The following is a 57,671-nucleotide window of genomic DNA, read 5'->3' on the forward strand; positions in this document are numbered from 1 at the left end:
ATAGGTCCCGTAGTGTAGCGGTTATCACGTCGCCCTGTCACGGCGAAGATCGCGGGTTCGATTCCCGTCGGGACCGTCAATCGAGGGATTGGAGAGACTCGTTAGCTCAGTTGGTAGAGCATTTGACTTTTAATCAAAGGGTCGCTGGTTCGAGCCCAGCACGGGTCATAGATGCGGGTTTGGCGGAATTGGCAGACGCACCAGATTTAGGATCTGGCGCCGAAGGGCGTGGGGGTTCAAGTCCCTTAACCCGCATAGGAAGATAGGCCGGCTTAGCTCAGTTGGTAGAGCATCTGATTTGTAATCAGAGGGTCGCGTGTTCAAGTCATGTAGCCGGCATTTTTTATTTTGGGCGCGTAGCTCAGGTGGTTAGAGCGCACGCCTGATAAGCGTGAGGTCGGTGGTTCGAGTCCACTCGTGCCCATATATTGGAGAATTACTCAAGAGGCTGAAGAGGACGGTTTGCTAAATCGTTAGGTCGGGTAACTGGCGCAAGGGTTCGAATCCCTTATTCTCCGTTAGTTCAAGCGAAGTTATCTTTTAGGTAACTCGTTTTATTTTTTCTAGATTTTGGGGTTTACTGTGCGAAAGTTTCGTTTTTCTCGTTTTGTATTGATGAGTGTAGTGATTGTGACTTGTGTTGCTTCACTTATTTTTTTTCTTTTGAGAGACGTTGGGGCACGTAGAAATATTTCACATGGCCTTTCTAAAATATCTATGTCGATGTCATCATTAGTTTCTTACCCACTTTCTACAACAAAGGCGTTTTTTTCTGATTTATCTTCAGTAGATGAGTTGAGAAAGGAAAATTCTGGCTTGCAAGAAAAATTGACTCTGTTGGAATCATATGATGAAAAAATGAAGTCCTTAATTGCTGAGAATGAGTCCTTAAAAGCTAGTTTGGATGTAAAAAACTCATTTGAGGGGCGAAAAGTTTTGACTGGTCAGGTTATCGGTAGATCAACAGTTGCTTGGTTGGATTGGATTTCGCTAGATGTCGGCGAAGATCAGGGGGTGTCTAACAATATGTTAGCTTTATCAAATGGTCATTTAATCGGTTTGGTTAGTCAGACTTCCTCAAGTTTCTCAACGGTAAATTTATTAACAAATACAGGTGATTTGGCTGAAATACCAGTCAAAATTTTGGCCAAATCGGGCGATGTGTATGGAATTTTATCTGGCTTTGATGTTCAAAAAAATGCTTTTTTAGTTACTAAATTAAATAAAAAGTTGGATATTTCAAAAGATAGTCAAGTTTTAACGAGTGGCTTAGATGGAAAAACAGTTGCCAATGTCAAGCTTGGTAAGGTTCTAGAAGTAGTCTCAGAGGACGAACTCAATCGAACTGTCTATGTCACGCCAGGGGCAGATTTTGACCATCTCTCCTATGTTACTTTATTAGGAGAGTAATATGGTAAAGTTCAAAACATTTGTGACGATTATTGTTTTCTTCCTCCTATCCTTTTTATTTGATAGTCAGATTTCTCTGCTTTTAGGGGACCTACTTCCTAGACCTTTTCTTTTCTCAAGTCATATGAGCCTCATTATCCTTCTATATTTGGAAAAAAGGTTTTCTAGTCCAAGTTTGTATTTTGTTTCCTTCCTCTTGGGATTGGTAACTGATAGCTATTTTTTTCATACTGTTGGTCTGACAGTCCTTATTTACCCACTCTTGGTTTACTTGGTGAAAAGGCATAGCGGACTTCTTGAAATAGGTTTTCTTCGTTTTTTGATGTTTCTTACACTTATTTTGCTTTCTGAGCTTGGAGCTTATGGCTTCGCTAATATTTATGACCTGACTAAATATCCTATAGACTTTGAAATAAATTATCATTTAATGCCAACGTTGGTCTTTAATAGTATGCTTTATGTCTTAATTCATCCACTTTTTAAGACTGTTACAGAAAAAAACTAGCTTTGTTTTAAACTATCAAGAAACTGTAATAAACGCGTAACATAGAGTGCGCGTTTTTTTGGTAGAATGTATATTGTCTTATTGAAAGGAAAGTATTACCTTATGAAGAAACGTATCTTATCAGTGATTTTGCTAAGCGGTATTGCGCTGAGCACAACTTCAAATCTAACTCTCGTATCAGCAACAGATTATGAAGCACAAATTGCTGCAAAAGAGGCAACGATTAGTACCCTATCTGCAGAACAAGCTGCTGCAAAAGCACAAGTGTCTTCAATTCAAGCGCAAGTATCTGCACTTCAAGATGAAAAAACTAAGTTAGAAGAAGAAAATAAACGTTTGACAGCTGAGTCTGAAAAATTGACAGCTGAAATCAAAGATTTGTCAGATAAAATTATCGCTCGTACAGAATCTTTAGAAAATCAAGCGCGTAGTGCTCAACAAAACAGCGGAGCAACAAACTACATTTCAGCAATTATTGATGCAGATTCAATATCAGATGCGATTGGTCGTGTCGTAGCTATCCGTGAAGTTGTTTCTGCTAATGAAAGCATGTTGAAACAGCAAGAGGAAGATAAGGCTTCTCTTGAGAAAAAACAAGAAGAAAATCAAGCCGCAATCAATACGGTTTGGGAAAACCAAAAGACTCTAGCAGCAAATGAAGTGTCATTGAAGACACAACAGGCAGAACTTGAAGTTGCTCAAATCAACTTAGCTGCTCAATTGACGACTGCTGAAAACGAAAAAGCTAACTTGCTTCAAGAAAAAGCTGCTGCAGAAGCAGCTGCGGCAGCTGCAGCTGCGGCCGAGAAAGCAGCGCGTGAAAAAGCCGCTGCAGAGGCTGCTGCGCAAGCACAGGCTGTTCAAGTTCAGGCAACACCTGCTGCTGTAGAGACCGCTTCTAACACACAAACTGTTCAAACGACACCAACACCTGCTGTGACGACTCAAACAGATACAACTCCTACAGTTGCAACAGAAAGTAAAAAAACAGTCTATTCTGCCTCAAACACTTATCCAGTTGGTGAGTGTACTTGGGGAGCTAAATCACTTGCTCCGTGGGTTGGAAACTATTGGGGTAATGCTAATCAGTGGCTTTATTCAGCGGCGGCGGCTGGATATAGCACAGGTACAACTCCTCAGGTTGGAGCTGTAGCTGTATGGACAAGCGGTGCTTATGGGCACGTAGCCGTTGTAACTGCTGTCAATGGTTCACAAATCCAAGTTATGGAATCTAACTATGCTGGAAACCGTTACGTTGGTAATTTCCGCGGTTGGTTCAATCCAGCTGCTGATGGTATCACAGGATATATTTATCCATAGTAGAACTTATAAGAGTCCGAAAGGACTCTTTTTCTTGTTATCTAATAGCCATAATGAATGCATGAAGAAATTTTTGTTTTCAAAAACGAAGATTGTAAAGATAATCGAAGTGCTAGACTAGAGTTAGAGGTTATCATTTTCGTTGATGAAAGGTATGGAATAAAGGTTATTTTGCAGTTATTATGTCTGATTGATATTGGCAAAGAATATTATTATTTAGCAGTTAAAGAAAATCAGGATAGTCTTTACGAGGCTGCTAGGTTTTATCTGTTGTGCTAATTAGTGGGTGAGTAGTTTAAAAAGGCTAGGACTACTACCGTATTGAGATGGCTAACGATCAAATCGAAGTCCTTGATTACTGAGGGGTATATGATATGAATAACTAGTAATCAATCATTTTAAGTAGTATAAATTGTGTGGAGATGAGAGAGGGAGTATGTATTGTTTTTTTGTGTGTTCTATTGTGAGCATCATAAGCAAATATTAGGCAAATGAACTGCTTTCAATCTAATACAGGATGCAAACAGTCTTTTCAGTTATTGAAAGTCATTCAATTTTTGGAGAAAGAGTTGAGTTATCGCTGTAAGCCACTGTCTATTTCTGACTATTTGTTACGATTATTTTGGAAGTAGGTTAATGCTATGAACATGGAGCTTTTCTACCAGTTTAAAAATTGCTTCGGGGTGTGAAGATACTTCGAGAATTTTTTCATTTATAAGGTGTGTCTTATAAGCAGTAACTCATTGAAAAATCCTTTAAAAAGGGTTACAATAGGAGTTGAGAAAAAATTCTTGGAGGAAGTCATGTCTTACAATAACTTGAAGCTCTTTGCTTTGTCGTCGAATCAAGAATTGGCAAAAAAAGTAGCAGATTCCATGGGTATTGCACTTGGGAAATCGTCTGTTCGTCAATTTTCGGATGGTGAAATTCAAGTTAATATTGAGGAATCTATTCGTGGTCATCATGTTTATATTTTGCAATCAACTTCAGCACCTGTAAACCATAATTTGATGGAAATTTTGATTATGGTAGATGCCTTAAAACGAGCCAGTGCGGAAACAATCAATGTTGTCATGCCTTATTATGGGTATGCTCGTCAAGATCGAAAGGCACGTGCTCGTGAACCAATCACCTCAAAATTAGTTGCTAATATGCTAGAAGTAGCTGGTGTTGATCGTCTTTTGACAGTAGACCTTCATGCTGCTCAGATTCAAGGGTTCTTTGACATTCCTGTTGATCACCTGATGGGGGCACCGCTTATTGCTGATTACTTCGATCGGGCTGGTCTCAAGGGTGAGGATGTGGTCGTTGTCAGTCCTGACCACGGCGGTGTGACACGTGCTCGTAAGCTGGCTCAGTTCTTGAAGACACCTATTGCTATCATTGATAAGCGTCGTAGTGTCGATAAGATGAACACTTCCGAAGTTATGAATATCATTGGTAATGTTGAAGGCAAGGCTTGTATCTTGATTGATGATATGATTGATACGGCTGGTACGATTTGTCATGCGGCTGATGCTTTGGCTGAAGCTGGAGCAACAGCTGTCTATGCCTCTTGTACTCACCCAGTTCTCTCTGGTCCTGCTCTTGAAAATATTACTAAATCGGCTATTGAGAAACTGGTAGTCCTTGACACGATTTATCTTCCAAAAGAGCGTCTAATTGATAAGATTGAACAAATTTCAATTGCTGATCTCTTGGCAGATGCCATCATTCGAATTCACGAAAAACGTCCTCTTTCACCATTGTTTGAATTAGGCCATAAATAAGACATGCGTAAAATCTGTCCTTTGGGCAGATTTTTTTGGTATAATGGGACTATTATCGTTATGAGGTGAGTTTATGGACGTTAGACATCGTTTTAATAAGAATTTGAATAAGATTGAAGTGTCGATGATTAGACAGTTTGATCAATCTATTTCTAATATTCCTGGGGTCTTGAAATTGACTTTGGGTGAGCCTGATTTTAATACGCCAGACCATGTTAAAGAAGCGGCTAAGGTTGCTATTGATGCTAATCAAAGTCACTACACGGGTATGGCTGGTCTTTTGGAATTGCGCCAAGCTGCGTCAGCTTTTGTCCAAGAAAAATATAACTTGACCTACAATCCAGAAAATGAAATTTTGGTGACGGTGGGAGCAACAGAGGCGCTTTCTGCGACCTTGACGGCCATTCTAGAGCCAGGTGACGTGGTGCTTTTACCAGCTCCAGCCTATCCTGGCTACGAGCCAATCGTCACTCTTATGGGTGCTAAAATTGTGGAAATCGACACAACGGCCAATGATTTCATCCTGACACCAGAGATGCTTGAGGCTGCCCTTTTAGAACATGGTGATAAGGTTAAAGCGGTTCTTCTTAATTACCCTGCAAATCCAACGGGTGTGACCTATTCACGTGAGGAAATTGCAGGATTTGCTGAGGTTTTGGGTAAGTTCCCTGTCTTTGTAGTTAGTGATGAGATTTATTCGGAGCTTAATTACACGGAGGAGCCACACGTGTCTATCGCTGAGTTTATCCCCGAGCAGACGATTGTCATCAATGGTTTGTCTAAATCACATGCGATGACCGGTTGGCGTTTGGGTTTGATTTTTGCCAAAGCAGAGCTAACAGCACAGTTGATTAAGAGTCACCAGTACTTGGTAACAGCGGCGACGACAGCTTCTCAGTTTGCGGCTATTGCTGCGTTGACAAATGGGAAAAACGATGCGGAGCCGATGAAAGCGGAGTACATTAAGCGTCGTGATTTTATTATTGACAAGATGACGGCTATGAATTTTAAAATCATTCGTCCTAACGGAGCTTTTTACATCTTTGCAAAAATTCCAGTGGCGGATGGTCAGGATTCATTCGCTTTCTTGCAAAAGTTGGCTAGGGAACAGGCTGTTGCTTTCATTCCAGGCGTAGCCTTTGGACCGTATGGTGAGGGCTACTTACGTATTTCTTATGCTGCTAGTATGGAAGTTATTGAGGAGGCTATGCGCCGTTTGGAAATCTTTATGGAGCAGTATGGAGATTAGAGAAAGTCGAGGGATTGTTCTCTACAATCGCAACTATCGCGAAGATGATAAGCTGGTTAAAATTTTTACCGAGAAGGCTGGTAAGCGAATGTTTTTCGTGAAACATGCCAGTAAATCAAAATTGGCTTCAGTTATCCAACCCTTGACTAGCGCTGATTTTCTGCTTAAATTGAATGAGTCTGGTCTGTCATACATTGACGATTACCATGAGTCTTCGATTTATAAGACTATCAATTCAGATATTTTTATGCTGTCCTATGCGACTTATGTTGTTGCTTTAGCAGATGCGGCTATTGCGGACAATGTGCCAGATCCTCATCTTTTTGCTTTTTTAGGTAAAACTTTGGAACTAATGGATGAAGGATTGGATTATGAGATTTTGACCAATATTTTTGAAGTCCAGATCTTGGAGCGTTTTGGGGCTCAGTTGAATTTTCATGACTGTGTTTTTTGCCATAAAGTGAGGCAACGTTTTGACTTTTCATACAAATATTCGGGGCTACTCTGTCCTGAACATTACGACAAGGATTTAAAGCGGAGTCAGCTGGATCCGAATGTGCCTTATTTGCTGGATAAATTTCAGTCAGTGCATTTTGATGAAATCAAGACGATTTCTGTCAAACCTGAGATGAAGCAGAAGCTCCGCCACTTTATTGATGGTATCTACGATAATTATGTGGGGATTCAGCTTAAAAGTAAAAAATTTATTGATGATTTGGCTAAGTGGGGAGATGTGATGAAGAAGGACAGCTGATTTTAGCTGTTCTTTGTGCTATAATGTGACTATCAAAGTATTTAAGGAAAGGAAGTTCCTGTCCTTTTAGGACTGGATTGAGGAGATTTTTGACTGAGTTTTGTTAAGTTGAAAAATCCTTGTATGTTTTATGAAAAAAATTGCAGTTGATGCTATGGGTGGCGATCATGCACCCAAGGCTATTGTTGAGGGTGTTATTCAGGCGCTAGCTGAGTTTAAGGATATTGAAGTGATTTTGTATGGTGATGAGGCAAAGATTCGTCAACATTTGACGGCAACAGATCGTGTCAGCATTGTCCATACGGACGAAAAAATTAACTCTGAGGATGAACCAGCCAAAGCTATCCGCAGTAAAAAGAAGGCTTCTATGGTCTTGGCAGCCAAGGCGGTTAAGGATGGAGAGGCGGATGCTGTACTTTCTGCGGGCAATACAGGAGCTCTTTTGGCGGCTGGCCTCTTTGTGGTTGGTCGTATCAAAGGTGTTGAACGCCCTGGTTTATTATCTACCTTACCAACCTCTGATGGGCAAGGTTTTGATATGTTAGACCTAGGGGCTAATGCAGAAAATACAGCTGCGCACCTGCATCAATATGGAATCTTAGGTTCTTTCTATGCTAAAAATGTCCGTGGCATTGATAAGCCTCGTGTTGCCCTCCTCAATAACGGCACTGAGGATACCAAGGGGACACCTGTCCACAAGGAAGCTTATCAGCTCCTCGCAGCGGAGCCAACGATTAACTTTATTGGAAATGTTGAGGCACGAGATCTCATGGATGGAGTGGCGGATGTTGTCGTTTCGGATGGTTTCACGGGAAACGCTGTGCTTAAATCTATCGAGGGAACGGCACTTAGTATTCTTAAGCAACTAAAATCTTCTATCGAAGGCGGTGGCTGGAAAGCTAAAATTGGTTACCTCTTTATGAAAGACAGTTTGCGCTCAATGAAAAAGACCTTGGATTATTCATCAGCTGGCGGAGCTGTGCTTTTTGGCACCAAAGCACCAGTGGTGAAATCTCACGGATCGAGTGATGCCAAATCTATCTATTACACCATTAAACAAATCCGAACCATGCTGGAAACGGATGTGGTCAATCAGTTAGTTGAGGAATTTGCTCAAAAGACAGATAAATAGAACCTTAAAAAGTTATTGTTCGATATTTACGAATGATAGCTTTTTATTTTATCTCAAATTCAGATTTTGTTTGAATAAATACGATTAATTTGATAAAATGGCACTAATCAAAGCGAAAGGCGAACAAAATCATGTCCGAACAACTTATTTATACGGGAAAAGCTAAAGATATATACACGACATCAGACGAAAATGTGATTAAATCGGTCTATAAGGATCAGGCAACCATGCTCAATGGGGCTCGTAAGGAAACTATTGAGGGTAAGGGAGTGCTTAATAATCAGATTTCGTCTCTTATTTTTGCCAAATTGAACGCTGCTGGTGTAGAGACGCATTTTATTGAGCAAATTTCAGATACAGAGCAACTTAATAAAAGAGTAGATATTATCCCCCTTGAGGTTGTTTTACGCAATATGACGGCTGGTTCCTTTTCAAAACGTTTTGGTGTAGAGGAAGGCATCGCTTTAGAAACACCAATCATAGAATTCTATTATAAAAACGATGATTTGGACGACCCTTTTATCAATGATGAACATGTGAAATTCCTTGGTATTGCAAGCGATGAAGAAATTGCCTATATCAAAGCAGAAACACGTCGTATCAATGAATTTTTAAAAGATTGGTTTAATCAAATTGGTCTTAAACTGATTGATTTCAAGCTAGAATTTGGTAAAGATAAAGATGGGAAGATCATTCTCGCAGATGAATTTTCACCAGATAATTGCCGTCTCTGGGATGCTCAAGGAAATCACATGGATAAGGATGTTTTCCGACGTGATTTGGGAAGCTTAACAGATGTTTACAAAGTGGTGCTTGAAAAGCTGAAGTGCTTGAATTGATTTAGGGATTGGAAATCCTGACATTATCAAAGAAGAAAAAGGAATAATAATGGACAAACGTATTTTTGTTGAGAAGAAAGCGTCTTTTGGAATCAAATCAAATTCGCTTCTCAAAGAGTTAGCTCATAATTTGCAATTAAGTAGTTTAAAAGAATTACGCATTGTACAGGTTTATGATGTTTTTAATCTAGACAAAAAGTTATTCGCGCGTGCTGAAAAACACATTTTTTCTGAACAAGTAACGGATAATATTTTGGCTGAGAGTGATGTGGTTGCTGAACTTTCTAACTATGCTTTCTTTGCTATTGAATCACTTCCAGGTCAATTTGACCAACGTGCAGCGTCATCACAAGAAGCTTTGCTTTTACTTGGCAGCAATAACGATGTAACGGTTAATACGGCTCAACTTTATCTTGTTAACAAGGATATTGATACTGCTGAACTTGATGCAGTTAAGAATTATCTTCTTAATCCAGTAGATTCTCGTTTTAAAGATATTACGACAGGAATTGCGCCACAAGCATTTTCAGAATCAGACAAAATGATTCCAAATCTTGATTTCTTCAAGACTTATACAGCGGCTGAATTTGCTAATTATAAAGCTGAGCAAGGTTTAGCAATGGAAGTTGATGACCTTGTCTTTATCCAAGAGTATTTCAAATCAATTGGGCGCGTGCCAACGGAAACAGAATTGAAAGTTTTGGATACTTACTGGTCAGACCACTGCCGTCACACAACTTTTGAAACTGAGCTTAAACATATTGACTTTTCAGCCTCTAAATTCCAAAAACAATTACAGGCAACTTATGATAAATATATTGCTATGCGTGATGAACTCGGACGTTCTGAAAAGCCACAAACATTGATGGACATGGCGACAATCTTTGGTCGTTACGAACGTGCGAATGGTCGTTTGGACGATATGGAAGTGTCAGACGAAATTAACGCCTGTTCTGTTGAAATTGAAGTTGATGTGAATGGTGTTAAAGAACCATGGCTTTTGATGTTCAAGAACGAAACACACAATCACCCAACAGAAATTGAACCCTTTGGTGGTGCCGCAACCTGTATCGGTGGTGCAATCCGCGACCCCTTGTCAGGACGTTCTTATGTTTATCAAGCCATGCGTATTTCAGGAGCTGGCGATATTACAAGACCAATTTCAGAAACACGTCTTGGTAAATTGCCACAACAAGTGATTTCTAAAACAGCGGCACATGGTTATTCTTCTTATGGTAACCAAATCGGTCTCGCCACAACTTATGTTAAAGAGTATTTCCACCCAGGATTCGTCGCTAAACGTATGGAACTTGGTGCCGTTGTCGGTGCAGCTCCTAAGGAAAATGTTGTTCGTGAGAAACCAGAAGCTGGTGATGTGGTTATTCTTCTTGGTGGTAAAACTGGTCGTGACGGTGTTGGTGGTGCAACTGGCTCATCTAAAGTTCAAACAGTTGAATCTGTTGAAACAGCTGGTGCAGAAGTACAAAAAGGGAATGCCATTGAAGAACGTAAAATTCAACGTCTTTTCCGTAATGGTCATGTGACTCGCCTCATTAAAAAATCAAACGACTTTGGTGCTGGCGGTGTCTGTGTGGCAATTGGTGAATTAGCTGACGGTCTTGAAATCGACCTTAACAAAGTGCCACTTAAATACCAAGGACTTAACGGAACTGAAATTGCTATTTCTGAATCACAAGAACGTATGGCTGTTGTGGTTCGTCCGAAAGATGTTGAGGCTTTCGTGGCAGAATGTCATAAAGAAAATATTGATGCGGTAGTGGTTGCCACAGTTACTGAAAAACCAAATCTTGTTATGACTTGGAATGGTCAAACAATCGTTGATATTGAACGTCGTTTCCTTGATACAAATGGAGTGCGCGTGGTGGTTGATGCTAATGTCGTTGACAGTCAAGTTGACATGCCAGAACAACGTATAACTTCAGCTGCGACACTTGAATCTGACACTGTAAATGTTCTTTCTGACCTTAATCATGCCAGTCAAAAAGGTTTACAAACCATCTTTGATAGCTCTGTTGGTCGTTCAACGGTTAACCATCCAATTGGTGGTCGTTATCAAATCACACCAACAGAAAGTTCAGTTCAAAAACTTCCTGTTCAAAACGGTGTAACAACAACAGCGTCAGTTATGGCACAAGGGTTCAACCCTTATATCGCTGAATGGTCACCATATCATGGTGCAGCTTACGCTGTTATCGAAGCAACAGCGCGTTTGGTGGCAACAGGTGCGAATTGGTCTAAAGCACGCTTCTCTTATCAAGAATATTTCCAACGTATGGATAAACAAGCTGAACGCTTTGGACAACCAGTGTCAGCCCTTCTTGGGTCAATTGAAGCGCAATTGCAACTTGGCTTACCATCAATCGGTGGTAAAGACTCAATGTCTGGTACCTTTGAAGAATTGACAGTACCGCCAACCTTGGTTGCTTTTGGTGTGACAACAGCTGATAGTCGTAATGTTCTTTCGCCAGAATTTAAAGCAGCTGGTGAATACATTTACTACATTCCAGGGCAAGCTATTTCACAAGAGATTGATTTTGATTTGATTAAAGCTAATTTTGCTAAATTTGAAGCGATTCAAAAAGCACACCATATCACATCAGCTTCAGCTGTTAAATACGGTGGTGTAATTGAAAGCTTGGCACTTGCTGCTTTTGGTAACCATATCGGTGCTAAAGTAGAATTGGCAGAGCTTGAGACTAGCTTGACTGCACAACTCGGTGGCTTTATCTTTACATCTACTGAAGAAATTGCTGAAGCTAGCAAAATCGGTGAAACTACAGCTGACTTTACACTTGCTGTCAATGGTGTCAATCTTGCAGGAGATAAACTTTTGTCAGCCTTTGAAGGCAAACTCGAAGATGTTTATCCAACTGAATTTGAACAAAGTACAAAACTTGAAGATGTTCCAGCAGTTGCTTCAGATGCAGTGATTAAAGCAAGTGAAAAAATTTCTGAACCATTGGTTTACATCCCAGTCTTCCCTGGTACAAATTCTGAGTACGATTCAGCCAAATCCTTTGAACAAGCAGGTGCAAAAGTTAACTTGGTACCGTTTGTAACACTTGATGAAGCAGCTATTGAAGCATCAGTTGACACAATGGTTGACAACATTGACAAGGCTAATATCATCTTCTTTGCAGGTGGATTCTCTGCAGCAGATGAGCCTGACGGTTCGGCTAAGTTCATTGTTAATATCTTGCTCAATGAGAAAGTTCGCGCTGCTATTGACAGCTTTATTGCAAAAGGTGGGCTGATTATTGGTATCTGTAATGGTTTCCAAGCTCTTGTCAAGTCAGGCTTACTTCCATACGGGAACTTTGAAGATGCTACTGAAACATCACCAACCCTCTTTTATAACGATGCTAACCAGCACGTGGCGAAAATGGTTGAAACACGAATTGCCAACACTAACTCACCGTGGCTTGCTGGTGTGGAAGTCGGTGATATCCATGCTATCCCAGTTTCTCATGGGGAAGGTAAGTTTGTGGTAACGGATCAAGAGTTTGAACAGTTACGAGATAATGGTCAAATCTTTAGCCAGTACGTTGACTTTGCAGGGCAACCAAGTATGGATTCTAAGTACAATCCAAACGGCTCAAGTCATGCGATTGAGGGAATCACGAGCAAGAACGGTCAAATCATTGGTAAGATGGGACATTCAGAACGTTACGAAGATGGTCTTTTCCAAAATATCCCAGGAAATAAAGATCAGCATTTGTTCCGTAGCGCTGTTGCTTACTTTACAGGAAAATAAGCTAGTGGGCTAGGTAAAAATGGCCTACTCTAGCTAGATGACAGAAAAGGCTGGGGATGATATCCTAGCTGTAGGTTTACGCATTTTTGCTAGTGCAAGAAATGCAAAGGAAAAAGAATGATGACATATGAAGTAAAATCGCTTAATGAAGAATGTGGAGTTTTTGGGATTTGGGGACATCCTCAAGCAGCTCAAGTGACTTACTTTGGACTCCACAGTCTTCAACACCGCGGACAAGAAGGAGCCGGTATTTTGAGCAATGATGGCGGAAAACTTCTTCGTCACCGTGACACAGGTCTCCTTTCAGAAGTTTTCAAAAATCCAGCCAACCTAGAAAAATTAACAGGAACGGCTGCTATTGGGCATGTTCGCTATGCGACAGCTGGTGAGGCTTCGATTGATAATATTCAGCCTTTCCATTTCAAATTTTACGACATGGAATTTGGTCTGGCACACAATGGAAATTTGACCAATACGAAGACCCTGAAGACAGAATTGGAACGTAATGGTGCGATTTTCTCGTCTTCATCTGACACAGAAATTTTGGCGCATCTCATCCGTCGCAGTCACAATCCGAGCTTTATGGGTAAAGTGAAAGAAGCCCTTAACACTGTTAAAGGTGGCTTTGCTTACCTTCTTATGATGGAAGACAAGCTAATTGCAGCTCTTGATCCAAATGGTTTCCGTCCGCTGTCTATTGGGAAGATGGCTAATGGAGCCATCGTCGTGTCTAGTGAAACGTGTGCTTTTGAAGTGATCGGAGCCGAATGGATTCGCGATGTTAAGCCAGGTGAAGTGGTTGTGATTGATGAATCGGGTATTACTTACGATACCTACACGACAGATACGCAGCTGGCCATCTGTTCTATGGAATATATCTACTTTGCCCGTCCTGACTCAAATATTCATGGAGTCAATGTCCATACAGCTCGTAAACGTATGGGGGCACAGCTGGCGCGTGAGTTTAAACATGAGGCGGATATTGTGGTTGGCGTACCGAATTCTTCACTCAGCGCAGCTATGGGCTTTGCCGAAGAATCGGGTCTGCCAAACGAAATGGGGCTTATCAAGAATCAATACACGCAACGCACCTTTATCCAGCCTACTCAGGAATTGCGTGAGCAAGGCGTGCGAATGAAACTATCTGCTGTGTCTGGAGTTGTTAAGGGCAAGCGTGTCGTTATGATTGATGACTCTATCGTGCGTGGAACGACTTCTCGTCGTATTGTTCAGCTTTTGAAAGAAGCTGGCGCAACAGAAGTTCATGTGGCTATTGGCAGCCCAGCTCTTGCCTATCCATGTTTTTATGGCATTGATATTCAAACGCGTAAAGAATTGATTGCAGCTAACCATACGGTTGAAGAAACCTGTGAAATTATCGGCGCGGATAGTTTGACTTATCTGTCAATTGATGGACTTATTGATTCTATTGGAATTGAAACAGATGCTCCAAATGGCGGACTCTGTGTGGCTTATTTTGATGGGAAGTATCCAACACCACTTTACGATTACGAAGAAGAGTATCTAGCTAGTTTGGATAAGAAAGTTAGTTTTTACAGAGATGGTAAATAGAGTTAGCTCTGCTATTTCCCAAAAGGAGAAAAATATTATGACAAAAAATGCTTACGCCCAATCTGGTGTGGATGTTGAAGCGGGTTATGAAGTTGTTGAACGTATTAAAAAGCATGTAGCTCGTACAGAGCGTGCAGGGGTTATGGGAGCTCTAGGTGGTTTTGGTGGTATGTTCGACCTTAGCCAAACAGGTGTCAAGGAACCTGTTCTCATTTCAGGAACGGACGGTGTTGGGACTAAACTGATGTTAGCCATCAAGTATGATAAGCATGACACCATCGGTCAGGACTGTGTGGCCATGTGTGTTAATGATATCATTGCAGCAGGTGCTGAACCCCTTTACTTCCTTGACTATGTTGCTACTGGGAAAAATATCCCTGAGAAACTAGAGCAAGTAGTAGCTGGTGTTGCCGAGGGCTGTGTCCAAGCCGGTGCTGCTTTAATCGGTGGTGAAACTGCTGAAATGCCTGGTATGTACGGTGAAGATGATTATGATTTAGCTGGATTTGCTGTCGGTGTGGCTGAAAAATCACAAATCATTGACGGTTCAAAAGTTGCTGAAGGCGATGTTCTTCTTGGTCTTGCTTCAAGCGGCATTCACTCAAATGGTTACTCACTTGTCCGTCGTGTCTTTGCTGATTATACGGGTGACGAGGTCCTGCCAGAGCTTGAGGGTAAACCGTTGAAAGACGTTCTTCTTGAGCCAACACGCATCTATGTGAAAGCAGTGCTTCCACTCATCAAGGAAGAGTTAGTTAACGGTATTGCCCACATCACTGGAGGTGGTTTCATTGAAAATGTCCCACGTATGTTTGCCGATGATTTAGCTGCTGAAATTGAAGAAGATAAAGTTCCTGTTCTTCCAATTTTCAAAGCTATTGAGGCATATGGTAAGATCAAACACGAAGAAATGTTTGAAATCTTCAATATGGGAATTGGTTTGATGTTGGCAGTTAGCCCTGACAAGGTTGAGCGTGTGAAAGCCTTGCTTGACGAGCCTGTTTATGAACTTGGTCGCATCGTGAAAAAAGCTGATGCAAGTGTGGTGATTAAGTAATGAAGAAAATTGCAGTTTTTGCTTCTGGCAATGGCTCAAACTTTCAGGTAATTGCAGAGCAATTTCCCGTTGACGTTGTCTTTTCAGATCACCGAGATGCTTATGTCTTAGAGCGTGCAGAAAAGCTTGGTGTAACAGCGCATGCGTTTGAACTCAAGGAGTTTGATAACAAAGTCGCCTACGAAGAGGCAATCGTTGCTTTACTCGAACAATATGACATTGACTTGGTTTGCTTGGCAGGTTATATGAAAATCGTAGGACCGACCCTATTGGCCGCTTACGAAGGTCGTATCATCAATATTCACCCTGCCTACCTTCCTGAATTTCCAGGAGCTCATGGCATTGAGGATGCTTGGGAAGCGGGAGTGGAGCAGTCGGGTGTCACGATTCACTGGGTAGACAGTGGTGTTGACACGGGCAAAATCATCAAACAAGTGCGCGTGTCGCGCCTACCAGATGATACCATTGAAAGTTTCGAGGCTCGCATTCACGAAGCAGAGTATCAGCTGTATCCAGAAGTTATCCAATCTCTTATCTAACTAAAAAAGTAGGCGGCCTCAGAAAGGAGTTTATATGCCAGTTAATGACTATGGTCAAACTATTGGAGACTTGGTTGAGGATTTTTCAGGTGGAAGTGTTCCAAAGATTACAGAACTGCTAGGTAAGACTGTTAAAGTGGAAAAATTGAGTGACAAACATATAGCTTCGCTTTATGAAGTTTATGGACCGACTTCCCCGAAAGAAAATTGGACCTATTTACCAATTGATCGTTTTGAATCTTTTACCGATTACCAAGAGTTTATTAGAGAGAAAATTGATTCTCAAGATCCTTATTATTTAGCTATTGTTGATCTGAAAACGCATCAAGCTTTGGGAACATTTGCCTTAATGCGTAATGACCAAGTGAATGGCGTGATTGAGATGGGCTGGGTAATCTATTCGAACCAACTTCAACGAACACGTATGGCTACTGAAGCGCAGTTTTTAGTGATGACATATGTTTTTGAAACGATGGGGTATCGTCGTTATGAATGGAAATGTGATCATTTAAATAAACCATCTCATCAGGCTGCGCGACGTTTAGGGTTTACTTATGAAGGAACCTTTAGACAAGCACTCATTAATAAAGGACGAAATCGTGATACCGATTGGTTTTCACTGTTAGATAGTGAGTGGAAAGTAAATAAATTAAGACTAGAAAAATGGTTATCTGATGATAATTTTACAGCAGATGGTCAACAGATTATTTCGTTACAAGATATTCACGTATGAAAGGAAAAAATAAATGACTAAACGCGCACTGATTAGCGTATCAGATAAGGCGGGCATTGTTGACTTTGCCCAAGAATTGACAAAACTTGGTTGGGAGATTATCTCAACTGGAGGGACAAAGGTTGCCCTTGATAATGCTGGGGTTAAAACCATTGCCATTGATGATGTGACAGGTTTTCCTGAAATGATGGATGGTCGTGTTAAGACGCTTCATCCGAAAATCCATGGAGGGCTTTTGGCGCGTCGTGACACAGAAAGTCACTTGCAGGCTGCTCAAGACCATGAAATTGGCTTGATTGACTTAGTGGTGGTTAACCTCTATCCTTTTAAGGAAACCATCTTGAAACCAGATGTGACTTATGCCGATGCGGTTGAAAATATTGATATCGGTGGACCTTCAATGCTTCGCTCCGCAGCCAAAAACCATGCTAGTGTGACCGTTGTTGTTGACCCAGCAGACTATGCTGTAGTGCTTGATGAATTGTCAGCAGATGGAGAAACAACTTATGAAACGCGTCAACGCCTAGCAGCAAAAGTCTTCCGCCATACAGCAGCTTATGATGCCTTGATTGCAGACTATTTCACAGCACAAGTTGTTGAAACCAAGCCTGAAAAATTGACGATCACTTACGATCTCAAACAACCAATGCGCTACGGTGAAAACCCGCAGCAAGATGCCGACTTCTACCAGTCAGCGATTCCGACGGACTATTCGATTGCATCAGCTAAACAGCTCAACGGTAAGGAACTCTCTTTCAATAACATCCGTGATGCGGATGCGGCGATTCGTATTATCCGTGATTTTAAAGACCGTCCAACGGTGGTGGCACTTAAGCACATGAACCCATGTGGCATCGGCCAAGCCGATGACATCGAGACAGCTTGGGATTATGCTTATGAAGCTGATCCTGTATCCATTTTCGGAGGCATCGTTGTTCTCAATAGAGAAGTAGATGCTGCGACGGCTGAAAAGATGCACTCGATTTTCTTAGAAATCATCATTGCACCAAGCTATACAGAAGAAGCGCTAGCTATTTTAACCAATAAAAAGAAAAATCTACGTCTTCTTGAGTTGGCTTTTGATGCGCAAGATGAGAGTGAGATTGAAAAAGAGTACACGGGTGTTGTCGGTGGTCTTTTGGTACAAAACCAAGATGTCGTAACAGAAAATCCATCGGATTGGCAAGTGGTGACAGACCGTCAACCAACAGAACAAGAACAAGCTGCACTTGAGTTTGCTTGGAAAGCTATCAAATACGTAAAATCTAACGGTATCATTGTGACCAATGACCACATGACACTTGGTGTTGGCCCTGGTCAAACCAATCGTGTTGCTTCCGTTCGTATCGCTATTGAGCAGGCTAAGGAGCGTCTTGAGGGTGCGGTTCTTGCTTCAGATGCTTTCTTCCCATTTGCAGATAATATCGAAGAAATCGCAGCCGCAGGCATTAAAGCCATCATCCAACCCGGTGGTTCTGTGCGTGACCAAGACTCTATCGACGCCGCAGATAAACACGGCATCGCTATGGTCTTTACGGGAGTGCGGCACTTCCGTCACTAATTTTATGAAAATAGCAGAGCACCCCAAACGTTAGGTTGCTTATTTTAAGTTTTCCGCAAGTTTTCTTTAAGACTGTCTTAAGCTAGTCCAGCTATACTATAACCATCCTAGCAATAGGACTCCTAAAAACTTTTCTTTTTCATAAATCTCCTAAAAGAAGGCTGAACAATCAGTCTTCTTTTGTTTTGTAAGAGGTTTAAACAGCTATTATACAATTAGCTACCTTATCTTATAAATGTAATTCCTAAAATAGCGCGTACATCCTTTTGAATTATCAAACTTACATTATGCATCAATTTAAATACAACGGCGAATTCCCCTCTATGGGTTTTGGTTGAATTTTTCTCATTTGGTATGACTTCAAAGTTTTATGCCGATAGTCCAAATGGCGTTCAAAGTCTTATTGCAAAAGACTTAAACATAAAGACAGCTCAAGTTCGTACCTACCTTGAAGTTGTCCTTAGAAATTATTGTGCGCATCAAAGCAGATTATATTACAGACGTTTCACAAAATTCCTGGTCAGCAATCACCTTTTATGACTGAGAATGTCAAAATTAAAAATCGTCTCACGGCACAATTATTCGTCTTTAAACAACTATATGTTGATGGCAACATATGGAATAACCATTTTATTCCACGTTTAAAGACCTTGTTTACCAATATCAATCCAGTATTCATTTGCACCACTTAGGTTTCACAGATGACTGGGAAGTTGTCTTGAGGAATAAAATAAGAAGCGAGCCAAGAGGCTTGCTTTTTTTGGTATAATTAAAGCAATAATTATTAGGGGGTAGATTAATGAATGAACTTGATGTTGCAATACAAACAATTAATAACAACATCTGTAAAAATATTGCTGAAGGTCTAGACAGAGGCTTCCTTTCTCAAAATATTTTGTCGCAAATGAGAAATTTTGTTGAGCATATTTCATTAAGATTGTACTGTGCTGACAATAAGTGTGACATGAGTTTAAATTATGATAATTTAAAAATTGGGAATAATCATGTGAGAAGTAATTCAAAATATATTTTTTTACGAGAATTTCATGAATTATTACAAATTTCAGCTTCTCACTATACTTTGGATGAAAATAATTCTGAGAGATTGATGTTAAAATATTACGAATATCTACTTCGTGTCAAAATGTTAGTGTCTGACAATTTAGGTTTCGAGGTTCTTTCCAATTTATCTGATTTTCCTTTAGAGCAAGATACTCAATTGTTTGAATACTATAAAATAATATCAGAGACAATAGCGGCTGATTCTCTTCCGTTTGAGAGAGTTTCTTATAGTGATAGATATTATATTCATAAAGTGAGACCTTTTTTTGTAGATGAAAAAATATATTATGAAGTAACCTATTCCGTTGCAAGTGATAATATATCAAAATTTGATAGAATGATTGCTTTTACTGATAAACCTATTCTGACAAATTACGCTACACTGTTATGGGTTAAAAAAGTGGAGATTTCTATGTTTGGGGAGATAATGCCCATATTTATTATTGATGGATGGGAAGTATCTATTAGGCCGTGCGAGATTAATAGACTGAGAGATATTTTTAACATAGATTTTCCAGATATTCAAACTAGCTATGCAGAGTACAGAAATTTAATGCATTTTATTCAACAATTTAGAATGAATCTAGTAGGTTTAATTGACTTAGATGATAAATTATATCAATCTGCAAAAAAATTAATCTTAAAGAATAGTAAAGTAATGCGAATTTTCTTAATTTTAGATAAAGCTAGGGAAATGTGTCTACAAAATGCTGAAGGCTCTAGAATAGCTAGATATCTGTTATATATGATGAATAATAGATTATTGAAGACACAGTATATATCAGAAAAATGGCTAAGTGGAGGTAACCCCAAACTGAGTCATCTAAGATTAGATTGGAAGTGTGTTCCTTTTGATCAGATGCCGTTTGATACTGCTCTAAAAAATCATAATCCAAGATTGATAGACTTATTACATTGCATATCACAGAATGGTAGAGAGGATGAATTGTTTGCCCGATATATAAAAAATAACTCAGAAATAAGAGGCAAATTATTTACACCAGTTAATGAAATTAATTATTTTACGGATATTAACGGATTAATTCATAGTTATAATTCTAAATTATATTACAAACACAAAAATAGAGAACTATGCGTGGATAAAGGTCATGTTTTTATATCTGGATATAAGAATGATGTGGTATTTGTAATAAAAAGGTTACAGGAACTATCAAAAAGAGGTATTGGTGGATATACTAATTCAATTGATAGTTGGTTAAAGGAATCACCGAGAGGGCTTGACGATGAAGCAAAAATAAATTGTTTGAAAACTGTTTTTGAGAATTCAAAAGTTGGTCTAATATATGGTGCGGCAGGGACAGGAAAATCAACCTTAGTGAATTATATTGCTAGTTATTTTTCTTCAAAAGAGAAACTGTTTTTAGCTAATACAAATACTGCAGTAGATAACCTAAGAAGAAAGGTTATTACACCTAAATCGGAATTTAGCACAATAGCAAAGATAATTGCAAATAAAGATATTAGTCAATGTGATCTTTTAGTTATTGATGAAAGTAGTACTGTCAGTAATTCAGATATGGTAAAATTACTAGAGAAAATAGATTTTGAGTTACTTCTTATTGTAGGTGATGTATATCAGATAGAATCAATTAGATTTGGCAATTGGTTTGATATAGCTCAATATTATTTACCAAAATGTAAATTTGAATTAACGAATACCTATAGGACATCTCAAGAGAGACTTTTAGCAGTTTGGGATAAAGTTCGTAACATTGAACGAGATTTATTAGAACATATTACTCGTGGTAATTTCTCAAGGGAATTAGATACAGATATTTTTGACAATTTTTCAGAGAATGAAATTATTCTTTGCCTAAATTACGATGGATTGTATGGAATTAATAATATTAATACCTTTATGCAGGCACATAATCCCTCTCCGGGTGTTATTTGGGGAACATCAGTATATAAGAAAGGGGATCCTATACTCTTTAACGATTCATTAAGATTTTTGCCTCTACTTTATAATAATGTAAAAGGAGTAATACAAGAAATAAATTTAACCCCAGATAAAAGCATGATTACATTTGATGTAAAGCTTTTAGATTTGAATATTACTGAGTTAGATTTGAAAGAGTACTCGGATTTAGAATTTGTTGGAAACGATAATGATGGGAAATCAATAGTGAGATTCAGTGTGAATAAACATGGGAGCACAGATTATGATTCTAATGATTTATACACATTAGTACCATTTCAAATATCATATGCAATTTCAATTCATAAGGCTCAAGGATTAGAATATGATTCAGTGAAAATCATTATAACTAACGAGTCAGAAGAGAATATCTCCCATAATATTTTTTATACTGCTATTACAAGAGCCAAGCAATCTTTAAAAATTTATTGGTCTCCTGAATCAGAAAAAAGTGTACTAAGCAGTCTAGAAAAACGGGATAATGCTAAAGATGGGAATCTTTTAAGGGTGTTTATGAAATAGTTAACTTAAATCCACATCTAATTCAGTTGAATATGTGGATTTTCTTTTTTCACGCCACAACTCATCATCTCCGAATTCCTTCGGATTTTTTACACAAAAACCTAAATAATCCGAACAAATATGTTATAATATTCTTGTATAATTCGTAAAACATCTCTGTTTTGCGTTCTTAATTCAGATTTTGGTCCATTCCAAACGTTTTTCTTTATATTGAGGTATTGTAGCTATGAAATTGTTAGTTGTTGGGGCTGGTGGTCGTGAACACGCTATTGCAAAGAAATTGTTAGAATCTAAACAGGTAGAAAGGGTCTTTGTTGCTCCTGGAAATGACGGAATGACTTTAGACAGTATTGAGTTGGTCAATATCGGAATTTCCGAACATTCTGCTCTGATCAACTTTGCTAAGGAAAATGACATTGCTTGGACTTTTGTTGGTCCAGATGATGCTCTGGCAGCAGGTATCGTTGATGATTTTGAACAGGCGGGACTTAAAGCTTTTGGCCCTAGTCGTCTAGCCGCGGAGCTGGAGTGGTCAAAAGACTTTGCCAAACAAATCATGGTCAAATACGGTATTCCAACAGCAGCCTTTGGCACATTTTCCAACTTCGAAGAAGCCAAAGCCTACATCGAAGAGCAAGGCGCACCCATCGTGGTTAAGGCGGACGGCTTGGCACTGGGCAAGGGCGTGGTCGTGGCGGAAACTGTCGAGCAGGCGGTCGAAGCGGCACGGGAGATGCTCTTGGATAACAAGTTCGGCGACTCGGGTGCCCGTGTAGTCATCGAGGAGTTCTTGGCGGGCGAGGAGTTTTCCCTCTTTGCTCTGGTCAACGGCGACCAGTTCTACATTCTGCCGACAGCCCAGGACCACAAGCGTGCCTTTGACGGCGACCAAGGTCCCAACACGGGCGGTATGGGGGCTTACGCTCCTGTTCCCCACCTGCCTCAAAGCGTGGTGGATACGGCGGTTGACACCATTGTCAAGCCCATTCTTGAGGGTATGATTGCGGAAGGGCGGTCTTATCTGGGCGTGCTCTATGCTGGCTTGATTCTGACCGACCAAGGTCCCAAGGTCATCGAGTTCAACGCCCGTTTTGGCGACCCAGAAACCCAGATTATCCTGCCTCGTCTGACCTCTGACTTTGCTCAGAACATCGACGACATCCTCCACAAACGCCCGACCCAGCTGACTTGGCTGGATAGCGGCGTGACGCTGGGCGTAGTCGTAGCTTCAAACGGCTACCCTCTGGACTATGAGAAAGGAGTAGAGTTGCCAGCAAAGACCGAGGGCGACATCACGACCTACTATGCAGGGGCTCGTTTTGCGGACAATAGCAGAGCACTGCTCTCAAACGGCGGTCGGGTTTATATGCTGGTCACCACAGCAGACACCGTCCAAGAAGCCCAAGAAAAAATTTACTCGGAGCTGAAAAATCAAGATACGACAGGCCTCTTTTATCGGACAGATATTGGAAGTAAGGCAGTGAAATAAGGGACAAAGAAAAGGAAAGACAAGTATGAATATTCCAATTTCCATCATCATGGGTTCTAGTTCTGACTGGAAAACCATGAAAAAAGCAGCCGATGTGCTGGACAAATTTGGCCTAGCCTATGAAAAGAAAGTGGTCTCTGCCCACCGCACACCAGACCTCATGTTCCGTCACGCCGAAGAAGCACGTGAGCGTGGCATCAAGGTCATTATCGCAGGAGCGGGCGGTGCGGCTCATTTGCCAGGTATGGTAGCAGCCAAGACGACCCTGCCTGTCATCGGTGTTCCAGTCCAATCTCGTGCCCTTAGCGGTGTGGATTCGCTTTATTCTATCGTGCAAATGCCAGGCGGTGTGCCTGTTGCGACTATGGCGATTGGCGAAGCTGGTGCCACAAACGCAGCCCTGACAGCTCTTCGCATTCTCTCCATTGAAGACCAAACCATTGCGGATCAGCTGGCAGCCTTTGCCAAGGAACAGGAAAAAATTGCGGAGGCGATGACAGATGACCTCATCTAAGACAATCGGAATTATCGGCGGCGGTCAGCTAGGTCAGATGATGGCTATTTCCGCTATTTACATGGGCCACAAGGTGATCACGCTGGATCCTGCGGCGGACTGCCCGGCCTCCAAGGTCAGCGAGGTCATCGTCGCTCCCTATCACGATGTGGCGGCCCTCAAACAGCTGGCGGAGCGGTGCGATGTCCTGACCTACGAGTTTGAAAATGTCGATGCCGACGGACTGGACGCGGTCATCAAGGACGGCCAGCTCCCTCAGGGGACAGACCTCCTCCGCATTTCCCAGAACCGCATTTTTGAGAAGGATTTTTTGGCCAAAAAAGCTGGCGTGCAAGTCGCCCCTTACAAAGTCGTCACATCTAGCCTAGACCTAGAAGGTTTGGACCTCAGCAAAAACTATGTCTTGAAAACAGCCACTGGGGGCTACGACGGACATGGCCAGAAGGTTATTCGAGAAGCGGCGGACTTGGTAGAAGCCAGTCAGTTAGCCAACTCTGCCGAGTGTGTATTGGAAGAGTTTGTGAATTTCGACCTGGAAATCTCCGTCCTTGTGTCTGGGAATGGCTCCGACTACACAGTCTTTCCTGTGCAGGAAAATATCCACCGCAATAATATTCTTTATAAGACCATCGTGCCTGCTCGGATTTCAGATGAACTAGCTGAGAAAGCCAAAACCATGGCCCTGCAAATCGCAGACAAGCTCCATTTAGCAGGCATCCTCTGCGTTGAAATGTTTGTGGCAGGGCAGGACATTCTGGTCAACGAAATTGCTCCTCGCCCTCATAATTCAGGGCATTATTCGATTGAGGCCTGTGATTTTTCACAGTTTGATACCCATATCCGAGGCATTCTCGGTCAGCCTCTGCCCCCTATCCGCCTGCTTTCTCCAGCTGTTATGATCAACGTTTTGGGACAAGACATGGAAGCAGTCCAAACCTTTCTTCAAGAAAACCCTAGCGCCCACCTCCACCTCTATGGTAAAATAGAAGCAAAACACAACCGCAAGATGGGACACGTGACGGTGTTTAGTGGTGAGGCGGATGAGGTGAGAGAGTTTGGGGAAGGGGTGGATTTTTAGGAGGTTGCTTTGGAAATTTTTATTAATTATATTGTACCCATCTTAGAGTTAATAATGTCGGCTATCGGAGTTGTTTTTCTCTTTAAACCATCTACTCCATCGGTGAGTATTGATGTAGGCGATAAATACTATTTTACTCAGAATATTAAGGAAAGTACTAATTCAAACTCTACAAATCAGAATGACTACAGTCCTGCAATTATAGTCAGTTTAATATTTTTTGGGATCTATCTTTTCTACTCATTGGTAGGAAAGTTAATGATTTTTATCATAATGGTAATTTCTTTAATAAAAATTCTAAGATATAAGCACTTAGGTATTGATTACAAGATTGAACTAATTCCTCCAATAATAAGTACTGTAGCTTTTTATGCATTAAATTTTTTACCGAATAATGTAAAAGAATTTTGGGAAACAAATACAAAAGTTGATTTTGGTAAATTTTCTGGTTTACAGTCAACTATTGAATCAATCTTAGCTCCATTTCCAGAGTTTTTAAAATTATTTACAAATTTTGAAATTAACAAAACAAGAAATATTTCAATTTTTGCTATCTTGTTGATGACTTTGTTGGTTTTATTTTTCGAAGGCATCTCTATCTTTCAGAAAAAAGAAAATTTAAAGGTTTCGTCTAAAGGTAGGGTATCTTCTTATTGTATATTTCTATTGGTATTACTGGGATATGCGTTTTACCATGTTGAACAAAATCCTGTTAGATTTGTAACAGAAATGGTTATTAAATATTTCAATAATTGAATTGCATATAGTGTTGCTCTATTTAATCGTTTTAATATATTAAAAACAAAAGAAAAAGGGAGTACCTTTAATTGCCCATAAATAATAGAAATTTATATACTAATCGGAGAACAAACATGAAAACAATCGGTCTTATCGGCGGAATGAGCTGGGAGAGTACGACTTCCTATTATCAGCTCATCAACGAGACAATCAAAAATGAGCTTGGCGGGCTGCATTCGGCCAAAATTCTGCTTTACAGTGTTGACTTTGCAGAGATTGAGCACTATCAGGCAAGCGGCGACTGGGCTAAGAGTGCGGAAGTGCTGAGCAAAATTGCCCAGAAGCTCGAGCAGGCTGGTGCCGACTTTGTTGTCATCTGCACCAACACCATGCACAAGGTGGCTCCGCAGATTCAAGAAAAAATCACCATTCCTATTTTGCACATTGCACAGGCAACTGCTGAGTCTCTTCTTGAAAATGGCATTCAAAAGGTTGGTCTCTTGGGCACCAAGTACACCATGACTCAAGATTTTTACAAGGACAAACTGCTTGAAGCGGGATTAGAAGTGCTGATTCCAGACCAAGCTGGCATTGCCGAGGTCAACCGAATCATCTATGATGAGCTCTGTTTGGGAGACATCAAAGACAACTCCAAGCAAACCTACCTTGCCATCATTGATGATTTGAAAAATGCTGGTGCCCAAGCCGTTATCCTAGGCTGCACAGAGATTGGCCTCTTGGTCAAACAAGCAGACACAGACCTTCCCCTCTATGACACAACAGCTATCCACGCGGAGAAAGCAGCGCAATTAGCGGTGAATGAATAGATTAGAAAGAGACAGATGACTATTTTGACAGAAGATGCTGCAGTGGTAGGTTAGGTATTAGGAGGTTAACATATAGAACTCTTCTTCTCAAAAGTCGTTAGCAGCCTTTTAGAATAGTATTGTTTGCTCCAATTCCCTTTATCTATTGGCTTAGCAAAGGCAGAAATAACGCTCATTTTCTAAGTTGGCTGGGATTTAAGAAAGTTAGTAAACGTGATCTTATAATATCTTTTCAGGCCGATGTGCTGCGTTTATGCTAATTTAGTATCAAATTAGTCGTTAAAATAGGAGCGAACTTATGGTAAAATCTAATAGGAAAGCAAGTTTTTCTTATCCCATTGATAAGGTATGGGAACTTGTCACTGATTTATCCAATCAAACTTGGAGAAGTGATCTTGGTCATTTTGAAAAGATAGACAAGAAACATTTTATTGAATACACTCAAACTGGTATTCAGACAAATTTTAAGGTGATCAAAGTCGATTTGTACAAGCTCTGGGAACTTAAGTTTGAAAATAAAAATCTCCAAGGCACTTGGCTAGGACAGTTTGATTATCATGATGGGCAAACTGTCCTAGATTTTACAGAAAATGTCACTGTTAAAAATGTTCTCTTGACACCATTTGTCTGGCTTTATTTAAGAAAGCAGCAAAAGCAGTATTTCCGAGATTTAGAAAAAGTGCTGGAAGTTAAATAGTAAAAAATAAAATCGCCCATTAGGGCAAAGAAAAATAGAAAGGAACAAGGGTAGCCGTATTCTCTAAATTGAATACGGGCACTCTTAATTCTCTATCAAAAAATTGTAAAACAGAAAGGAATGGGTTACAAGTTAGCACAACTGAACCCGGGCGGAAAGCTCGGAATTTAGATAAACCGCCTAGGACGCAAGCGTCCGTCGTTGGTTTCCTAAAATTCAGTCGCTTTCTTGTCGCCCTTGGTGTCTTAAACATGATCAATCGTTATTCCCGCCCGGAGATGGCGGCTATTTGGAGTGAAGAGAACAAGTACAAGGCTTGGTTGGAGGTGGAAATCCTCGCAGATGAAGCTTGGGCTGAGTTGGGTGAAATTCCCAAGGAAGATGTGGCCTTAATTCGTGAGAAGGCGACTTTTGACATCGACCGCATTTTAGAGATTGAAGAGGAAACCCGTCACGATGTGGTGGCTTTCACCCGTGCGGTTTCGGAAAGCCTTGGTGAGGAACGCAAGTGGGTCCACTACGGTCTGACATCGACCGACGTGGTGGATACGGCTTACGGTTACCTCTACAAGCAGGCCAACGATATCATCCGTCGTGACCTTGAAAACTTTACCAATATCATCGCCGACAAGGCTCGTGAGCACAAGTACACCATCATGATGGGGCGGACCCACGGTGTTCATGCGGAGCCAACGACCTTCGGTCTTAAACTAGCGACTTGGTATAGCGAAATGAAACGCAACATGGAGCGTTTTGATGTGGCGGCCAAGGGCGTTGAGGCTGGTAAAATTTCAGGTGCGGTTGGAAACTTTGCCAACATTCCTCCATTTGTGGAAGAGTATGTTTGTGGCAAATTAGGCATTCGTCCGCAGGAAATTTCTACCCAGGTCCTTCCTCGTGACCTCCACGCAGAATATTTCTCAGCTTTAGCCTTGATTGCAACGTCTATCGAGCGTATGGCGACAGAGATCCGTGGGTTACAAAAATCTGAACAACGTGAAGTCGAAGAGTATTTCGCCAAAGGCCAAAAGGGCAGCTCTGCTATGCCCCACAAACGCAACCCTATCGGCTCTGAAAATATGACCGGTCTGGCTCGTGTGGTGCGTGGTCACTTGGTGACGGCTTTTGAGAATGTGGCTCTCTGGCATGAACGTGATATTTCCCACTCGTCAGCGGAGCGGATTATCACGCCGGATACGACTATCCTCATCAACTATATGCTCAACCGTTTTGGCAATATCGTCAAGAACTTGACGGTCTTCCCTGAAAATATGAAACGCAATATGGAGTCAACCTTTGGCTTGATTTACAGCCAGCGTGTCATGCTTAGTTTGATTGAAAAAGGTATGACCCGTGAGGAAGCCTATGACTTGGTGCAACCCAAAACGGCGCATTCTTGGGACAATCAAGTGGACTTTAAACCTCTCCTTGAGGCTGATGAAGCTGTAACATCACGCCTGACTCAAGATGAAATTGACGAGCTCTTTAATCCTGTATATTATACAAAACGCGTGGATGAAGTCTTTGACCGTATCGGTCTTGGAGATTAATATTTTTGAAAAAGGCAGAGCACCTCAGCTGAAAAGTTGAGGTGTTTTATAATTAAGCAAAAAAGATTGTTTATAGAAATTTTTCAGAAAATTCAGCCAACATTCTTGGTTTTAAATAGTGAGGTTTGGTATAATATAATTTGGAGACCAAGTTATCGAAGAGGGTGATATGGACGGTAAGAAATTTGGACACAAAGTCAGAGATTTAAGGAAAGCAAAGGGAGTTACTCGCGAAGAATTTTGTGGCGATGAAGTTGAATTATCAATACGCCAGCTAGCGCGCATTGAGAGCGGTCAATCTATCCCTACACTAGCCAAAGTTAACTATATTGCTAAAAGATTGGGTGTCACGGTTGGGAGCTTGACCGATGGAGATAACCTAGAACTTCCTAAAAGATATAAGGAATTGAAGTATCTCATCTTGAGAAATCCAACTTATTTAGATAAAGAACGTATAGAATTGCGAGAAGAACAGTTTGATGAGATATTTGAGAACTATTATGACAATTTGCCTGAGGGGGAACAGTTAGCTATTGATTGTTTACAGGCAAAGTATGATATCTATGTTAGTCAAGATGTGACCTTTGGAACTGGAATTATAGATGACTATTTTAATCAAATTAAGCATAAGTCTCAATATACTGTAAATGATCTAATTATGATTGATTTATACCTAGTAAACATTTTTCCACAGATTAAAAAGGAAAATTTTAAAGATAAAAAGCTTTATTTTCAATTAGTGGATCGATTATTGGAGCAAGAAAATTTTCTTGATTTAGATGATTTGTTCATCTTAAATAATGTTTTAATTAATACCTGTGATTATTTTTTCACTCTAAGTGAGGAAGAGTATCTTGAAACAATAATATCAAAGTGCCACCACTTGATGTCAAAGGTTCAAGATTTTCAAAAGGTACCTATTGTTAATCTTTTAGAATGGAAGATGAGCTTATACATTCTAAAAGATAGAGAAAGAGGCTTAAAGTCCTTTGAGAGAGCTAAGATGTTTTCTGAAATGATGAATGACCTACAGTTAGCCACAAGGCTTTCAGATGAATGGGAAAAGGATCTTCGGTTATTAGAAAAATATAATTAAAACTTGAAGCCATCATTGGCTTCAAGTTTTTAATAACATGACATTTATGTCATGTTATTAAAAAGGTAAAAGAGGTAAGATTATATGTGTAAACAAAAATTATTTTCAAGGAGATTGAACATGAAAAAGTTCTTTAACAAATACACATTATTCCACCTTCTTTTTATCGCAACAATGGTTGTTAAAATGTTTGGTGATGACGTTATTGATAGATGGTGGGGATGTTAAAATATTCCAAAATACGAGTTCGCCATTGTAATATTTAAAGGAGAAAAATTAATGAAGCTTATGATTACTAATAAAACTTTTGTGCCGCAGTTGGTTTGGCTTTCGTCGCCAGACACCTTGTCTGAGGAGTTATTGGTTTTGAAATCTAGGGAGACTAGGTGTGTGGCGGGGACATCGGCTTTACGAGATGTGACAGTGTGGGATAGGAGTGTTGAGTACCGCTTGGGACAGTCTGATTGGAAGCGAATGCGACATCATTTTAGGATTCAGATGATGGGTTGATTTTTGAGATGATGTCTTTGTTGGGATGAGATCGAACAACCTAAATAGAGGTGTCATTGTGTGCTATGCTCCTCTTTTTATGATAAAATATCCTCATGACTAGATTTTTAGATGCAGAGACAATGGGTGATGAGGCTGCTGTGGAGCGCACGCTTCGACCCCAATATTTTAAGGAATATATCGGACAGGATAAGGTTAAGGATCAGTTGTCTATTTTTATTGAGGCTGCTAAGCTCCGAGATGAGGCATTGGATCACGTTCTGCTCTTTGGACCTCCGGGTCTAGGTAAGACGACGATGGCTTTTGTTATTGCCAATGAGCTGGGGGTTAATCTCAAGCAGACTTCGGGGCCGATTATTGAGAAAGCTGGTGATTTGGTGGCTATTCTTAACGACCTTGAGCCTGGTGATGTTCTTTTCATTGATGAAATTCACCGTATGCCTATGGCGGTTGAGGAGGTTCTCTATTCTGCCATGGAGGACTTCTATATTGACATTATGATTGGTTCGGGTGAAACAAGCCGTAGCGTCCATTTGGACTTGCCACCTTTCACACTGATTGGGGCAACAACTCGTGCGGGTATGCTTTCAAACCCTTTGCGCGCTCGTTTTGGAATTAGCGGTCACATGGAGTATTATGAGCTTGAGGATTTGGCGGAAATAGTAGAACGTACGGCAGATATTTTTGAGGCGGAAATTACGCCTGAGGCCGCCATCGAGCTGGCTAGACGGAGTCGAGGGACGCCTCGTATTGCCAATCGACTTCTGAAGCGCGTGCGTGATTTTGCTCAAATCATGGGAAATGGCCTTATCGATGATAAGATTACAGACAAAGCACTTAGCATGTTAGACGTAGATCACGAAGGTTTGGACTACATTGATCAGAAAATTTTAAGAACGATGATTGAGACCTATGGTGGTGGCCCAGTTGGGCTGGGAACCCTTTCTGTTAATATTGCTGAAGAAAGAGATACCGTGGAAGACATGTACGAGCCTTACTTGATTCAAAAAGGTTTTATCATGCGAACAAGGACAGGGCGTGTGGCAACTGCAAAAGCTTATGAGCATTTAGGCTATCCTTATCAGGAAAAATAAGAGGATGAGGGTAGAAAATTTTCGAAAAAGACTGAGAGGCTGGGACTTGTCCGAGTCTTTTTGTTTAGTCTTTTGAATGAAGTTTCAGATTTGCTCTTTTCTTCTGAATGGTTTTTCTAAATAGCTAAAGGCTCTTGAAGAAAGGGAAAGAATCTTTATAATAATATATGTAAGCGGTACCAATACAATAGAAATTCCCAAAGGAGTAACCATGTCACAACGTATCACTAAAGAAGAATTTCTAGGAATGATACGGTCAGGAATTATCGTCTCTTGTCAGGCCTTACCACATGAGCCACTTTATAGCGAAAAAGGCGGTGTCATGCCTCTCTTGGCTCTTGCAGCTGAGCAAGCGGGTGCAGTTGGAATTAGAGCAAATTCTGTCCGTGACATTAAAGAGATTCAAGAAATTACAAATCTACCGATTATCGGTATCATCAAAAAGGACTATCCACCAGAAGAGCCTTTTATCACCCCAACCATGGCTGAAGTGGATCAGTTAGCTGCGCTTAATATTGCAGTTATTGCTCTGGATTGTACTCAAAGGCCTCGTCACGATGGTTTGACGGTAGCAGAGTTCATTCATCAGGTAAAAGAAAAATATCCAGACCAGCTTTTAATGGCAGATATTTCAACTTTTGAAGAAGGTGTTTTGGCTGCTCAAGCTGGTGTTGATTTTGTTGGTACGACTCTTTCAGGCTACACTTCCTATAGTCGCCAAGAAGATGGGCCAGATGTAGAATTAGTAAGACGTTTGGTTGCAGAAGGCTTGGACGTTATTGCAGAAGGTAAAATTCATTATCCAGATCAGGCTAAGTTGGTTAGTGATCAAAAACCAGCAGGTATTGTTATTGGCGGAGCCATTACCCGTCCTAAAGAAATTGCAGAGCGCTTTATCAAGGCTCTAACAGAATCATAAATAGGTCAAAAAATCTATCATCATTAACAAAAAGGAGTTAAGGATATGAAACTAAAGAAAACGCTCATGTCTCTCTTTACAGGGGCAGCCCTGTTATCACTAGCAGCATGTGGTGGCAGTGAGAAAGCTGAAAAGTCAGCTGAAAGTTCATCGGATTCAGGAGCACAGACTACGGTGACTTGGTGGGCATTCCCAACCTTCACACAAGAAAATGCTAGCGATGGAGTCGGAACTTATGAGAAGAAAATCATCGAAGCTTTTGAAAAAGCTAACCCAGACATCAAGGTTAATCTTGAAATGATTGACTTCACCTCTGGACCTGAAAAAATCACCACCGCTATCGAAGCGGGAACAGCACCGGACATTCTTTTTGATGCTCCTGGACGCATCATCACCTATGGAAAAAATGGTAAGTTGGCTGAATTGAATGACCTCTTCACAGATGATTTCATCAAAGACGTCAACAACGACCAACTGATTCAGGCTTCTAAAGCTGGCGACACGGCTTATATGTATCCTATCTCAACAGCACCATTCTTTATGGCTTTGAATAAAGCGATGCTGAAAGATGCAGGTGTTCTTGATTTGGTGAAAGAGGGCTGGACAACAGATGATTTTGAAAAGGTCTTAAAAGCTCTTAAAGATAAAGGATATAACCCAGGTTCCTTCTTTGCAAACGGTCAAGGTGGAGACCAAGGTCCTCGTGCCTTCTTCGCTAACCTCTACAGCTCAAGCATTACAGACGAGGGAGTGACAAAATACACAACTGATACACCAGAATCTGTTAAAGCGATGGCCAAAATTCAAAGCTGGATTAAAGACGGTCTCTTGATGAACGGTTCACAATATGACGGGTCTGCCGATATTCAAAACTTTGCCAATGGTCAGACCTCCTTTACGATTCTTTGGTCACCTGCTATGCCTGGCACACAAGCTAAACTTTTGGAAGCAAGTAAAGTGGAATATGTTGAAGTTCCGTATCCTTCAGAAGACGGAGTACCTGCGCTTGAATACCTTGTAAACGGCTTTGCTATTTTCAATAATGGTGACGACAAACGTATCGAAGCCTCTAAGAAATTTATCCAATTTATCGCTGACGATAAGGAATGGGGTCCTAAGAACGTTGTTCGTACAGGTGCCTTCCCAGTTCGCACCTCATTTGGTAAACTCTATGACACAGAACGCATGGAAACCATCTCAGGATGGACAAAATATTACTCACCTTATTACAATACCATTGATGGCTTTGCTGAAATGAGAACTCTCTGGTTCCCTATGGTACAAGCTGTTTCAAATGGAGATGAGCAACCTGAAGCCGCTCTTAAAGACTTCACAACAAAAGCTAACGAAACGATTTCTAAAGCAGCTAAATAATGCCAAACACTAAAGCTCGCTCCTTTTCTTGACTGTTTATGATGGAAAAGGAGTGCTTTTGTTTAGTTGTTTAATTGAGAGTGGGACTGGACTTGTTCCAGGTGAATTAAGCGACTAAACAGATTCGTTGAAAAATAAATAAAGGAGAGGTGTCTCATGCACGTCAACAAAATAAAAATGAGAGAGACTGTGGTCTCCTACGCCTTTTTGGCGCCGGTTTTGATTTTCTTTGTGATTTTTGTTCTAGCTCCTATGGTGATGGGATTTGTCACGAGTTTCTTCAACTACACCATGACGGATTTCACTTTTGTGGGGTTGGATAATTACGTTCGGATGTTTAAGGATCCTATTTTCACGAAATCGTTAATCAACACTCTGATTATCGTGGTGGGTTCTGTGCCAGTGGTTGTGCTGTTCTCGCTTTTTGTGGCAGCACAAACCTATGAAAAAAATGTCATCGCACGTTCTTTCTATCGCTGTGTTTTCTTCCTGCCAGTTGTCACAGGTTCTGTTGCTGTGACCGTGGTATGGAAATGGATTTACGACCCGATGTCGGGGATTTTGAATTACATTTTGAAAGCAGGTGGCCTTATTGAGCAAAACATCATGTGGCTGGGTGATAAGAATTGGGCACTTTTGGCTATCATTATCATCTTGTTGACGACATCTGTGGGTCAGCCAATCATTCTCTACATTGCTGCGATGGGGAATATTGATAATTCTCTTTGTGAAGCGGCGCGTGTAGATGGTGCTAATGAATTTCAAGTTTTTTGGAGTATTAAATGGCCAAGTCTCTTGCCAACAACTCTTTACATTGCTATTATCACAACAATCAACTCCTTCCAATGTTTTGCCTTGATTCAGCTTTTGACATCTGGTGGTCCAAATTATGCCACCTCTACACTCATGTATTACCTTTACGAAAAGGCCTTTAAACTATCTGAGTATGGCTACGCTAATACCATGGGTGTCTTCTTAGCTGTTTTAATTGCCATCATCAGCTTTGCTCAATTCAAAATTTTGGGTAATGACGTGGAATACTAGGAGGTGACTTATGAAAAAGAAAACGTTCAACCTATTTGACATTGCTTCGTCAATTATCCTCTTGATTTTAACAGTTCTCTTTGTCTTTCCCTTTTACTGGATTATGACAGGAGCTTTCAAGGCGCAGCCAGACACGATCGTGATTCCGCCACAGTGGTGGCCAAGCAATCCGACGATTGAAAACTTCACGTCTTTGATTGTGCAAAACCCAGCCCTCAAGTGGCTTTGGAATAGTGTTTTTATCTCGCTGGCTACCATGTTTTTGGTTTGTCTGACCTCTTCTCTAGCAGGTTATGTTTTGGCTAAAAAGCGGTTCTACGGACAAGGTTTGCTCTTTACCATCTTCATTTGTGCCATGGCGCTTCCTAAGCAGGTTGTCCTTGTTCCCTTAGTTCGTATTATCAATTTCATGGGCATTCACGATACGCTGGCAGCGGTGATTTTGCCACTGGTTGGTTGGCCTTTTGGTGTTTTCTTGATGAAGCAATTCTCTGAAAATATACCAACAGAACTTTTGGAGTCTGCTAAGATTGATGGTTGCGGCGAGATTCGTACCTTTTTCAACGTTGCCTTTCCTATCGTTAAGCCAGGTTTTGCAGCCTTAGCTATCTTCACCTTTATCAATACATGGAACGACTACTTCATGCAGCTGGTTATGCTGACTTCTAGGGAAAATTTGACGGTGTCTTTAGGGGTTGCTACCATGCAGGCGGAGATGGCGACTAACTATGGTCTTATCATGGCAGGAGCAGCGCTGGCGGCTGTACCAATCGTAACGGTCTTTCTAGCCTTCCAAAAATCCTTCACACAAGGGATTACCATGGGTGCTGTCAAGGGTTAAAGGAGGACGCTATGATTTACGATCATATCACAAATCTTGGGCTTTACAAGGGGATTCACCCCAATCTGGACAAAGCTTTGCGCTATCTTGAGGAGACTGATGTCAGAAAATTAGCCGTCGGTACTTATGAAATTGATGGGGAAAATGCCTTTCTCTTCATTCAGGAAAATAAGCTTGACGATACCTCTGAGAATCGTTTTGAGTATCATAGGCGTTATCTAGATTGTCATCTGATTTTAGAAGGAGCAGAACTTATCCGTTACGGTTGTGGAGCCAAGACGGAGCTGGTTGATTTTGATGAGGGTAAGGATATTGGTTTTGTCAGTTGCCAAGGTAGATATGATTTTGACTTGGTTGATAGCTACTGTACCCTATTTTTCCCAGGAGAAGCACACCAGCCAAATATCTTTAAAGAGCACCTAAAAGCTGTCAGAAAATGCGTTATCAAGGTCCTGATGGACTGATTTAGAAAGGAAAAGGGATGAAAAAGACATCGACAAGTCTGATAAAAACGATTTTCGGGTTGGATAATGCCTTTGTGCGAACCTGCGCTCTTATCTACGATTTGATGCTGGTCAATGTACTTTTTGTCCTGACCTCTTTACCAGTGCTGACTATCGGGATGTCTAAGTACAGTCTTTACCAAACCCTGACGGAGCGACGAAAAAGTTCAGAGATTTCAGTTATCGGGACTTATCTCGCTTATTTCAAAAGTAAAAAAGGTTTTACTCTAGGTTTGGTAGAAGTTCTGTTGACTGCGGTTTGCCTCTTTGACATGTTGATTCTGCTGGGGCAAACTAGTTTTCTGGCGCAGCTCGTCAAGATGCTCAGTCTCAGCATTTTATTCCTTATGACGATGACTTTTTTCATGGCTTATCCTTTGGAAACAAAAGCAGAGCTAGCATTTAAGGATTTGCTTAGACAAGCATTTCTGTTGGCGGGTGTCCATTTGCCAGTGACCTTGCTTGCTCTAGCGGTGCTACTAGGAGTGTTCTTCCTGCTCTTATTCTCAGGACTTACTCTCCTAATAGGCTTATCACTCCTAGCCTTGGGCGGCTATGCTGGTCTGGTTTACGGGCACCTTTATTTACTAGAAAAAAGAACAAAATAGAGAAAGAAAACAACAATGAAAAATTTAGAAAAATATCAAGGCGTTATCCCTGCTTTTTATGCTTGCTATGATGAGGCAGGTGAAGTCTCTCCAGAAAGAGTCGGTGCTCTGACTCAGTATTTTATTGACAAGGGTGTCAAAGGCCTCTATGTCAATGGTTCCTCTGGTGAATGCATCTATCAAAGCGTTGCAGACAGGAAGCTTATTTTGGAAGAAGTGATGGCGGTTGCCAAGGGCAAATTGACCATTATCGCTCATGTTGCCTGCAATAACACCAAGGACAGTTTGGAGTTGGCTGCCCACGCGGAGAGTTTGGGAGTTGATGCCATAGCAGCTATTCCGCCGATTTATTTCCGCTTGCCTGAGGCATCGGTAGCTAAATACTGGAACGATATTTCAGACGCCGCACCAAATACAGATTTTATCATTTATAATATTCCGCAATTAGCTGGAATCGCCCTGACACCAAGTCTTTATCGTGAAATGTTGAAAAATCCTCGTGTTATTGGGGTGAAAAATTCTTCTATGCCAGTCCAAGATATTGAAACCTTTGCAAGTATTGCTGGCAGTGACCACATCGTTTTCAATGGTCCAGATGAGCAATTTTTGGGTGGTCGTCTGATGGGAGCTGGTGGTGGGATTGGTGGTACCTACGGCGCCATGCCAGAACTCTTCTTGCGTCTCAATGACTTGATTGCAGAAAAAGACTTGGAGACAGCTAAAGAACTTCAGTATGCCATTAACGCCATTATCGCTAAGCTTTGCTCAGGTGTTGGGCATATGTATGCGGTCATCAAGGGTGTCATTGCTGTTAACGACGGGCTTGACATCGGGTCTGTCCGTTTGCCGCTCAGCCCTTTGACCGAAAAAGACCAAGAAGTTGTGCAAGAAGCAGCCAGCCTTATCCGTGCTGCAAAGGAACGTTTTTGTTAGGAGGTTGCTATGAGTCAGTATTTAGCCATTGATATTGGCGGAACAGCCATTAAGTATGGGCTCATTGACGAGGCAGGAACCATTTTAGAACGCCACGAAAAGCCGACAGATGCGCATTTAGGTGGTCCACACATTTTAGAGACCGTTTGTCACTTGGTCGAGTCTTATGGAAAAATAGCAGAGCTAAAAGGTGTGGCTCTGTCTTCCGCAGGCATGGTTGACCCAGTCAAAGGAGAAATTTTCTACTCAGGTCCGCAGATTCCAAACTATGCTGGGACCAAGTTCAAGGCAACCATTGAAGAAAGATTTAATCTGCCATGTCAGATTGAAAATGATGTCAACTGCGCCGGTCTGGCAGAAGCCATCTCAGGTGCGGCAAGAGGGAGTCGGCTTTCGCTTTGTCTGACCATTGGCACAGGAATTGGAGGGTGTTTAATTCAGGAGGGACAGATTTTCCATGGTTCTTCTTATTCGGCTTGTGAAGTGGGGTATCTTCCGCTACCGGGCGGTGCGTTTCAAGATATTGCTTCAACGACAACTCTTGTCAAAAGGGTAGTTGAAGCGACAGGCGATAATCCTGCCGAGTGGAATGGGAGAAGGGTTTTCACAGAAGCCAAAGCAGGAAATACTATTTGCCGCTCTGCCATTTCCCAACTGGTTAAAAATCTAGCCCTGGGCATTGCAAGTATCTGCTACGTGGTCAATCCAGAAGTGGTTGTTTTGGGCGGCGGCATCATGGCTCAGGAAGACTATCTGCGACCTGAACTAGAAGAAGAACTGGCTAAAGTTCTGGTACCAAGTATCTCTGAGAAAACGCGGCTTGCCTTTGCTATGCATCAAAATGATGCTGGCATGCTAGGAGCTTATTACCACTTTTTGAGCAGACAGGGGGCCTAATGTATGCAGGATACCATGACTTTACAGGAGATGTTGACTTACCGAGGTCGTCAGGAAGTGCCCAATGATTTTGATGATTTTTGGGACAAGCTTCTCACAGCAACCCCCTTACCTGACTATGAGCTAATTGAGCAGAACTTTGGTTTAAAGTCGGTTATGTGCTACCAGCTCCGTTTTCAGTCTCCAAAAGGTTCCACAGTTTTTGCTAAGTGTCTCTTTCCAAAGCAAGTTTCTCCGTGTTCTGTTGTTTTTTATTTCCACGGTTACCAAGGGCAAAGTCCAGATTGGACGGAAGGGCTCAAATACACGGCTGAGGGTATGGGAGCTGTTTTTATGGACCTTCCAGGACAAGCAGGGCAGTCCAGAGAAAATGGTAATTACACAGGTATGATGGTCAAGGGGCAGGTCATTCGCGGTATGCTAGATGGGTCTAAAGAGCTCTTTTATACAGATGTTTATCGCTCTATTGTGCAAATGATTGACATTGTGGCTAGTTTTGATTGGGTGGATGAACAGGAACTATACAGCTATGGTGCTTCTCAGGGCGGAGCTTTGGCTTTGATCGCGTCAGCTCTTTCTCCAAAAATCAAGAAAACAGCGACTATCTATCCCTTTTTATCAGATTTTAAGAGAGTTTTGGAATTGCAGGTCAAGACCGAAGCCTACGACGAACTTTTCCGCTATTTTAAATTCTCGGATCCTTTCCACCAGACGGAAGAAGCAGTGCTGTCAGCCCTGTCTTATATTGATGTCAAAAACTTTGCCCACCGTATCACTTGTCCCGTGCTCTTTGTAACAGGATTGGAAGACGATGTTTGTCCACCGTCAACTCAATTTGCCATCTACAATCGTCTGACTACGACAAAATCTCATCACATCATGCCAGATTATGGGCACGACGCCATGAATGTCAAAGTCAATGATTTGGTCTATGACTTTTTGAGAAATAGCCATGTACTAGGCTAACTCAAGGATGAATCAAAAAGAGTTTGGGATAAAATTGATTTTTAGCTTCCTCACCAAGAATTTTTAAAAAGGTAAATAAAATATCAAAAGCGAATAAAACTGAAATCTGACTGACTATCAGAAAAACCAGTTTTGTTCGCTTTTATAGTTATTTGACCTAGCTTTGAGACATCGTCACTTTCGGCTTGCCTTACTCTAGCACTGCCTACACCTCAGTTCCTTGTCTGAAAGCTAATTCATTTGCCTATATATTTTTGAGGAGAAACTTTTGTCTCAGACTCTTTCTACCTATAGGATAGTGTTTTTAAAAATGAGTTCTTTTTGAGGACGACCAATTTCTAAGAAGTAGGCATAGAGGATATCTACCATTACCAGCAATGGGAATTGCGGTGAGATGCGATTGCCGTAGTTGAGTTGATGGGCGGAAGCCACACGGATAACGTCGGTATAGAAAGGTTTTTTTTCAAACTGTGCGGTTGTCATTAGAACTGTTTTAGCGCCTTTGGCATGAGCTTTTTCAAGACCAGACAAGACAGCTGGTGTCTTTCCTGACAAGGAAAGACCGACCACTAGACAATTTTCACTTAAGCTGTTGGCGTTCCACAACATGTTTTCGGTAGTTGTGATGGCATCGCAGATTAAACCCAGCCGCATGAAGCGGAGTTTGAGTTCTTGGGCTACAAGAGCTGAGCTTCCCTTACCGTAAAAGTAGGCTCGATCAGCCTTTTCAATCATCTCGGCCAGGTTCTGTAGTTGTTCTTCATTGACCAGATCGTGAGATTGTTGGATGAGCTCATGATAGTCCTGCATGACTCTTTTGGTTAAGTCTCTGTGAAAGATGGCAAAATCCTGCTGATCAGATTTTTGGCTATTGAGATACTCAAAAATGAACTCTCGATAGCCTTTGAAACCACATTTTTTAGCAAAACGGGTTAAGGTAGCCTGAGAGATGTGAAGGGTCTGAGTGATTTGCGTTGCCTTTAAATCCTCCTCAGAAAGCTTCTGACTTATAAAATAATCGGCAATACTCCGTTCCAAGCTAGTCATACTAGGCAAATAGACAGAGATTTTACTTGTTAGCGAACCAGCCATAGAAAACCCTTTCAAGATAAGATGGTATATTAAGTATATCATAAAATAAAAATCCTTGTGAAAAATTTTTTTGCGTCAGAAAATAGGGGTTCTTATATATAGGAAGAAATCAGTAAATATAGCGATATGATAAGGTTTTTGAGCAAATTTATATTAGAAAAAAGCGTGACCTTTTGTGATAAAAGTGCTATGATATTCCCTAAGGAGGTGGACTATGAGTCTTGCATCACAGGCTATTTTAGAGGTTGAAGGAAGAATTTCCGACCGTCTAAAGGCGCATGAAGAGGCAATTTTAGCTCTCAGACACAAGACAGACGAAGATTTAGCTGCTGCTGAAGAAGCGAGTGGTCAAGCCATCTTGACCTATAAAGAAGCTAAAGAGTCTGAATTGGCTGGTGCGATTGCACAGAAAGAAGCAACATCTCAGCAACAGATTTCAGAAGAAGTTGCGAGATTAACTGACCAGATTGCTCAGAAAGAAACTGAGTTAATCTCCAGCATTTTAGAGGAGGTAGAGGCGCGATATGGCGGTATCTAAAATGCAAAAACTCCTCATTCTGACCGATTATCAGACTAGAGGAGACCTTTTAAAATCCGTCCAAGAATGCCAAGCCTTTGAGCCTATTTCAGTAAAAGGACCTGACCGCGAACACAGTCACGATAATTTGGTGGCTGATATTCAGTCTCTAGAGGCTGAACTAGCTCGGATAGCTCAGGCTCAGAACTATCTGAAAGCTGTAACACCTAAGAAAATTTGGGGTGACCGTTTTCAGCTGACTGCGCAAGCCTTTGACCAAAAAATCGCTCAGATTAAAGAGCGTGACCTTTTGGGACAGGTACTGGAACTTCAAAAAAAGGCGGAGCTAAGACAAAAGAAGCTCATAAGTTTGGATGAAAATATCGAACTTGCAACTAAGTGGAAGACGTTGCCGTTTTTGAAAAAAGACCGCAGGAAATTAAAAGCTATTTATGCTATCGCGGGAACCTTGCCGGAAGATCCAAATCATGAAAAATTGGCACAGCTTTTGGCCCATGAGGAGTTCTACGTGGAACGCCTGTTCCAAAATGATTTGGAACAAGGTTTGGTGGTTTATGCCAATCGTTCTGGTAAGCATGAATTAAAAGAGTTTTTGGACGGTCTTCATTTTGATCAGTTTGATTTTCCTTTTGACAAGTTACCAGCTGAGAAATTAGAGGATTTCAAGACTGAGAGAGCCAGTCTTTTAGCAGAACAAAAAGCTGATGCGGCTCTCTTGAAGGACTTGGGAAATTCCTATGCGGATTTGATGCTCTTAGAAGAGGAACTTTACAATCAAAAAGAACGGCTCCATGCAGAGCAACTCTTAGCTTCTGGTCAGGAGTTGGTTGGTTTATCTGGTTGGGTTAAGGAAGATGAGGTTCCTCACCTGAAGGCTCTCCTAGCTGAAACCTTGCCATCAGGAGCCTATGCTATTCTGATTGATGACAGTCAGGTTTCTGAAAAAGAAATCCCGACACAGCTTGTCAACCATCCTCTGGTTGAACCTTTTGAAGTTTTGACAGAGATGTACAGCCTACCGAAGTATTCAGAGGTGGATCCCACACCGCTTTTGGCACCATTTTACGCTGTATTTTTTGGCATGATGGTGGCCGATATCGGATACGGACTTCTGCTCTGGCTGGGCACATGGTATTTGCTCAATAAAACCAAGGCCACGAGAGGTGCTAGGAAAAATTACAAACTATTTCACATCCTGTCCTACCCGACCATTTTATGGGGAGTATTCTTTGGCTCCTTCTTTGGTGTTGAACTCCCTTTCCATGTTCTATCGACGACAGGAGATGTCATTTCGATTTTGGTTTTGTCGGTGGTTTTCGGGCTAATTCAGCTGATTTTTGGTCTCATGGTCAACACCCACCTGCAAATCAAGGATAAGAACTATCCGTCAGCAGTTTCTGATGGCTTAGGTTGGATTGGTCTTTTAGTTGGCGTTATCCTCATTGCTGCTCAGAGTTTTACAGGAATAGCGGTGCTTGGAGAGATTGCCAAGTGGCTAATCATCATCAACGTTGCCATGATTGTCTTGGGAACGGCTGCTGGTAGCAAAAACAAATTACTAGGCATTGGTTCAGGTCTTTACAAACTCTATGGGGCGACTTCTTACATTGGAGATATTGCCAGCTATACCCGCCTCATGGCTTTGTCGGTATCTGGTGCCTCTATTGCAGCTTCCTTTAACATGGTTGTAGGACTTCTACCGCCAGTGGCTCGCTTTACGGCAGGGATTCCATTGATTATTGCCCTGCAACTGCTTAACCTAGGCATGTCCTTGCTTGGGGCTTACGTTCACGCTATTCGTCTGCAGTTTGTCGAATTCTTCGGCAAATTCTACGAAGGTGGTGGTCGTGCCTTTAAGCCTTTAAAAACGTACGAAAAATACACAGATTTAAAAACAAGAAAATTGGAGAAATAAGATGAAAGCATTAATTGAATTTTTGTCAACACAAAACGGTGGTATGATGTTGGCAGCTACTGGTATGGCTCTATCAATGATTTTGGCAGGAACAGGATCAGCCAAAGGCGTTGGTATGACTGGTGAGGCAGCAGCAGCTATGTCCAAAGAACAACCTGAAAAATTTGGTAAATCTTTGGTGCTTCAACTATTGCCAGGTACGCAAGGTTTCTACGGTATGATTATTGCTCTTATGATTTATGGTAAGATGAGTGGCACTATCGATGCTGGCCTTGGGATGAAACTTTTGGCAGCAGGATTTACCATGGGCTTCACTGGTCTAACTTCAGGCATTGCCCAAGGTCGTGTAGCGACAGCTGGTATCCAAATCTTGGCAAAAAATGAAGAACACTTCATGAAAGGTGCTATCTACGCAGGGATGGTTGAAATGTACGCTATCCTTGGACTCGTTATCGCCCTCATGATGATTATCTAAGGATGGGCCTATGACAGAATTACAGGAATTTACGGCTAATATCCTAGCCCGTAAAGAAGAGGAATTGGCGCTTTTGATGAAAAAGGCGGTTGCTGACGAGCAAGCAAGACTTGAAGCTGGTTTAGCTAGCCTCTCAGATAGAGAAACTGCTGAAAAAGCCAAGCTAGACAGTCAGTTTGCCTTGGAAACGGCAACCGCTATGCAAGCTATTGACAATAAAAGTCGTAATGCCATCCTATCAAACCGTCAAGAGCAACTGCACAGCCTGTTTGATAAAGCTTACCAAGTCATGGCGGCCTGGGATTCAGAAAGGTTTAATAGCTTCTTACAGAAGGTGTTAGGTCAATTAGATGACAGCAAGCACTACAGCCTACAGTTGGGTTCGCAAAGTCAGCATAAAGTGGCCTTACCAGCTTATGTTAGTCTGATTACAGAGACTATCCCAAATGAAGCAGGCTTTGTCCTTGAAGCTGATGGAGTGCGCTACAATTACCTCTTCCGAGCTCTTTTGACCGATGTGACTCCAGATTTAATTGGATTATTGTCGCGCCGACTGGGCTAGCAAGGAGGTAGCTATGTTGGATATTGACTATGCAAGTATCAATACGGCTGTCCGTATTCGCGAGAACGATTTGCTAACCAAAGAAACCTTTGAAGGGCTTTTGAAGGCCAAAGATTTTTCACAGGCACAGCAACTATTGAAATCAACAGCTTATCGTGACGTCCCTGAAGACTTCGAGCCCCTTTTGGTAGCTGAATTGGCAAAAACTACGGACTTTGTGACTGAGCAAGTAGCTGGCGCACCAGTTGCTCAAATCTTTTCTCTGATCTATACCTACCACAACCTCAAGGTGCTTTTAAAAAACCACTTGGCAGGTCTAGATTTGGAGCATCTCTTAGTGCATATGGGGGCCTTCGATTTGGATGAACTCCGTCATCTGGTCAAGACCGAACAGTCGGAGACGCTTCCTGAGCTTTTGGTACAAGCGGTGCAGGATACTTGTCAGGAATACCGGGAGTACGGACGTCTGGAGAGTGTTGATGTTCTCCTTGACCGCCGATACTTCAAGCACTTGGTGGCAGTCGCTAGAGAACTAGCCGACCCAGCTATCCTCAATATGGTGCAGGCGTGGGTTGATCTTTACAACCTCAACTGTATCTTCCGCTTGCGGGATAAAAAGCTATCGCGGGCCTTTCTCATGTCCGTTTTATCAAACGAGGGACAGCTCAAACACACCGAACTCATTGCCTTGGCACTAGCCAATCGCTATGATGACCTCTTAGCTCTTTTAAATGAGACTGATTATGCCAGCGCTCTGACAGGTATGATTGACCAAGAGGGGGACCTCAACCTCTCACTAGAGTTGGCTCGTGACCGAGTGTCTCATGTCTATCTAGACGACGCCCGCTTTGAAGCTTTTGGCTTTTTACCTCTGTTGGCCTATAACTACTATAAGGAGATGGAAGTCAAGAATCTTCGCCTAATTTTGACGGGCAAGATGAATGACTTTGATCAATCTATGCTGAGAGAAAGGATGAGACCGATTTATGACTTATAAAATTGCTGTTGTCGGCGACAAGGACTCAATCCTACCTTTCAAGATGATTGGTTTTGAGATTTTTGATGCTAGGACCGGACAAGCTGCGCGTCAGCATATTGATTATCTGGCAGAGAGTGATTACGGTATCATCTATGTGACAGAAAGTCTGGCTCAAGAAATCCCAGAAACCATTGCCCGTTATCGAGATCAAGCTGTCCCAGCGGTTATTCTGATACCAAACTACAAAGGAAGCCTAGGGATTGGCATGCAAAACATTCAAGATAATGTGGAAAAAGCTATCGGGCAGAATATTTTATGATGAGATTAACAGATTTGCAGCTCGCAAATCCTCTCTTTGAAAATTGGGAAGAAACGATTATATGGTCTTGTTTACAAGGGATTATGAGGGATATTTTTGTTGATGACTTATCAACCCCCAAATCTGCACTTGCGAAACTCGGGAAAATAGCGTCGTTTGGTTTCCTTGCTGGAGAGCCGAGTCGTGAGCTGATTGAATCTTGTCGTGGTGAGGATATTATCTTAGTTCCTCAAAATGAAGCTTGGTCACGCCTGATTCAGACGACTTATTGCGATAAAGCTAAAGCTTTTACCAGATACGCGACCAAAAAAGAGAGCTCCTTTGATCCTTTAAAATTACAGACTTTTGTAGATGATTTAGCAGAAGATTTTGAGATTTGTCAAATTGATGAGCGCCTCTATCAGCTCTGCCTACAAGAGGAATGGTCTCAAGACTTAGTTTCCAATTATGATGATTATACCCATTACGACCGCTTTGGTCTTGGCTATGTCATCTTGCATAAAAATCGCCTAGTCGCTGGGGCATCTTCTTACTCTAGCTATCGTGGTGGTATTGAAATCGAGATCGACACTCATCCAGAATATCGTCAGCAAGGTCTAGCTAAGGCGGTTGCCTCTAAACTAATTTTAAAATGTTTGGAAAGAAATCTCTATCCAAGCTGGGATGCTCATACAACAATCTCATTACATTTAGCCCAACAGCTTGGCTATCACTATTCTCACAATTATATAGCTTATGAAATAGATTGGTCAGTCGTTTAAAGACAACTCTCAATTTATGAGAAAAGTTACCACCCAACGATTATCGTCCTTGCCCCGTGAGAAGGGGATGAACGGTTTAAGTTCATTTTAGGCATGTTTACTGCTAAATTCACAATTTTGGACGATAACCATAGAAAAGAACCATAAAAAGGAGATTCCTTTTGAAAACTGGAACAATTATTAAAGTATCTGGACCACTTGTTATGGCTAGTGGTATGGCAGATGCAAACATTCAAGATATCTGTAAGGTCGGGAACACAGGCCTTATCGGTGAAATTATCGAAATGCGTAAGGACGTGGCCTCCATTCAGGTTTACGAAGAAACCTCAGGAATTGGACCTGGTGAGCCAGTTGTAACAACTGGTGAGGCTCTTTCAGTTGAACTTGGCCCTGGAATCCTATCTCAAATGTTTGATGGCATTCAGCGTCCCCTTGACACCTACCATGAGGAAACCAACTCTGATTTCCTTATCCGCGGGGTTGATATTAAGCCTTTGAGTCGTAAAAAGACCTGGACTTTCACACCGACAGTTGGCGTGGGCGATACCGTAGTGGCTGGCGACATTGTCGGCACAGTCCAAGAGACCTCTGTCATTGAGCACCGCATTATGGTGCCTTTCGGTAAGGGTGGCGTGGTAAAAGCTATCGCTTCTGGTGATTATACCCTTGAAGACACAGTTTACGTCCTCGAAACAGATACAGGTGAGGAAAATTTCACCATGATGCAGAAGTGGCCAGTTCGTCGTGGACGTCCATTTGCCCAAAAACTCAATCCTAAAGAACCAATGCTGACTGGTCAACGCGTTATCGACACCTTCTTCCCTGTGGCAAAAGGTGGAGGTGCAGCCGTTCCTGGACCTTTTGGAGCTGGGAAAACGGTCGTGCAGCACCAAGTGGCTAAATGGTCTGACGTGGATTTGGTTGTCTATGTTGGTTGTGGTGAGCGCGGGAACGAAATGACCGACGTTCTGAATGAATTTCCAGAACTGATTGATCCAAATACAGGTCAATCGCTCATGAATCGTACTATTCTGATTGCTAACACTTCAAACATGCCCGTTGCAGCGCGTGAAGCATCAATCTATACAGGTATCACCATTGCTGAGTACTTCCGTGATATGGGCTATAATGTAGCCATCATGGCGGATTCAACATCACGTTGGGCGGAAGCTCTCCGTGAGATGTCGGGTCGTCTAGAAGAAATGCCAGGAGATGAAGGATACCCAGCCTACCTTGGTTCCCGCATCGCTGAATACTATGAACGTGCGGGTAAGGTGATTTCTCTTGGTAGTAAGGGGCGTGAAGGTTCTGTTACAGCTATCGGAGCGGTATCGCCTCCAGGAGGAGATATCTCTGAGCCTGTCACACAAAACACTCTCCGTATCGTTAAGGTTTTCTGGGGACTCGATGCAACGCTGGCGCAGAAACGTCATTTTCCATCTATGAACTGGCTTAGTTCTTACTCCCTCTATTCAGATGAAATCGGTGAGTTTCTTGATGACAAATTGCAAACCAACTGGTCTGAAAAAGTGACCCATGCCATGAGAACCTTGCAAGAAGAATCTGAATTGGAAGAAATTGTCCGATTGGTTGGTTTGGATTCTTTATCAGATAAGGACAAGATTACCATGCAGATTGCCCGCATGATTCGTGAAGACTATCTTCAACAAAATGCTTTTGACGAGGTGGATACCTTTACATCATATGCTAAGCAGTCGCTCATGCTGGATTTGATTATCACCTTTGAAAAAGAGGCACGTAAAGCTCTCAAGCTAGGTGCTTATTACACTGAAATTTTGGAAGGTACAGTAGAACTCCGTGACCGTATCGCTCGAGCCAAATATGTGGCTGAGAAGGATTTGGACAAGTTGTCAGCTCTGCTTTTGTCCATACCAGAAGAACTCAAAGCTATCGTTGCAAAAGGAGGAATGACGCATGATTAAAGAATATAAAACAGTCAGCGAAGTTGTCGGTCCTTTGATGATGGTTGAAGGCGTTGAGGGCATCAAGTTTGATGAACTGGTTGACATCCAAATCCAAGATGGGTCTATCCGTAGAGGTCAGGTTTTGGAAGTTCAAGAGGACAAGGCTGTCGTTCAGCTTTTTGAATCTGCTGCCGGTATCAACCTGCGTGATACCAAGGTTCGTTTCCGTGGGAAACCGTTGGAACTTGCTGTGTCTGAAGATATGCTTGGTCGTGTCTTTGATGGTATGGGGCAAGTAAAAGATGGGGGACCTCAAATTTTGGCGGAGCAGAGTCTTGATATCAATGGTCAGGCCATCAACCCAATCCGCCGTGACTATCCAGATGAATTTATTCAGACCGGTATTTCAGCAATCGACCACCTCAACACTCTCGTCCGCGGTCAGAAACTACCTGTATTTTCGGGTTCTGGTCTTCCCCACAAGGAATTGGCGGCTCAGATTGCTCGTCAAGCGACCGTTCTTAACTCTGATGAAAAATTTGCCGTTGTCTTTGCGGCCATGGGAATTACCTTCGAAGAGGCCGAGTACTTCATGGAGGATTTCCGTAAGACAGGTGCCATCGAGCGTTCTGTTATGTTTATCAACTTGGCAAATGACCCAGCGATTGAACGTATCGCAACGCCTAAGATGGCACTGACAACGGCTGAGTATTTGGCCTACGAAAAAGACATGCATGTGCTGGTTATCATGACTGATATGACCAACTACTGTGAGGCGCTTCGTGAAGTCTCTGCAGCTCGTCGTGAAGTTCCTGGGCGCCGTGGTTACCCTGGTTACCTTTACACAAATTTATCAACTCTTTATGAACGGGCTGGCCGTTTAGTTGGTAAAAAAGGATCTGTAACCCAAATTCCAATTCTAACCATGCCAGAGGACGATATCACCCACCCAATCCCTGACCTGACTGGTTACATCACTGAAGGTCAGATTATCTTGGCGCGGGACTTGTACAATGCTGGCTATAAACCACCAATTAACGTGCTCCCATCTCTCTCTCGTTTGAAAGACAAGGGGACCGGCGAAGGGAAAACCCGAGCGGACCATGCGGCTACAATGAACCAACTTTTTGCGGCTTACGCCCAAGGAAAACAAGTTAAAGAATTGGCGGTTGTTCTAGGTGAATCAGCTCTGTCTGAAACGGACAAGCTTTACGTTAAATTCACCACACGTTTTGAGGAAGAATACATTAACCAAGGTTTCTACACCAACCGTAGCATCATTGATAGCCTGACTTTGGGTTGGGAACTCTTGTCAATTTTGCCACGTACAGAACTCAAACGTATCAAGGACGATATGCTAGATGAGTACCTTCCAAAAGTGGAGGGCTAGCCTATGGCAAGACTTAATGTCAAACCAACCCGGATGGAACTTTCACGTTTGAAAAAACGTCTGAAAACCTCAACCCGTGGACACAAACTCCTTAAAGATAAGCAAGACGAGCTCATGCGCCGCTTTATCGATTTGATTAAGCAGAATAATAGCTTGCGCCAATCAGTTGAAGAACGTCTAACCAAGGCTATGCAGGCCTTTGTCCTTGCAAAATCAACCTTGTCAGAAGCCTTCATTGAGGAATCCTTTGCTCTGCCGACCCAAGCTGTCAATTTGCAAATTGAGCAACAAAACATCATGTCGGTCAATGTGCCACAGCTCCATGTTCACCTGCCAGAAAAAATGAGTGAGTTCCAGTATGGTTTTCTCAACTCAAACTCTGAAATGGACGATGCCATTGATACCTTTCAAGCCATCAGTCAGGACCTCCTGGAGTTGACGGAAATCGAAAAAACCTGTCAGCTCCTAGCCGATGAGATTGAAAAGACCCGACGCCGTGTCAACGCGCTTGAGCACATGATTATTCCGCAGTTGGAAGAAACCATTTCTTACATTCAAATGAAACTTGAAGAAAATGAACGCTCAAACATCATTCGCATGATGAAAGTCAAAGACTTAGACTAACTAAAGAGGCTGGGACCAAGTCCTAGCCTTTTCACATTTCTGCGGATAGGTGCTTTGGTGCAGTGGATGATAGTGCTGTCCGGCTCTCTTTTTACTCCCTTGAAATAGTGGTGAATAAAAAGAAGAAAAAATTTAAAAAAATCTTGTGAAACTATTTACAAAGAAAAATATTGTGATATAATTAACACATAAACAAAAATGTGAAAAACTTAACAAGGTTTTTCAAAAGGAGACAATATGGCGGACAAAACAGTAACCCCAGAAGAAAAATTGGCAGCGGCACAAGCCCATGTTGATGAACTTGTTCAAAAGGGCCTAGTTGCCCTGGATGAGTTCCGTAAACTCAACCAAGAGCAAGTAGACTACATTGTGGCTAAAGCTTCCGTAGCAGCTTTGGATGCACACGGTATCTTGGCTGCTCACGCAGTGGAAGAAACAGGCCGTGGTGTTTTTGAAGATAAGGCTACTAAAAACCTTTTCGCCTGTGAGCACGTTGTCAACAATATGCGTGGCGTAAAAACAGTTGGTATTATCGAAGATGATCCAATCACTGGTTTGACAAAAATTGCAGAGCCAGTTGGTGTTATCTGTGGTGTTACCCCAACAACAAACCCTACCTCAACAGCGATTTTCAAATCACTTATCGCACTTAAAACTCGTAACCCAATCGTCTTTGGTTTCCACCCATCTGCACAAGAATCTTCTGCACATGCAGCACGTATCGTTTATGAAGCAGCTGTAAAAGCAGGTGCACCAGAAAACTGTATCCAATGGATCACTGAGCCTTCAATCGCAGCAACTAACGCACTCATGAACCACGATGGTATTTCTACAATCCTCGCAACAGGTGGTAACGCAATGGTGCGCGCAGCTTACTCATGTGGTAAACCTGCTCTTGGTGTAGGTGCTGGTAACGTTCCTGCTTACATCGAAAAATCAGCTGATATCCGCCAAGCTGCTCACGATATCGTTATGTCTAAATCATTCGACAACGGTATGGTCTGTGCATCTGAACAAGCAGTTATCATCGACAAAGAAATCTACAAAGAATTTGTTGAAGAGTTCAAATCATACAAAACTTACTTCGTAAACAAAAAAGAAAAAGCCCTTCTTGAAGAATTCTGCTTTGGCGTGAAAGCAAACAGCAAAGACTGTGCTGGCGCTAAATTGAATGCAGACATCGTTGGTAAACCAGCAGCATGGATTGCAGAACAAGCAGGTTTCACAGTTCCAGAAGGAACCAATATTCTGGCAGCAGAATGTAAAGAAGTTGGACCAAATGAGCCATTGACTCGTGAAAAACTTTCTCCAGTTATTGCTGTATTGAAAGCTGACGATGTTGAAGACGGTCTTAAAAAGGCTCGTCAAATGGTTGAATTCAACGGTCTTGGCCACTCAGCTGCTATCCATACAAAAGACGAAGAACTTGCTAAACGTTTCGGTACAGAAATGAAAGCTATGCGTATCATCTGGAACTCTCCTTCTACTTTTGGTGGTATCGGTGATGTTTACAACGCCTTCTTGCCATCATTGACCCTTGGATGTGGTTCTTACGGACGCAACTCAGTTGGTGATAACGTATCTGCTATCAACCTTCTTAACATCAAGAAAGTAGGGAAACGTAGAAATAATATGCAGTGGTTTAAAGTTCCTTCAAAAATTTACTTCGAACGTAACTCTATTCAATACCTTCAAACAGCAGAAGGCCTTGAGCGTGTTATGATCGTTACTGACAAATCTATCGAACGTCTTGGTTTTGTCCAACGTGTCATCGACCAATTGAACGCTCGTTCTAACCAAGTGACTGTTCAAGTCTTCTCAGATGTTGAACCAGATCCAGACATCACAACTGTAGAACGCGGTGCAGAAGTGATGCGTGCATTCCAACCGGATACAATTATTGCGCTCGGTGGTGGCTCACCAATGGATGCTGCTAAAGTAATGTGGCTCTTCTATGAACAACCAGAAATCGACTTCCGTGACCTTGTTCAAAAATTCATGGATATCCGTAAACGTGCCTTCAAATTCCCATCATTGGGTCAAAAAGCTAAATACATCGGTATCCCAACTACATCTGGTACAGGTTCAGAAGTAACACCGTTTGCCGTTATTTCTGATAAGAAAAATAACCGCAAATACCCACTTGCTGACTACTCATTGACACCAACTATTGCCATCGTAGACCCAGCATTGGTAGAGTCAGTTCCAGCCTTCATCGCTGCAGATACTGGTATGGACGTCTTGACTCACGCAACAGAAGCATATACTTCAAACTTTGCGAACGACTACACTGATGGTATCGCCCTTCAAACCATTAAATTGGTCTTCCAATACCTTGAAAAATCAGTCTTGACTGGTGATCCAGAAGCTCGCGAAAAGATTCACAACGCTTCTACTATGGCAGGTATGGCCTTTGCCAATGCCTTCCTTGGAATGAGTCACTCTATGGCTCACAAGATTGGTGGGGTTCACCACACTGTTCACGGACGTACCAATGCTATCTTGCTTCCATACGTTATCCGTTACAACGGTACTCGCCCATCTAAAACTACTACATGGCCTAAATACAACTACTGGAAAGCGGATGAGAAATTCCAAGACATCGCTCGCATGTTAGGTTTACCTCACTCAACACCAGAAGAAGCAGTTGAAGCTTATGCAAAAGCTGTTTATGAGCTCGGTGTCAAGGTCGGTATCAAGATGAACTTCAAGGACCAAGGTATCGATGAGAAAACTTGGAAAGACAGCTTGCATGAAATTGCCCTTCTTGCATATGAAGATCAATGTTCACCAGCTAACCCACGCTTGCCAATGGTAGCAGATATGGAAGAAATCATGGCTGATGCTTACTATGGTTATGCAGAACGTCCAGGACGTCGTAAATAAGCCAAATCGATTCTATCATTCCAATAGCTAATATAAAAAAAGTGACCGAAAGGTCACTTTTTCTTTCGGATTGGAATTGTTTACATCTTACTAAAATATCTGTACAATATTTATGAACAAGACATCGTTTTTGTAAATTTAAGGAGATATACAGATGAAAAAAAGTACTTTGTTTCGATTTATCCTAGCCAGCTTGTCCGCATTGGTTTTAGTTGCTGGCCTATCCGCTTGTTCCCTTTTTCAGGGAGAAAGTATCGATGGTTCTTGGACCAGTCCGACTGGGGCAGAGGCTATGTATCAGGAAGCTTTGACTGCAGCAGGCTCAGAGGAAGTCTTCACCTACTCTGATCACACCTTGGAAGAAATTTTGACCAAGGCAGAATTGGATTTGATTGTTAAAGACGACAAGGCGACCCTGACCATGAGCATGCACCTTGATAGCGATACCTTTTTCACCGCTTTGAAGGATGAGCAAACGGCAGCTGTCAACTCTGAGTTAGAGAAGATGGGTTACACCTATGAAGAGTTAGATGCAACAATCAAGGCTCAGGTAGATGCCATGCTTCCTTCAGATGAGGACCTTAAAAAATTGGTAGACGACTCCATTGATCAGATGGCGACTTCGCTTAATGGAACCTATGATGCAAAAAAGGGTGTTGTAACAGCAGATGTCTTTAAAGCGGATGTCCATCGTTCAAGCAAAACCTTTGAAATCACCAAGGTCAATGCAGCAATTGGGGAAGGGCTTATCGTTAAAGGTGAGAACTATCAATATGGCTACAAAAACAGCGTCTTGACTTTTGAGGGTGAAAAAGATACCGATGATATTGTTTTTGAAAAAGAATAGACTGAAAGGGAGGTGAGCTCATGCTCAACCTCTTTCCTATGCAAAAAATAAGGATTAATTGTATCGAATGCAGATTTATTCCCAATTTTCTGTCAATTTATGGTAAAATGGTTAAAATACATTTTTGAGGACTTACTATGACACTTGTTTATCAATCAACTCGTGACGAAAATAATAAAGTAACAGCCAGTCAAGCAATCTTGCAAGGTTTGGCGACAGATGGCGGTCTGTTTACTCCTTTGACAATACCGCAAGTAAACTTGGACTTTGATCTGCTTAAAAACGCTTCTTATCAGGAAGTAGCTAAGCTGGTTCTGTCTGCTTTTTTAGACGACTTTACAGAAGAAGAGTTGGACTACTGCATTAACAATGCATATGATACTAAGTTCGACACAACAGCTATTGCACCACTGGTCAAACTAGGCAATCAGTACAATCTTGAACTTTTTCACGGGTCAACTATTGCTTTTAAAGACATGGCGCTTTCAATCTTGCCTTACCTTTTAACGACTTCAGCGAAAAAGCAGGGCGTTGACAACAAAATTGTCATCCTAACAGCTACATCTGGTGATACCGGTAAAGCAGCAATGGCGGGCTTTGCGGATGTTCCTGGAACTGAGATTATAGTCTTCTATCCAAAAGATGGGGTTTCAAAAATTCAAGAGTTGCAAATGACCACACAAACCGGAGATAACACGCATGTTATTGCCATTGATGGTAATTTTGACGATGCTCAAACGGACGTCAAACGTATGTTTAATGACGAAGACTTGCGAGCTCGTTTGCTTGAGAAAAAGACGCAATTCTCCTCAGCTAACTCAATGAACATTGGACGTTTGGTACCACAGGTTGTTTACTACGTTTACGCTTATGCGCAAATGGTAAAGGCAGGTCATATTAAAAATGGTGACAAGGTCAACTTCACCGTACCAACGGGTAACTTTGGTAATATCTTGGCTGCCTACTATGCTAAGCAAATCGGTGTTCCAGTCAACAAACTTATCTGTGCTTCCAATGAAAATAATGTTCTTACCGACTTCTTCGCCACTGGCACCTACGATAAGAAACGTGATTTTAAAGTGACGACTAGCCCATCCATGGATATCCTCGTGTCATCAAACTTAGAGCGTCTGATCTTCCACCTTTTGGGAAATAGCGCAGCTTCAACCAAAGAACTGATGGAAAACCTATCTACCAAAGGCCAATACACATTAGTGGATGCTAATCAGGATATTTTGGCTTTATTTGCAGCAGGCTTTGCTTCAGAAGAAGAAACAGCAGCAGAAATCAAGCGTGTCTATGATGAATGTCAGTATATTGAAGACCCCCATACCGCTGTCGCTTCAGCAGTTTATCAGGTCTACGCAGAGAAGTCAGGCGACCAAACGCCAACTGTCATTGCTTCGACAGCTAGTCCTTACAAATTCCCGCGTGTGACAGTAGCAGCTGTGACTGGTCAAGATTCTGACGATGACTTCAAAGCAGTTGAGGAACTTCGCAAGCTTTCTGGCGTAGCTATTCCAGTAGCAGTTGACGGACTTGAAACAGCTGAAGTTCGCCACAAAACGGTTGTAGCAACAGCAGATATGCAAAAAGCTGTGGAAACCTATCTAGGCTTGGTGTAGAGCATGCTAAATATCTTTATTCTTGAAGATAATCTACAACAACAGTTTCGTTTGGAAAAAATTGTATCGGGAATTTTAGCTGATAAAGGCATCAAGGCAAGACATCTGAATATTTTTGAAAAACCTAGTCAGCTATTAGATAGTATTTCTGAAAAAGGAAGTCATCAGTTGTTTTTACTTGATATCGAAATCAAGGATGAAGTGCGCAAGGGACTTGACTTGGCCAAAGAGATTCGAGCCTTGGATTCGCTAGCTCATATTGTATTTGTGACAACCCATTCTGAATTTTTAACCTTGACCTATCGCTATAAGGTGTCGGCCTTGGATTTTATTGATAAGGGGCAAAATGATGCAGAGCTGACTAAGTGTTTAGATGATGTTATGGCTTATGTCTTGGAGCAGGCTGCTGGAACCTCGCATGAAGACCTCTTTCTATTTAAAACGGCTTACGCTCATGTTCAGGTACCATTTCATGAAATCTACTATTTTGAGACATCGGAAAAATCGCATAAAATCAATCTTAGGACAAGAACGGAACGTCTAGAATTTTATGGAAAATTATCGGAAATACTACCTTTAGATAAACGTTTGTATCAAAGTCATCGTTCTTATGTGGTCAATCCTGAAAATATTATTGAGCTAAATTATAAGGATAACATGGCTATTTTTCCAGAAGAGGAAACTTGTCTCGTTTCACGCTTAAAAATGAAGGGCTTAAAGCAACGCATTTTAGAAAATAACAATAAAAGAAATAAAGGTTGAGAAGAAGTAACTCTCAGCCTTTTATTTATCTGCTAAATCAACCATTCAGGGTGAAAAAGTGACCGTTTAGGAAAAGGTAGCCAGTCAAGAACTGGTTTTTGTTATACTTGGACCATAAAGAAAGATTATCCAAGTTCAGGAGGTAATTAACATGGAAAAAGAATATCAATCTAAGCTTTACTATCGTTTTTTGAAATGGTTCTACGGTATTGAAGGAAATTTTACTACTGACCATGAGCTAGAGATTCAGAAATTGTCATCAGAAGTTTATCCTTTTATGATAACAGTCTTACTTGGAGGATTCTTATTATCTATGCTATTTTATATTGACTTAACCAGTTGGGCATATCTAATAGCTATTGTGTATCCGTTAGCCTACCAAGCTAGCACAGCCCAGAAATTAGGCTGGAACAAACTCACAGTAGCTTCTTCTCAGCTGAAAGAGGCTCGTCGGAAGATGTTTCGTAAAACGCTGAGAATGACCCTGTTTTATGTTATTGTTCTCCTTTTAACAACTGTCTGGCTCTGGCAATCAGGGATTCCACAAGAAGCTGGCACCACTTTTGAGGTTTATTGGAAAATTGCTGCGCCAGGAGTGATATTGCTGTACACGCCAATTATATTTGTTGTAAGCTTTTTCAGTAATCGTCGAAAAATTACAGTAGTCAAAGAATAGGAGAGATAGATATGTTACAATTGATAAGAACAGTCGACCGTCGTATTGAAAAAGCCTTCAACCGTCTACCTTGGTTTCTTCGGATAACAATTGGAATATTGGTAGGCTATCTGCTAATCTGGTACCTATCAGAGTGGTTTCCAATAGTTTATGAATTAGGGGAAGAATTTGGACGTCATCTGTATGAATATTTTAATTAGTAGACTAACATTAAGGAGTGGACATGGAACTGATTTTAGAGATTCTAGTAACTGTGATGCAGGTCATAGCAGTTAGTTATCTTTTAAAAGCTATTAGTGGCATTAGAATAAAATGGGTATTTTGGACGGCCCTTGTCCCAATATGGTATCTTTTTCAATCCTTTTATCCAGTTCTAGTTATCGGGTATTCATGGTTTTGGGTCAGAAAAGAACGTCCTTTAGAGACAACTATACGACAATTCTTTTATGCAACTACTCCCGTGACGATTATGACCGTTTTCTATGTCAGTCTAATGACCTATTTTAAGATGCTTTTGGGTTTAGAGTTTGTTGAAGCTAACATAGCTTGGGTAGCCTTAATAAGTTATCTCTTGATTTTTGGAATTTTTAATGTCATGATAGCATGGTTGAAAATTGATTATGACTTAATCAGGCGCTATACTTCGCAAGTTTTTCTTGATAAAATACTGGTACCAATTAATATTTTAACGATTGCCTATTGGTTGCTGTCATTAATCACATTATTTGTTTCTGGGATGATTGCTGGTATGATAGAAGCTGGTTTAGAATTGCCAATAAACATGTCGGAGCAACTAGCCCTTCATATAACAGAGCAACTGACAGTAGTGTTCTTTTTCACCTATGTCGTTTCCATGCTGAGACTTAGCTATACCATTCG

General features: G+C 41.6%; 53 protein-coding genes, 6 tRNA genes and 1 pseudogene (1 of these 60 running past the window's edge). 59 read left to right on the top strand and 1 reads right to left on the bottom strand.

Annotation, left to right across the window (positions count from 1 at the left end; genetic code table 11):
• Positions 1–3 precede the first annotated feature (3 nt).
• The 42 genes and pseudogenes from G576_RS0107155 (at position 4) to G576_RS0107365 (ending at position 39,416) form a co-directional block, all read left to right on the top strand.
• A tRNA-Asp gene (locus G576_RS0107155) sits at positions 4–76 on the top strand.
• Positions 77–95: 19 nt separating this feature from the next.
• Positions 96–168, top strand: a tRNA-Lys gene (locus tag G576_RS0107160).
• 5 nt (positions 169–173) lie between these two features.
• Positions 174–255 (top strand) — tRNA-Leu (locus G576_RS0107165).
• Positions 256–266: 11 nt separating this feature from the next.
• A tRNA-Thr gene (locus G576_RS0107170) sits at positions 267–339 on the top strand.
• A gap of 11 nt (positions 340–350) precedes the next feature.
• A tRNA-Ile gene (locus G576_RS0107175) sits at positions 351–424 on the top strand.
• Between the two features lie 6 nt (positions 425–430).
• A tRNA-Ser gene (locus G576_RS0107180) sits at positions 431–518 on the top strand.
• A 97-nt stretch (positions 519–615) separates the two neighbouring features.
• Positions 616–1,410: a rod shape-determining protein MreC gene (gene mreC, locus G576_RS0107185; RefSeq protein WP_245563026.1), complete on the top strand. Its 795-nt coding sequence runs from the start codon at positions 616–618 to the stop codon at positions 1,408–1,410.
• A gap of 1 nt (position 1,411) precedes the next feature.
• Positions 1,412–1,915, top strand: a complete 504-nt coding sequence (gene mreD, locus G576_RS14145; protein WP_027974026.1) for a rod shape-determining protein MreD — start codon at positions 1,412–1,414, stop codon at positions 1,913–1,915.
• A gap of 102 nt (positions 1,916–2,017) precedes the next feature.
• Positions 2,018–3,235 (top strand): peptidoglycan hydrolase PcsB, encoded by a 1,218-nt coding sequence (gene pcsB / locus G576_RS0107195; protein ID WP_027974027.1) that lies wholly within the window; start codon positions 2,018–2,020, stop codon positions 3,233–3,235.
• Positions 3,236–3,292: 57 nt separating this feature from the next.
• Positions 3,293–3,514, top strand: a complete 222-nt coding sequence (locus G576_RS0107200; protein ID WP_027974028.1) for a hypothetical protein — start codon at positions 3,293–3,295, stop codon at positions 3,512–3,514.
• A gap of 524 nt (positions 3,515–4,038) precedes the next feature.
• Positions 4,039–5,004, top strand: a complete 966-nt coding sequence (locus G576_RS0107205) for a ribose-phosphate diphosphokinase (protein ID WP_027974029.1) — start codon at positions 4,039–4,041, stop codon at positions 5,002–5,004.
• Between the two features lie 73 nt (positions 5,005–5,077).
• Positions 5,078–6,253, top strand: coding sequence for a pyridoxal phosphate-dependent aminotransferase (locus G576_RS0107210; RefSeq protein ID WP_027974030.1), 1,176 nt, complete (start codon positions 5,078–5,080; stop codon positions 6,251–6,253).
• Entirely contained in the window at positions 6,243–7,007 is a 765-nt protein-coding gene (recO, locus tag G576_RS0107215; RefSeq protein WP_027974031.1) for a DNA repair protein RecO, read from the top strand. Before G576_RS0107210 ends, recO begins: the two co-directional genes overlap by 11 nt.
• A 130-nt stretch (positions 7,008–7,137) precedes the next feature.
• Entirely contained in the window at positions 7,138–8,139 is a 1,002-nt protein-coding gene (plsX, locus tag G576_RS0107220) for a phosphate acyltransferase PlsX (protein WP_027974032.1), read from the top strand.
• Between the two features lie 131 nt (positions 8,140–8,270).
• The gene (gene purC, locus G576_RS0107225; protein ID WP_027974033.1) at positions 8,271–8,978 is read left to right on the top strand and encodes a phosphoribosylaminoimidazolesuccinocarboxamide synthase; all 708 of its coding nucleotides are present in this window, start codon (positions 8,271–8,273) and stop codon (positions 8,976–8,978) included.
• Between the two features lie 49 nt (positions 8,979–9,027).
• Entirely contained in the window at positions 9,028–12,753 is a 3,726-nt protein-coding gene (locus G576_RS0107230) for a phosphoribosylformylglycinamidine synthase (protein ID WP_027974034.1), read from the top strand.
• 120 nt (positions 12,754–12,873) lie between these two features.
• Positions 12,874–14,325, top strand: coding sequence for an amidophosphoribosyltransferase (gene purF / locus G576_RS0107240; RefSeq protein WP_027974035.1), 1,452 nt, complete (start codon positions 12,874–12,876; stop codon positions 14,323–14,325).
• Between the two features lie 37 nt (positions 14,326–14,362).
• Entirely contained in the window at positions 14,363–15,382 is a 1,020-nt protein-coding gene (gene purM, locus G576_RS0107245) for a phosphoribosylformylglycinamidine cyclo-ligase (protein ID WP_027974036.1), read from the top strand.
• Positions 15,382–15,921: a phosphoribosylglycinamide formyltransferase gene (gene purN, locus G576_RS0107250; protein ID WP_027974037.1), complete on the top strand. Its 540-nt coding sequence runs from the start codon at positions 15,382–15,384 to the stop codon at positions 15,919–15,921. Before purM ends, purN begins: the two co-directional genes overlap by 1 nt.
• A 34-nt stretch (positions 15,922–15,955) precedes the next feature.
• Positions 15,956–16,654: a GNAT family N-acetyltransferase gene (locus G576_RS0107255; protein WP_037618716.1), complete on the top strand. Its 699-nt coding sequence runs from the start codon at positions 15,956–15,958 to the stop codon at positions 16,652–16,654.
• Between the two features lie 13 nt (positions 16,655–16,667).
• Positions 16,668–18,215, top strand: a complete 1,548-nt coding sequence (purH, locus tag G576_RS0107260) for a bifunctional phosphoribosylaminoimidazolecarboxamide formyltransferase/IMP cyclohydrolase (protein WP_027974039.1) — start codon at positions 16,668–16,670, stop codon at positions 18,213–18,215.
• Positions 18,216–18,496: 281 nt separating this feature from the next.
• Positions 18,497–18,984: pseudogene (locus tag G576_RS13285) on the top strand (Abi family protein); the annotation flags it as partial.
• A 30-nt stretch (positions 18,985–19,014) separates the two neighbouring features.
• Positions 19,015–21,738, top strand: coding sequence for an ATP-dependent DNA helicase (locus G576_RS0107265; protein ID WP_027974040.1), 2,724 nt, complete (start codon positions 19,015–19,017; stop codon positions 21,736–21,738).
• A 226-nt stretch (positions 21,739–21,964) separates the two neighbouring features.
• On the top strand, positions 21,965–23,227 hold the full coding sequence (gene purD / locus G576_RS0107270; protein ID WP_027974041.1) for a phosphoribosylamine--glycine ligase: 1,263 nt from the start codon (positions 21,965–21,967) through the stop codon (positions 23,225–23,227).
• A 25-nt stretch (positions 23,228–23,252) separates the two neighbouring features.
• On the top strand, positions 23,253–23,741 hold the full coding sequence (gene purE / locus G576_RS0107275) for a 5-(carboxyamino)imidazole ribonucleotide mutase (protein WP_027974042.1): 489 nt from the start codon (positions 23,253–23,255) through the stop codon (positions 23,739–23,741).
• Positions 23,728–24,819 carry a 5-(carboxyamino)imidazole ribonucleotide synthase gene (purK, locus tag G576_RS0107280; protein ID WP_027974043.1) on the top strand — a complete coding sequence of 364 codons (1,092 nt, stop codon included), beginning with the start codon at positions 23,728–23,730 and terminating at the stop codon, positions 24,817–24,819. Before purE ends, purK begins: the two co-directional genes overlap by 14 nt.
• Before the next feature lie 9 nt (positions 24,820–24,828).
• Positions 24,829–25,575 (top strand): hypothetical protein, encoded by a 747-nt coding sequence (locus tag G576_RS0107285; RefSeq protein ID WP_027974044.1) that lies wholly within the window; start codon positions 24,829–24,831, stop codon positions 25,573–25,575.
• Positions 25,576–25,691: 116 nt separating this feature from the next.
• On the top strand, positions 25,692–26,384 hold the full coding sequence (locus G576_RS0107290) for an aspartate/glutamate racemase family protein (protein WP_027974045.1): 693 nt from the start codon (positions 25,692–25,694) through the stop codon (positions 26,382–26,384).
• Positions 26,385–26,682: 298 nt separating this feature from the next.
• Positions 26,683–27,081, top strand: a complete 399-nt coding sequence (locus G576_RS0107295; RefSeq protein ID WP_027974046.1) for an SRPBCC family protein — start codon at positions 26,683–26,685, stop codon at positions 27,079–27,081.
• 251 nt (positions 27,082–27,332) lie between these two features.
• Complete coding sequence (purB, locus tag G576_RS0107300; protein WP_027974047.1) at positions 27,333–28,631, top strand: adenylosuccinate lyase; 1,299 nt, start codon at positions 27,333–27,335, stop codon at positions 28,629–28,631.
• Positions 28,632–28,800: 169 nt separating this feature from the next.
• The gene (locus tag G576_RS0107305; protein WP_027974048.1) at positions 28,801–29,727 is read left to right on the top strand and encodes a helix-turn-helix domain-containing protein; all 927 of its coding nucleotides are present in this window, start codon (positions 28,801–28,803) and stop codon (positions 29,725–29,727) included.
• Between the two features lie 279 nt (positions 29,728–30,006).
• On the top strand, positions 30,007–30,237 hold the full coding sequence (locus G576_RS0107315; protein WP_027974049.1) for a hypothetical protein: 231 nt from the start codon (positions 30,007–30,009) through the stop codon (positions 30,235–30,237).
• A 95-nt stretch (positions 30,238–30,332) separates the two neighbouring features.
• Positions 30,333–31,331, top strand: coding sequence for a Holliday junction branch migration DNA helicase RuvB (gene ruvB, locus G576_RS0107320; protein ID WP_027974050.1), 999 nt, complete (start codon positions 30,333–30,335; stop codon positions 31,329–31,331).
• 211 nt (positions 31,332–31,542) lie between these two features.
• Positions 31,543–32,250, top strand: a complete 708-nt coding sequence (locus G576_RS0107325; RefSeq protein ID WP_027974051.1) for an N-acetylmannosamine-6-phosphate 2-epimerase — start codon at positions 31,543–31,545, stop codon at positions 32,248–32,250.
• Positions 32,251–32,295: 45 nt separating this feature from the next.
• A complete protein-coding gene (locus G576_RS0107330) occupies positions 32,296–33,624 on the top strand; it encodes an ABC transporter substrate-binding protein (RefSeq protein WP_027974052.1) in 1,329 nt (442 codons plus the stop codon).
• 156 nt (positions 33,625–33,780) lie between these two features.
• Complete coding sequence (locus G576_RS0107335; protein WP_027974053.1) at positions 33,781–34,668, top strand: carbohydrate ABC transporter permease; 888 nt, start codon at positions 33,781–33,783, stop codon at positions 34,666–34,668.
• Positions 34,669–34,678: 10 nt separating this feature from the next.
• Positions 34,679–35,509, top strand: a complete 831-nt coding sequence (locus tag G576_RS0107340) for a carbohydrate ABC transporter permease (protein WP_027974054.1) — start codon at positions 34,679–34,681, stop codon at positions 35,507–35,509.
• An 11-nt stretch (positions 35,510–35,520) separates the two neighbouring features.
• Positions 35,521–35,973, top strand: coding sequence for a NanQ anomerase/TabA/YiaL family protein (locus G576_RS0107345; protein WP_027974055.1), 453 nt, complete (start codon positions 35,521–35,523; stop codon positions 35,971–35,973).
• A gap of 17 nt (positions 35,974–35,990) precedes the next feature.
• Positions 35,991–36,620 (top strand): DUF624 domain-containing protein, encoded by a 630-nt coding sequence (locus G576_RS0107350; protein WP_027974056.1) that lies wholly within the window; start codon positions 35,991–35,993, stop codon positions 36,618–36,620.
• A gap of 15 nt (positions 36,621–36,635) precedes the next feature.
• Entirely contained in the window at positions 36,636–37,553 is a 918-nt protein-coding gene (locus tag G576_RS0107355) for a dihydrodipicolinate synthase family protein (protein WP_027974057.1), read from the top strand.
• A gap of 9 nt (positions 37,554–37,562) precedes the next feature.
• A complete protein-coding gene (locus G576_RS0107360; RefSeq protein WP_027974058.1) occupies positions 37,563–38,450 on the top strand; it encodes an ROK family protein in 888 nt (295 codons plus the stop codon).
• Positions 38,451–38,453: 3 nt separating this feature from the next.
• Entirely contained in the window at positions 38,454–39,416 is a 963-nt protein-coding gene (locus G576_RS0107365) for an acetylxylan esterase (RefSeq protein ID WP_027974059.1), read from the top strand.
• Between the two features lie 288 nt (positions 39,417–39,704).
• Here the strand turns inward: G576_RS0107365 and G576_RS0107370 are convergent, their stop codons facing one another.
• Positions 39,705–40,508, bottom strand: a complete 804-nt coding sequence (locus tag G576_RS0107370; RefSeq protein ID WP_037618720.1) for a MurR/RpiR family transcriptional regulator — start codon at positions 40,506–40,508, stop codon at positions 39,705–39,707.
• 214 nt (positions 40,509–40,722) lie between these two features.
• Between G576_RS0107370 and G576_RS0107375 the strand changes: the two genes are divergently transcribed.
• The 17 genes from G576_RS0107375 to G576_RS0107455 all read left to right on the top strand — a co-directional run.
• On the top strand, positions 40,723–41,046 hold the full coding sequence (locus tag G576_RS0107375) for a hypothetical protein (RefSeq protein WP_027974061.1): 324 nt from the start codon (positions 40,723–40,725) through the stop codon (positions 41,044–41,046).
• The gene (locus G576_RS0107380; RefSeq protein ID WP_027974062.1) at positions 41,033–42,961 is read left to right on the top strand and encodes a V-type ATP synthase subunit I; all 1,929 of its coding nucleotides are present in this window, start codon (positions 41,033–41,035) and stop codon (positions 42,959–42,961) included. Before G576_RS0107375 ends, G576_RS0107380 begins: the two co-directional genes overlap by 14 nt.
• A 1-nt stretch (position 42,962) precedes the next feature.
• Positions 42,963–43,436, top strand: a complete 474-nt coding sequence (locus tag G576_RS0107385; protein WP_027974063.1) for a V-type ATP synthase subunit K — start codon at positions 42,963–42,965, stop codon at positions 43,434–43,436.
• Positions 43,437–43,446: 10 nt separating this feature from the next.
• A complete protein-coding gene (locus tag G576_RS0107390; protein ID WP_027974064.1) occupies positions 43,447–43,998 on the top strand; it encodes a hypothetical protein in 552 nt (183 codons plus the stop codon).
• Positions 43,999–44,011: 13 nt separating this feature from the next.
• Positions 44,012–44,995, top strand: a complete 984-nt coding sequence (locus G576_RS0107395; RefSeq protein WP_027974065.1) for a V-type ATPase subunit — start codon at positions 44,012–44,014, stop codon at positions 44,993–44,995.
• Entirely contained in the window at positions 44,985–45,296 is a 312-nt protein-coding gene (locus G576_RS0107400) for a V-type ATP synthase subunit F (RefSeq protein ID WP_027974066.1), read from the top strand. The genes G576_RS0107395 and G576_RS0107400 overlap by 11 nt, the downstream gene beginning before the upstream one ends.
• Positions 45,293–46,057 (top strand): GNAT family N-acetyltransferase, encoded by a 765-nt coding sequence (locus tag G576_RS0107405; RefSeq protein ID WP_027974067.1) that lies wholly within the window; start codon positions 45,293–45,295, stop codon positions 46,055–46,057. Before G576_RS0107400 ends, G576_RS0107405 begins: the two co-directional genes overlap by 4 nt.
• A 161-nt stretch (positions 46,058–46,218) precedes the next feature.
• Positions 46,219–48,000, top strand: coding sequence for a V-type ATP synthase subunit A (locus G576_RS0107410; protein WP_037618725.1), 1,782 nt, complete (start codon positions 46,219–46,221; stop codon positions 47,998–48,000).
• Entirely contained in the window at positions 47,993–49,372 is a 1,380-nt protein-coding gene (locus G576_RS0107415) for a V-type ATP synthase subunit B (protein ID WP_027974069.1), read from the top strand. Before G576_RS0107410 ends, G576_RS0107415 begins: the two co-directional genes overlap by 8 nt.
• Positions 49,373–49,375: 3 nt before the next feature.
• Positions 49,376–49,996, top strand: a complete 621-nt coding sequence (locus G576_RS0107420) for a V-type ATP synthase subunit D (RefSeq protein WP_027974070.1) — start codon at positions 49,376–49,378, stop codon at positions 49,994–49,996.
• 237 nt (positions 49,997–50,233) lie between these two features.
• Positions 50,234–52,882 (top strand): bifunctional acetaldehyde-CoA/alcohol dehydrogenase, encoded by a 2,649-nt coding sequence (gene adhE / locus G576_RS0107425; RefSeq protein WP_027974071.1) that lies wholly within the window; start codon positions 50,234–50,236, stop codon positions 52,880–52,882.
• Between the two features lie 154 nt (positions 52,883–53,036).
• A complete protein-coding gene (locus G576_RS0107430; protein WP_027974072.1) occupies positions 53,037–53,729 on the top strand; it encodes a hypothetical protein in 693 nt (230 codons plus the stop codon).
• Between the two features lie 137 nt (positions 53,730–53,866).
• Positions 53,867–55,354, top strand: coding sequence for a threonine synthase (thrC, locus tag G576_RS0107435; RefSeq protein ID WP_027974073.1), 1,488 nt, complete (start codon positions 53,867–53,869; stop codon positions 55,352–55,354).
• 3 nt (positions 55,355–55,357) lie between these two features.
• Positions 55,358–56,116, top strand: a complete 759-nt coding sequence (locus G576_RS0107440; RefSeq protein WP_027974074.1) for a LytR/AlgR family response regulator transcription factor — start codon at positions 55,358–55,360, stop codon at positions 56,114–56,116.
• Between the two features lie 151 nt (positions 56,117–56,267).
• Complete coding sequence (locus G576_RS0107445) at positions 56,268–56,792, top strand: DUF3278 domain-containing protein (RefSeq protein WP_027974075.1); 525 nt, start codon at positions 56,268–56,270, stop codon at positions 56,790–56,792.
• Between the two features lie 11 nt (positions 56,793–56,803).
• Positions 56,804–56,992 carry a hypothetical protein gene (locus G576_RS0107450; protein WP_027974076.1) on the top strand — a complete coding sequence of 63 codons (189 nt, stop codon included), beginning with the start codon at positions 56,804–56,806 and terminating at the stop codon, positions 56,990–56,992.
• A gap of 23 nt (positions 56,993–57,015) precedes the next feature.
• On the top strand, positions 57,016–57,671 hold the start of the coding sequence (locus tag G576_RS0107455; protein ID WP_027974077.1) for a sensor histidine kinase. It continues 685 nt past the right edge of the window; the window shows 656 of its 1,341 coding nt (coding positions 1–656); it begins with the start codon at positions 57,016–57,018; its stop codon lies beyond the right edge, outside the window.

Origin of the sequence: Streptococcus porci DSM 23759 (assembly GCF_000423765.1) — a bacterium.
In the GTDB taxonomy this organism is placed as follows: Bacteria; Bacillota; Bacilli; order Lactobacillales; family Streptococcaceae; genus Streptococcus; species Streptococcus porci.

Excerpts from the sequence above, each read along its gene's own strand:
- mreC (WP_245563026.1), top strand. The coding sequence starts at position 616 with ATGAGTGTAGTGATTGTGACTTGTGTTGCTTCACTTATTTTTTTTCTT.
- mreD (WP_027974026.1), top strand. The coding sequence starts at position 1,412 with ATGGTAAAGTTCAAAACATTTGTGACGATTATTGTTTTCTTCCTCCTA.
- pcsB (WP_027974027.1), top strand. The coding sequence starts at position 2,018 with ATGAAGAAACGTATCTTATCAGTGATTTTGCTAAGCGGTATTGCGCTG.
- G576_RS0107200 (WP_027974028.1), top strand. The coding sequence starts at position 3,293 with ATGCATGAAGAAATTTTTGTTTTCAAAAACGAAGATTGTAAAGATAAT.
- G576_RS0107205 (WP_027974029.1), top strand. The coding sequence starts at position 4,039 with ATGTCTTACAATAACTTGAAGCTCTTTGCTTTGTCGTCGAATCAAGAA.
- G576_RS0107210 (WP_027974030.1), top strand. The coding sequence starts at position 5,078 with ATGGACGTTAGACATCGTTTTAATAAGAATTTGAATAAGATTGAAGTG.
- recO (WP_027974031.1), top strand. The coding sequence starts at position 6,243 with ATGGAGATTAGAGAAAGTCGAGGGATTGTTCTCTACAATCGCAACTAT.
- plsX (WP_027974032.1), top strand. The coding sequence starts at position 7,138 with ATGAAAAAAATTGCAGTTGATGCTATGGGTGGCGATCATGCACCCAAG.
- purC (WP_027974033.1), top strand. The coding sequence starts at position 8,271 with ATGTCCGAACAACTTATTTATACGGGAAAAGCTAAAGATATATACACG.
- G576_RS0107230 (WP_027974034.1), top strand. The coding sequence starts at position 9,028 with ATGGACAAACGTATTTTTGTTGAGAAGAAAGCGTCTTTTGGAATCAAA.
- purF (WP_027974035.1), top strand. The coding sequence starts at position 12,874 with ATGACATATGAAGTAAAATCGCTTAATGAAGAATGTGGAGTTTTTGGG.
- purM (WP_027974036.1), top strand. The coding sequence starts at position 14,363 with ATGACAAAAAATGCTTACGCCCAATCTGGTGTGGATGTTGAAGCGGGT.
- purN (WP_027974037.1), top strand. The coding sequence starts at position 15,382 with ATGAAGAAAATTGCAGTTTTTGCTTCTGGCAATGGCTCAAACTTTCAG.
- G576_RS0107255 (WP_037618716.1), top strand. The coding sequence starts at position 15,956 with ATGCCAGTTAATGACTATGGTCAAACTATTGGAGACTTGGTTGAGGAT.
- purH (WP_027974039.1), top strand. The coding sequence starts at position 16,668 with ATGACTAAACGCGCACTGATTAGCGTATCAGATAAGGCGGGCATTGTT.
- G576_RS0107265 (WP_027974040.1), top strand. The coding sequence starts at position 19,015 with ATGAATGAACTTGATGTTGCAATACAAACAATTAATAACAACATCTGT.
- purD (WP_027974041.1), top strand. The coding sequence starts at position 21,965 with ATGAAATTGTTAGTTGTTGGGGCTGGTGGTCGTGAACACGCTATTGCA.
- purE (WP_027974042.1), top strand. The coding sequence starts at position 23,253 with ATGAATATTCCAATTTCCATCATCATGGGTTCTAGTTCTGACTGGAAA.
- purK (WP_027974043.1), top strand. The coding sequence starts at position 23,728 with ATGACCTCATCTAAGACAATCGGAATTATCGGCGGCGGTCAGCTAGGT.
- G576_RS0107290 (WP_027974045.1), top strand. The coding sequence starts at position 25,692 with ATGAAAACAATCGGTCTTATCGGCGGAATGAGCTGGGAGAGTACGACT.
- G576_RS0107295 (WP_027974046.1), top strand. The coding sequence starts at position 26,683 with ATGGTAAAATCTAATAGGAAAGCAAGTTTTTCTTATCCCATTGATAAG.
- purB (WP_027974047.1), top strand. The coding sequence starts at position 27,333 with ATGATCAATCGTTATTCCCGCCCGGAGATGGCGGCTATTTGGAGTGAA.
- G576_RS0107305 (WP_027974048.1), top strand. The coding sequence starts at position 28,801 with ATGGACGGTAAGAAATTTGGACACAAAGTCAGAGATTTAAGGAAAGCA.
- G576_RS0107315 (WP_027974049.1), top strand. The coding sequence starts at position 30,007 with ATGAAGCTTATGATTACTAATAAAACTTTTGTGCCGCAGTTGGTTTGG.
- ruvB (WP_027974050.1), top strand. The coding sequence starts at position 30,333 with ATGACTAGATTTTTAGATGCAGAGACAATGGGTGATGAGGCTGCTGTG.
- G576_RS0107325 (WP_027974051.1), top strand. The coding sequence starts at position 31,543 with ATGTCACAACGTATCACTAAAGAAGAATTTCTAGGAATGATACGGTCA.
- G576_RS0107330 (WP_027974052.1), top strand. The coding sequence starts at position 32,296 with ATGAAACTAAAGAAAACGCTCATGTCTCTCTTTACAGGGGCAGCCCTG.
- G576_RS0107335 (WP_027974053.1), top strand. The coding sequence starts at position 33,781 with ATGCACGTCAACAAAATAAAAATGAGAGAGACTGTGGTCTCCTACGCC.
- G576_RS0107340 (WP_027974054.1), top strand. The coding sequence starts at position 34,679 with ATGAAAAAGAAAACGTTCAACCTATTTGACATTGCTTCGTCAATTATC.
- G576_RS0107345 (WP_027974055.1), top strand. The coding sequence starts at position 35,521 with ATGATTTACGATCATATCACAAATCTTGGGCTTTACAAGGGGATTCAC.
- G576_RS0107350 (WP_027974056.1), top strand. The coding sequence starts at position 35,991 with ATGAAAAAGACATCGACAAGTCTGATAAAAACGATTTTCGGGTTGGAT.
- G576_RS0107355 (WP_027974057.1), top strand. The coding sequence starts at position 36,636 with ATGAAAAATTTAGAAAAATATCAAGGCGTTATCCCTGCTTTTTATGCT.
- G576_RS0107360 (WP_027974058.1), top strand. The coding sequence starts at position 37,563 with ATGAGTCAGTATTTAGCCATTGATATTGGCGGAACAGCCATTAAGTAT.
- G576_RS0107365 (WP_027974059.1), top strand. The coding sequence starts at position 38,454 with ATGCAGGATACCATGACTTTACAGGAGATGTTGACTTACCGAGGTCGT.
- G576_RS0107370 (WP_037618720.1), bottom strand. The coding sequence starts at position 40,508 with ATGGCTGGTTCGCTAACAAGTAAAATCTCTGTCTATTTGCCTAGTATG.
- G576_RS0107375 (WP_027974061.1), top strand. The coding sequence starts at position 40,723 with ATGAGTCTTGCATCACAGGCTATTTTAGAGGTTGAAGGAAGAATTTCC.
- G576_RS0107380 (WP_027974062.1), top strand. The coding sequence starts at position 41,033 with ATGGCGGTATCTAAAATGCAAAAACTCCTCATTCTGACCGATTATCAG.
- G576_RS0107385 (WP_027974063.1), top strand. The coding sequence starts at position 42,963 with ATGAAAGCATTAATTGAATTTTTGTCAACACAAAACGGTGGTATGATG.
- G576_RS0107390 (WP_027974064.1), top strand. The coding sequence starts at position 43,447 with ATGACAGAATTACAGGAATTTACGGCTAATATCCTAGCCCGTAAAGAA.
- G576_RS0107395 (WP_027974065.1), top strand. The coding sequence starts at position 44,012 with ATGTTGGATATTGACTATGCAAGTATCAATACGGCTGTCCGTATTCGC.
- G576_RS0107400 (WP_027974066.1), top strand. The coding sequence starts at position 44,985 with ATGACTTATAAAATTGCTGTTGTCGGCGACAAGGACTCAATCCTACCT.
- G576_RS0107405 (WP_027974067.1), top strand. The coding sequence starts at position 45,293 with ATGATGAGATTAACAGATTTGCAGCTCGCAAATCCTCTCTTTGAAAAT.
- G576_RS0107415 (WP_027974069.1), top strand. The coding sequence starts at position 47,993 with ATGATTAAAGAATATAAAACAGTCAGCGAAGTTGTCGGTCCTTTGATG.
- G576_RS0107420 (WP_027974070.1), top strand. The coding sequence starts at position 49,376 with ATGGCAAGACTTAATGTCAAACCAACCCGGATGGAACTTTCACGTTTG.
- adhE (WP_027974071.1), top strand. The coding sequence starts at position 50,234 with ATGGCGGACAAAACAGTAACCCCAGAAGAAAAATTGGCAGCGGCACAA.
- G576_RS0107430 (WP_027974072.1), top strand. The coding sequence starts at position 53,037 with ATGAAAAAAAGTACTTTGTTTCGATTTATCCTAGCCAGCTTGTCCGCA.
- thrC (WP_027974073.1), top strand. The coding sequence starts at position 53,867 with ATGACACTTGTTTATCAATCAACTCGTGACGAAAATAATAAAGTAACA.
- G576_RS0107440 (WP_027974074.1), top strand. The coding sequence starts at position 55,358 with ATGCTAAATATCTTTATTCTTGAAGATAATCTACAACAACAGTTTCGT.
- G576_RS0107445 (WP_027974075.1), top strand. The coding sequence starts at position 56,268 with ATGGAAAAAGAATATCAATCTAAGCTTTACTATCGTTTTTTGAAATGG.
- G576_RS0107450 (WP_027974076.1), top strand. The coding sequence starts at position 56,804 with ATGTTACAATTGATAAGAACAGTCGACCGTCGTATTGAAAAAGCCTTC.